This is a genomic window from Streptomyces sp. NBRC 110611 (assembly GCF_001590865.1).
GTDB lineage: Bacteria > Actinomycetota > Actinomycetes > Streptomycetales > Streptomycetaceae > Streptomyces.
The window spans coordinates 125,513-183,183 of sequence record NZ_BBUY01000002.1 but is presented as its reverse complement, the minus strand read 5'-3'; the positions used below and the strand labels follow the sequence as shown (position 1 = coordinate 183,183).

Below are 57,671 nucleotides of genomic sequence, written 5' to 3'. Positions count from 1 at the left end.
TTCACCCGCCTGACCCACGACCTGATCCGAGCCCGCGCCTACCCACCCGCCTGACCCGGCAACACCCGGCCGGCCGGCCCCGCTACGCGGCCTTGAGCCGCGTGAGCCGGACGGGTGGAGGGGGCTGGCTGCTTCGATAATGTGCCGCCATGGGGTCAGAAATGTCGGTAATGACTGGAACATCAGCAAAGTTGGGCACGTCACGAGTGGCGTCGTGGGTCCGTCCGGTGCCGGCCCGCACCGCCCGCCGCTGATGGCCGCGCCGCCGGACACCGCGCCGACCGGGGAGGGCCCCGCGGCCGTCACGGTCTGGCTCTGCCCGCACGAGGCGGTCCCGCCGCTGCTCGCCGACACGCTGGCGCTGCGGTGGCTGGACCACGACGAGCGGGTGGCGGGAGCGCGGCTTCGCTCCGAGCGCGACCGCCGCCGGTACCGGGTCGCCCGCGTGCTGGTACGGCGGGTGCTGTCGTTGGAGACCGGGATCCCCGAGGCGGAGCTGGACATCGCGCGTTCGGCGTGGGGGCGGCCCTACCTACGGGCCCCGCAGGGCGGATTCCCCCGCGGGGAGAAGAGCCTGGACTTCAACCTGTCCCACACCGACGGGATCAACGCCCTTGCGGTGACCCGCCACGGCCGCGTCGGCATCGACGTGGAGCGGCTCACCCGGCCCGCCGGGCGCGGCCCGGAGGCGGTCGTGACGGTGTTCGCGGACGAGGAGCGCCACCGGCTGCGGGCACTGGGGGAGGGCGGGCCGCGCAGGAGAGTGGCGACCCGGCTGTGGACCCTGAAGGAGGCGTATGTGAAGGCGCGGGGGATCGGGCTCGGCCTGCCCTTCGACTCTTTCGCCTTCACGTTGGACGACGCCGGACGCGTCGTCAGTTTCCGTCCCCCCGAGGACGATGTGGCCGCACGCTGGCGGTTCCTGGGATTCGAGGCCGGCCCCGACGCCATGGTGGCGGTCGCCGTGGAGTGTGACGGGCGGGGTGGGCATACCGCGCTCGTGAACGAGGGCTTCCCCTGGCAGCAGGGGCCCGCACAGCGGCTACGGTTCGACTGACGGGCGGCCGGGGCCTCCGGTGCGCGGGGAGCCGGAGCGGGAACCGGAGGGCGAACCGGCAGAAGCTCCGGGAGTGAGGCCTGGCTCTGTTGAGCGTATCGTTGAGTAAGGACATCGTAAGGACAACAGTGAAGCTCCTCCGAGGGGGCCAGGAACCCGGCTGAGCAGCCGAAGAAGCGGCGGCGGTGGGTGAGGGAGTCTTACGAGACCTCACAATCCCCGTCGTACCTGCGGCCGCGGGGCCGGGGAGATGAGGCGTCCGGGCGAGCTCGTCACATCGGCGCTGGGTAGCAGCTGGGACCGCACGCCGAGACGGGGTTACCCGGCTACCTCTTGCCTGAGCCAGTGTTGCCGCCGGCCCACCAGGTGTGGGTCGGGCGTCACGATCAGAGCCGTCTGGCGTCCCCGGGCCTCCCCAGCGATGCGGAGATGCCATCGCGATACGGAGCCGCCGTTTTGATACGGAGATGCCGTCGCGATGCGGAGATGTCATCGTGCGCAGAGGAGATGCGTTGTGCGCATATTTGCACCGCCTCGTCCCCACCACTTCCCGGCCAGTAGAGGAAAGCCGTGAAGACCGTACCGGGTCGCACCCGAATCGAATTCACCAGCACCGGTAGTTGCCTGCCCGGGCTGTTGAGGCAGCAGGCCGAGGCGCGGCCCGATGCCGTGGCCGTGGTCTCCGGCGACCAGCGGCTGACCTTCCGCGAGCTCGAGGACGCGGTGCGCCGGCTGGCGGCACGCCTCGGCCAACTCGGCGTGTCCGCGGACGCTTGCACCGGCGTGTTCGTCGAACCGTCCCTGGATCTGATGACCGCGATGTGGGGCACCCTGCTCGCCGGATCGGCCTACCTGCCGTTGTCGCCGGAGTACCCGGAGGACCGGCTCCGCTACATGATCGACGACAGCCGTACCCGAGTCATCGTCACCCAGGACCACCTGGCGGCCCGGCTCGCCGAGCTGGCCCCGCCGGGCACCCGGATCGTGACCCCGGCCGACGCACCGGGCCGGACCACGTTCGCCGCCCCGGTGGCGGTGCGGCCGGACTCGCTGGCGTACGTCATCTACACGTCCGGCAGCACCGGCAGACCCAAGGGCGTGATGATCGAGCACCGCAGCATCGCTTCCCAGATGCGGTGGATGCACGCCTGCGGGCACCTGGGCCAGGGCACCACCGTGCTGCAGAAGACGCCGATGAGTTTCGACGCGGCGCAGTGGGAGATCCTCGCCCCGGCCGTCGGCAGCCGGGTGGTCATGGGCACACCCGGCATCCACCGGGACCCGCAGGCCCTGATCACCGCGGTCCTGGAGCACGAGGTGACCACGCTGCAGTGTGTGCCCACACTGCTCCAGGCGCTCCTGGACACCGAGAAGTTCGGACGGTGCACCTCGCTGCGGCGGGTGTTCTCCGGCGGCGAAGCGCTGTCCTGGCGGCTCGCCCGTGCGCTCGCCGACGAGCTTCCGTGGGTCTCGCTGGTCAACCTGTACGGTCCCACCGAGTGCACCATCAACGCCACGTCGTGCTGGGTGGATCCGAACGCGGCCGGTGACTGCGGGAGCAGTGTGTCGATCGGGGTGCCGGTCGGCAACACGGAGTGCTTCATCCTGGACGCCGACCTCGCGCCGGTGGACATCGGGGAGACCGGCGAGCTGTGCATCGGCGGCGTCCAGCTGGCCCGCGGCTACCTGAACCGTCCCGAGCAGACGCAGGAGCGCTTCATCGCCTCGCCGTTCGCCCCCGCGGAGCGCCTGTACCGTACCGGCGACCTGGCGTACTGGAACCCGGACGGCACCATTCAGTTCGCCGGCCGGGTCGACAACCAGGTCAAGCTGCACGGCTGTCGCGTCGAACTCGACGAGATCGCCCTGGCCATCGGGGAGCACACCTGGGTCAAGCGCGCGGCGGCGGCCGTCACCGACAACCGGCGCACCGGCTCGACGCATCTGATCGCCTGCGTCGAGCTGAACCCCAAGGAAGCCGCGCTGATGGACCAGGGCAGCCACGGCGCCCACCACCAGTCCAAGGCCAGCCGGCTCCAGGTCAGGGCACAGCTGTCCAACCCCGGTCTGCGCAGCGGTGAGCAGCTGGCCGGCCGTCCGGTGATCGAACTGCCCGGCCGGCAGGAGACGTCCCGGCAGCGCCGGGAGGTCTTCGCCCGCAAGACCTACCGCTTCTACGACGGCGGCCCGGTCACCCGGGACGTCGTGCTGGCCCTGCTCGCCGAGCAGCCGGCCGGCGGCGCGCCCCGTGCGCCCGGCGAGCTGACGTTCGCGGAACTGGGTGAGCTGCTCCGCTGGTTCGGCGCGTACTACAGCGACGAGCGGCTGTTGCCGAAGTACGCCTACGCCTCTCCGGGAGCCCTGTACGCCACACAGCTGTACCTGGAAACCGGCGGAGGCCCGGCGGGACTTGAGGCAGGCGTGTACTACTACCACCCCGTCGACCACACCCTGGTGCGTACCGGGCCGTCCTCCCGCCGTCCGGACGGCGGTCGGCTGTCCGTCCACTTCCTGGGCCGCCGGCAGGCCATCGAGCCGGTGTACAAGCACAACATCCAGGAGGTCCTGGAGATCGAGACCGGGCACATGGCCGGCGTCTTCGAGGAGGTCCTGCCGCAGTACGGGCTGACCATCCTGCCGCTGGCCCACGACGCATCCGTCAAGGACCGCCTGGACGTCTCCGACGAGGACCCCTACCTGGGCACGTTCGCCATCCGCCCGGCCGGCGGGGAACCCTGGCCGGACCCCACGGAGATCTATGTGCAGTCCCACCCGGGCCGCGTCCAGGACCTGCCCGCAGGCCAGTACCGCTACACCGGCGGCGGGTTGGAGCGCCTCTCGGATGACCTCCTGCTGCCCCGACATGTCATCGCCATCAACCAGCAGGTCTACGAGCGGGCCAGTTTCGGCATCACCGCCGTCAGCCGCGCCGACCAGCCGTGGCTGGAGTACATCGCGCTGGGCAGGAAGCTCCACCATCTGCAGCGCAACTGCCTGAACCTCGGCTTCATGTCGTCGGGATACAGCTCGAAGACCGGCCATCCGCTGCCCGCCGCCCTGCGGATGGACGACATCCTCGCCTCCTGCGGCATACCCACCGGCCCTTCGTACTTCTTCCTCGGCGGCAGGATCAGCGATGAGCAGATCCGCAGCGAGGGCATGCGTGAGGACACCGTCCACATGAGGGGACCAGCCGAGATCATCAAGGACGAGCTGGCCCGTACCCTGCCCGACTACATGGTTCCCGACCAGGTACTGGTGCTCGACCGGCTGCCGCTGACCGCGAACGGCAAGGTCGACATCGAAGCCCTCACCGCCTGCGAGCAGGTGCGTTCCGCGGACACCGCCGTTCCCTACGTGGCCCCGGCCACACGGTACGAGAAGTGGCTCGCCGAGGCGTGGGGCAAGGCCCTGAAGTACCGCACCGTCTCGGCCGAGGACGACTTCTTCGCCTGCGGCGGCGACTCGATCACCGCCGTCGAACTCGTCAACGCCATCAACCGCGAGTTCGGCACCCGGCTTCCGCTGCAGGTCATCTTCGAGCACCCGAGACTGGCCGACCTCGCCGCCCGCATCGCGGACGGCACCGCCCGGCCGTCCTCCCGGCTGGTACCCCTGCACGAGACGGGCGACGGCCGGCCCGTCTTCTGCTGGCCGGGACTCGGCGGCTACCCCATGAACCTGCGCCTGCTGGCCCACCGGGCGAGCAAGGGCCGCCCCTTCTACGGGATCCAGGCCTACGGCATCAACGGTGGCGAGGAACCCCACCCGACCATCCGGGACATGGCCGCCGCCGACCTCACCGAGATCCGGCGGGTCCAGCCCGAAGGGCCCTACACCCTGTGGGGCTACTCCTTCGGTGCCCGGGTCGCCTTCGAGACGGCCTGGCAGCTGGAACAGTCCGGCCGGCAGGTGGACGACCTGCTGTTGATCTGCCCCGGCAACCCGAAGGTCCACCATGCCAACGCCGACCGCCACGGGCGCCAGGCCTCCTACGCCAACCCGGCGTACCTGACGATCCTGTTCTCCGTCTTCACCGGATCCATCACCGGTCCCGACCTCGACCAGTGCCTGGCAACCGTCCGCGACGAGGACGGCTTCGTCACCTTCGTCCACCGCCTGCTCCCGGCACTGGACGAGCGGTTGATCCGCCGGATCACCCGGATCGTGGCGCGGACGTACGAGTTCCAGTACAGCTTCCGTGAACTGGCCGAACGGCGGCTCCACGCACCGGTCACCCTGGTCAAGGCCACCGGTGACGACTACTCGTTCATCGAGAAGAGGTCCGGCTACTCCGCCGCCGTCCCGACCGTCATCGACCTCGACGCCGACCACTACAGTGCGCTGAAGGAGACGGGCATCACCGAACTCGCCTCGGCCATCCACACCCGCCTGAACACGCGGCAGCCGGTCCGTATCGAGCGGAGCCCTGTCGGGTCAGCCGGGCCTGCGGCGCGGAACGGGCGCCGGTGGATGCGGGGCGGGGGAGGCGGCCGGGACCGCGGGCAGCCGGAGGGCGACGGCCGATGAGACGGCCAGGGCACCTGCGAGGACGACGTAGACCGCGCGGTAGCCGCCGGTGGCGTCGGTGAGGTGCCCGGTGAGAGAAGGGCCGGCGAAGCTGGCCAGGCTGCCGACCGCGTTGACTCCGGCGATGCCGGTCGCCGCGTGGCGACCCGCCAGAACGCCGGTGCACCGGCTCCAGAAGGCGGGTCCGGCCGCCACGCTCCCCGCGACCGTCACGACCAGTGCGGCCAGGGTGAGCACCGGCAGGTCGGAGAGCGCGGCCAGGACGGCGGCGAGCGTGGCGATCGCGAGGGGCACCGCGATGAGCGACGCCCCGGTCCGGGGGCCGGCCCGGTCGCTGTAGCGGCTCCAGCCGAGCATGGCCAGGGCCGCGGCCACGGACGGGAGGGCGGCGAGCGCGGAGACCCCGGAGGTCCCCGCACCGGGGAAGAGGACGCCGAGGGCCTGGGGAAGGAAGAAGTGCAGCGAGTACAGGGCGAAGCACGCGCCCGCGTGCACCACGGCGAAGGGCGTGGCGCGGCCGAGCGCGGCCCGGCCGGGTGCCGCGCGGCCCGCGGAGGGGGGTGGGGCGTCCTGGGCCAACTGGGCCTCGAGAGCGTCGCGTTGGGCGGCGGTCAGCCAGGTGGCCTGGCGTGGCGTGTCGGGCAGCAGGCGCAGCGCGGCGATCCCCAGGACGACCGCGGGCGCGGCCTCGATCAGGAACATCGACCGCCAGCCGCTCAGGCCGAGGAAGCCGGAGTGTTCGACCAGCAGGCCGGAGGCGGGCAGGCCGATGGCGGTGGACAGGGGAATGGCCAGCAGGAAGACGGCCAGGGCGCGGGTGCGTTGCCGGGACGGGAACCAGGCGGCCAGGTAGGCGACCACACCCGGGAAGAAGCCCGCCTCGGCCAGTCCGAGGAGGAACCGGGCCGCGTACAGGCTGTGGGCCTCGGTGACGAACGCGGTGGTGGCCGAGCACAGGCCCCAGGCGATGACCACACCGGACAGCCAGCGGCGGGCGCCGAACCGGCCGAGGGCCACGGCGGCCGGGATGTGGAAGAGGACGTAGCCGAGGAAGAAGATTCCGGCGGCGGTCCCGTAGGCCGTGGCACTCAGGTGCAGTTCGGTGTTCATGGCCAGCGCGGCGACGCCGATGTTGGCGCGGTCGAGGAAGTTGACGACGTACAGCACGAACAGCAGCGGCAGCAGCCGCCGGGCCACGGTGCGCACCGCCCCCTCGCCCGCCTCGTCCGTGTGCCGGCCGGCCGTCCCGCACGTCGCCTCCGCCCCGCCGGCGCCTGCTCCGACTTCCGCTGTCATCGGTCGCTGCCTCCGCTTCACCGGTCGCATCGTGCCTGGCCCTTCGACGAATCCGAGGGACGAGGGCAGGGTATGCGGCATAAGCGGTGCCGGGGGCGAGTCGACTCGAACGGGTGATACCGGGCGTTACCGGGCCGGCTGGTACGGGACCGGCACGGATGAGGGCGCTCCGGGCGAGCAGGCCCGAGCCCGGCCGGTGTCCAGCCGGGGCGCATCGCTCGTTCGGCGTCCGCGTGCCCCTCAGCGCCTCGCCCGAGCCGTGCCTAAGCTCGCGCTGTGCCGAGCTTCCTCAAGCATTTCTTCGTCGGGCGCCCGCTCAGAACCGCTCAGATGGGCGAGACGCTGCTGCCGAAGCGGCTGGCGCTGCCGGTGTTCTGCAGCGATCCATTGTCCTCGGTCGCCTACGCCACCGAGGAGATCCTGCTGATCCTGGCGTTCGGCGGAACGGCGCTGCTGCACCTGGCCTGGTGGATCGCCGCGGTCATCGTCGCACTGTTGGTGGTGGTGATCGCCTCCTACCGCCAGACCTGTCACGCCTACCCCAACGGCGGCGGCGCCTACGCGGTCAGCACCGACAACCTGGGACGGACCGCCGCGCTCACCGCGGCCAGTGCGCTGCTGGTCGACTACGTCCTGACCGTGGCGGTCTCCGTGGTGGCCGGCGTCGCCGCCATCACCTCGGCCGCACCGGCGCTGGCCGAGCACGCCGTGCCGCTCTCGGCCGGCTTCGTCGTGCTGCTCATGTTCATGAACCTGCGCGGCGTCAAGGAGTCCGGCCGGGCCTTCGCCGTCCCCACCTACGGCTTCGTGCTCGGCATCTACGTGATGTTCGCCTTCGCCGCCGCACGGCTGCTGTCCGGCCACCCCATCCGCGCCGAGTCGGCCGATCTGCCCGTCCACGCCGTCGGCAGCTACGCGGGCCTGGCGCTGGTCCTGCTGGCCCTGCGCGCCTTCGCCTCCGGCTGTACGGCGCTGACCGGCGTCGAGGCGATCAGCAACGGCGTGCCCGCGTTCGCCAAGCCCAAGAGCCGTAACGCCGCCACCACCCTGGCGATCATGGGCGTGTTCTCGGTCTCGATGTTCGTCGGCATCACGGTGCTGGCGCTCAACTACCGTGTACACGTCGCCGACCGCCCCACCGAGCTGGGCCTGCCCGCGGGCACCTCCCAGCCCACCGCGCTGGCCCAGATCGCCCGCGCCAGCTTCGGTGACGTCCACGTCCTCTTCTACTACGTCCAGGCGTTCACGGCCGGGATCCTCATCCTCGCGGCCAACACGGCCTTCAACGGCTTCCCGATGCTGGCCTCGCTGCTGGCCAGAGACCGCTACCTGCCCCGTCAGCTGCGCAGCCGCGGCGACCGCCTGGTGTTCTCCAACGGCATCATCCTGCTGGCGCTGGCCGCCATCGGCCTGATCGTCGCCTTCAAGGCCGAGGTCTCCGCCATCATCCAGCTCTACATCGTCGGCGTCTTCGTCTCCTTCACCCTGTCCCAGGCCGGCATGGTCAAGCACTGGAACAAGGAACTGGCCCGCACCATCAGCCCGGCACAGCGGTGGCATATGCACCGCTCGCGGGCGATCAACGCGATCGGCGCCGTCTTCACCGGGATCGTCCTGGTGATCGTGCTCATCACCAAGTTCCTGCACGGCGCGTGGATCGTCACCCTCGCGATGCCGGTGCTGTTCTTCCTGATGAAGGCCATCCGCCGGCACTACGACAGTGTCGCCGCCGAACTCGCCGTCCCGGGCGACGCACCGGCCGAGCGCCCCTCACGCAACCACGCCGTCATCCTCGTCTCCAAGATCCACGCCCCCACCCTGCGCGCCATCGGCTACGCCAAATCCATCCACCCCGACACCATCGAGGCCCTGACCGTCTCCGTCGAACCCGACGAAGCCGACAGCCTGCGCGACGCCTGGGACGCCCACGGATTCGACGTCCCCCTGGTGGTACTCGACTCCCCCTACCGCGAAATGACGCGGCCGACCCTCGACTACATCCGCAACCTCCGCCGCGAGAGCCCCCGCGACGTGGTCACCGTCTTCATCCCCGAATACGTCCTCGGCCGGTGGTGGGGCCAGCTCCTGCACAACCAGAGCGCGCTGCGGCTCAAGGCCCGGCTGTTGTTCACCCCCGGTGTGATGGTCACCAGCGTGCCCTACCAGCTGGACACCGCCGGCGGGCAGAGGAACCTTTGCGCCTGATCGTCACTCGCCGGGACGCCAGGGGCCGCGGTGGCCGGCCCCTTCCGCAGCTCCCTCCGACCGGCGCCGCCACCGGCCGACGCCAACGGCATCGCCCGGTTCGCGGCGGACAGGTTGTCGCGTTCCTGCCCCTGCCCATGGGGCGAGCGGCGAGGATGGGGCAATGGCCTTGTCGACGGTGTTCACGGAGATGTTCGGCGTGCGGTATCCGATCGCGCTGGCGCCGATGGGTGGGGCGGCCGGCGGCGCGCTGGCCTCGGCTGTCTCCCGCGGTGGCGGGCTGGGGATGCTGGGCGGCGCGTACGGGGATCCGGAGTGGCTGGCACGCGAGGTGCCGATCGTCGCGGGGGCCGGAGAGCCCTGGGGCATCGGATTTCTGACCTGGGGTATCGACGTCGCCGTGGTGGAGCGTGCGCTGGAGTACGGCCCCCGGGCCGTGATGTTGTCCTTCGGCGATCCGAGCCCTTATGCGGAGCGTGTCCGCCGGGCAGGGGCGCGGTGGATCCTCCAGGTCACGGACCTGGAGGAGGCCAGGCGGGCGGTGGACGTGGGCGCCGATGTGATCGTGGCCCAGGGGACCGAGAGCGGTGGGCACGGTGCCCGGCGCGGACGGTCCACGTTGCCGTTCGTGCCCGCGGTGGTGGATCTCGCCGCTCCGGTGCCGGTGCTGGCGGCCGGCGGGATCGCCGACGGCCGTGGCGTGGCGGCGGCTCTTGTGCTGGGCGCCGCCGGAGCCGTCCTCGGCACCCGCTTCCAGGCCACCACCGAGGCCCTGGTCGATCCCTCCGTCGCCGAGGCGCTCCTGGCAGGGCGCGGGCAGGACACCGAGCGCAGCACCGTGCTGGACATCGCCCGCGGCTCCCGGTGGCCGTCGAAGTACCCCGCCCGCACTCTCGGCCACCCCTACCTCGACCGCTGGCGCGGCCGGGAGGCCGAACTCGCCGCCGATCCCAGGGCCCGTCAGGACTACCAGGACGACGTGGCACGCGGCGCGGTGCCCCCGCAGCCGGTCTGGGCCGGCGAGGCCGTCGACCTCATCACCGACCTGCCCTCGGCGGCCGACCTCGTCGCCACCCTGGCCACCCGGACCGAGGATGCGTTGACCCGCGCGGGACGCCGCTGACGGTGATGTGTGGTGAGGACGTCACCGCATCAGCTGGTCGAGCTCTCTCTCGTCCAGTGAACGGACCGTGGTGCGCCCGGGGATGGGGTGCGGGCGGGGGTCGTCCGGTCTGCGGACGCCGGCCGTGTGCCAGCCGGCCGCCTCCGCGGCCGCCAGCTCCTCGGCCGAGTCGCTGAGGAAGAGCGTGCCGTCCGGCGGGGTGCCGATCGCTTCGGAGATGCGCCGGTAGGAGTCGGGGGATTTCTTGCTCCCCGCTGTGACCAGGTCGAAGTAGCCCCGCAGGAGCGGAGTGAGGTCACCGGACGGGGTGTGCGCGAACCAGCTCTCCTGCGCCGTGACCGGCCCGGAGGAGTAGATGTAGAGCGCGACGCCCGCCGCCCGCCAGCGCCGCAGCACCCGAGGGACCTCCGCGTAGACGTGCGAGGTGAGGGAGCCGTCGGCGTAGCCCGCGGCCCAGATCCACCCCTGGACCGTCTTCAGCGGAGGGGCTTTGACGTCCTCGTCGATCCAGCGGGTGAGCTGCGCGACGGCGCCCGCCTCGTCGATCTCCCCGGTGCCGAGGTACTGCTCGATCCCGGAGAGCACATGCGCGGCGCGCGCGGTGCCGCGGTGTGCGGCGAACCACCGGGGCAGTCGCTCGCGCGCGTAGGGGAAGAGGACGTCGTGGACGTGGGCGATCGCCCCGACCGTTCCCTCCACATCGAGGACGACGGCCCCGGGGCTCACCGGTCGCCGTCCACAAGGGCGTCGAGCGGCGGGAAAGCGCGGGCGATCGGGTCCCCGGTGAAATCGCCCACCCAGCCGTCCTCTTCCTTGAAGAAGCGGATGGCGGCGAAGTCCGGCCGGGGGCCCATGTCGAACCAGTGGCGGGTGCCGGCCGGTACGGACAGCAGATCGCCCGCCTCGCACACCACGGCGTGGACGGCCTGGTCGAGGTGCAGGTAGAAGCAGCCGGTTCCGTGGGCGAAGAACCGTACTTCGTCCTCGGCGTGACGGTGCTCCTCCAGGAAGGCCGCGCGGGCCTTGGCGGCGCGTTGCGCCCACTCCGGGCCCGGCGCGGGGTGGAGCCGCGCGACGTCGACCAGCACCAGTCCGTCGCGTGCGCAGAGCGCGTCCACCTCCCCGCGGTAGTGCGCCAGCAGCTCCTCCTGGGTGGTGTCGGGGAGCACCTCGGCACGCACGTCCCACCGGCCGAACTCCACACCGAGTCCCCGCAGGGTCTCCGCGATCCGGGAGGCGTCGCGGGTGCGCAGCATCACCTGGTCGGCGTTGTCGTGCGGCATGACCTGAAGCAGTGTCACGGGGCCTGGTCCTCTCTCGGTTCGGTGCCCCCGTCTCCGGCGCCGAGCACCAGCAGTTGGCAGACGGCCTCGACGCACTCCAGCCGGCTGCGGGCCTGCGCGAGGTCCCGTCCCCAGACGGTGATGCCGTGGTCGGCGATGAGGAGGGCCGGCGCCGCGTCGGGCCGGGACGCCAGGTACGCGGCCACCTCGTCGGCGATCCTGCGCACGTCGGGCCAGTTGGGGAAGACCGGCAGCACCGTGTGCGACGGGTCCCGGAGCCCGAGCCCTTTGAGCAGCTCGAAGCGCGTGAGCGGCAGCAGGGCGGTGCGTCCCGGCGCGGCGGTCCGGCCGGCCATCACGGTGGCGTACGGGGAGTGGACGTGCACGACCGCGCCCGCGGCGGTCGCCGTGTACACGGCCACGTGGATGGCGGTCTCCGCCGACGCCTTCAGCCGCCCCGGCGCCCGGACCTCGCCCGTCGCGGCGTCCACGGCGACGATGTCCTGGCCGGTGAGGCTTCCCTTGTCGCGGCCGCTGGCCGTGATGAGCGCCGTACCGGCCCGCTCCTCCGCCAGGCGGACCGAGAGGTTCCCCGCCGTGCCCGGCATCCAGCCGCGGAGGTACAGCTCGCGGGAGAGCTCCGCCAGCGATGTCCGGGCGGCAGCGGTGAACACACCGTCCTCGCCGGACGTGGTCACAGCGACGGGGCGGGGCCCGGTGTCCGATGGCCGGGTCGCGTGGGGGAGGAGGTCGGCACGGTCCTCGGTGACGAGGGCGGTGATCAGCTCGCGGGGCGTCACGTCGAACGCGGGGTTGAACGCAGCCGCGTCCGCCGGTGCCACCAGCGTGTCACCGTGCCGGACGACCTCGGCGCCGTCCCGTTCCTCGACCACGATTCCGCTGCCGTCGGGCAGGCTCTCGTCCCAGGTGGATTCGGGCGCGACCACGAGGAAGGGGAGCCGGTGCCGGGCGGCGGCGAGGGCGAGCCCGTAGGTGCCTATCTTGTTGGCCGTGTCGCCGTTGGCGGCGATCCGGTCCGCACCGACGAGGACGCAGTCGACCAGTCCCCGGGACATCGCGGCGGCGGCCGCCGAGTCCACACAGACGCGGTAGGGCACCTTGGCCTCGCGCAGCTCCCAGGCCGTGAGCCGGGAGCCCTGGAGCAGCGGCCGGGTCTCGTCGACCAGCACCTCTGCCACCCGGCCCCGGCGGGCGAGTTCGAGGATCGCGCCGAGTGCGGTGCCGACGGCGCCCGTGGCGAGCAGGCCGGTGTTGCAGTGCGTCAGGAGGCGCAGCGGGCGGTCCGGGACGAGCGTCTCCACCAGGTCCGCGGCCCGGTTCGCCGCGGCGGAGTTGACGGCCGCGTCCTCGGCGACCATCTTCCGGGCTTCGCCCAGGACCGCTTGCGGGCCCTGCGGCAGCCGGCCGAGCGCGCGTTGCACGCCGCGGGCGAGGTTGACGGCGGTGGGCCGGGCGGTGGCCAGCCGCCGCGCGTCGGCGCGTACGGCCGGTTCGTCGACCGTTCCGGCGCGGTGATGGGCCTGTGCGGAGAGGGCGACGCCGAAGGCTCCCGCGAGGCCGAGGGCGGGAGCACCGCGGATGGCCAGTGCCTGTACGGCGGCGATCAGCGCGTCGACGCTGTCCAGGCGCAGGAGGCGGCAGGTGTGCGGGAGCAGCCGCTGGTCGACGGCGAGGAGAGCGCCGTTCTGCCAGCGGAGGGATAAGCCGGGGGAGAGCTCACCCGTCGTGGTTCCCATGTATGTCCATCCCTTTCTTCCTGGGGCGATCCTTCCCTGCGGTGCCCATGTGTGTCCCTTTCCGCTGCCCTCTCATCGAATCCGGTAGGCGTCGACGAATGCTTCGGGAAAGCGCCCGGACTCGCGGTGCCACAGCGCGAGTACCCGGTCGGCGAAGGTTTCGCCGGTCCTGACGACGTCCTTGAGCGGCTCCAGGTACCCGGCGGCCGCTTCCCGCTCCCGCCCCGCGTCGATCTGGGCGCGCAGCCCGGCCTCGCTCAACCGGAGCAGTTCCGCGGCCAGTTCGCGCACCGGGCGGCCGGCCAGATCCGCGTCCATGCCCCGCATCGCGATGTCGTCGAGCCCCTGGAGGTGCTGTTCGGGGCTGATGCCGCGGAGGAGATCCCAGACGGCGGCGCGGGCGGCGGCGTCGTAGGTCAGCCCGCTCCAGAACGCGGGCACGGCACCCAGCGCGGGGTAGGGCGGCCCGTCCACCGCCCGGAGTTCGAGGGTGTCCCGCAGCCGGACGTCCGGGAAGATCTGCGACAGATGGTCCCGCCAGTCCCGCAGGCCGGGCTTGGTGCCGTCGTCGAACCCCTGCTCCAGCAGGGTGCCGAAGGGCACGGGCGCCACCCGGTGGCGGCTTCCGTCCGGCATTCCCCGGTGCACCATCGGCAGTGTCAGCGCCCACTCGATGAACCGCTCGATGGTGAAGTCCTCCCGGAGCGTGACCGGGATGACGCGGGTGCGGGCCGGGTCCGCGCGGCTCCAGAACTGCATACGGCGGGAGAGCGCGCCGCAGGGCTTGCCCGCTTCCATCGGCGCGTTGACGAAGAGCGCGGCGGCCGGGGTGGAGGCCGCGGCCTGGACCCGGAGCTTCTCGGCGAGGTCGACGGGCGAGGTGAAGTCGAACGACACCTGCGTCGAGAGAATCATCGACATGATGCGCGGGCCGAACATGCCGTCGTTCCCCAGGCTTTCGAAGTGCTCGCGCATGATCGAGGTACGGGAGTGCGGCATCCACCGCACGTCCTCGAAAGCGGTGAACGGGTACTGGGACCCGGGCACCAGGGCGAAACCGAAGCCGTGGGCGTGCTCCGCGAGCTGTTCCAGCGTGTGCCGGGTGAGGTCCATCAGATCGGCGACGCCGGACACCGGGGGAGAGGAGTACTCCACCGCTCCGCCGTGTTCGAGCGAGATGAGCCCGCCGTCGGACAGCCGGACTCCCACGAGGAATCCGCAGTCGTGCAGCGGTTCACCGCCCGTCACCGAGACCATGTGGGCGAGGTAGGCGCCGATTCCCGCCGCGCCGTCGTAGGGGATGCCGAGACCGGTGCGGGGATCCAGCGCGGCGGACTCGACTTCGATGCCGACCAGCTCCCGCGGGCTGTTCTTCTCGAACACGCTGCGCAGTTCCGCCGGTGAAAGGGAGGACGCTTCGGAGACAACAGACATGACTCACCTTGCGATACGAAGGAGCAACGTTCATGTGCGCAGAGCGCGGAGGGGCTCTTGTGCGCAGAGCGCGGTGGTGATTCTTCCGGCATCCCGGGATGGCTCCGATCCTCCCACGCCGTCGCTCCCGTCGGCAGCCGGACGCGGGACGGTGACGTCCGTGCGCCCGGGCGTGCGCCCGGGCGCCCCGGTCGCCGCACGACGGTGTCGCTCAGCGCGCGGTGCCCGGCCCGGTGCCGGACTCACCCGAAGTGGCGAAGTGCTGGTGGAACTTCGTGGCCAGAGTCGTGCCGTCCCAGGCGAATTGCTGGTCGGAGCGGCCGTAGTGGCCGAAGGCCGCGGTCGGCCGGAACGCCACCGAGCGCAGCCCCAGGTGCTCGATCACGGCCTCCACCCGAAGATCCACCAGCTGCGGGAGCGCCCTGGCGACCCGTTCGGCGTCGACCGTGCCGGTGCCCAGGAAATCCACGTCCACCCATACGGGGAGCGGGCGGCCGATGGCGTAGCCGAGTCCGACCCGGCAGCGCCGCGCCAGGCCCGCGGCCACCAGGTTCACCGCCAGGTACCTGGCGGCGTACGCGCCGGAGCGGTCGACCTTGGTGGCGTCCTTGCCCGAGCAGCAGCCTCCGCCGTGGCGCACCAGCCCGCCGTAGGAGTCGACCATCAGCTTGCGGCCGGTCAGCCCCGCGTCCGCCGCCGGGCCGCCCACGACGAAGGTGCCCGCGGGGTTCACATGGATCTGGGCGGGCGCGACGGAGCGCTCGCGCAGGGCGGGGCCGACCACCTTCTCGGCCACCATGCCGGACAGCTCCTCCAGCCCGAGCGAGGTGGGGTGCTGGGCCGACACCACGACGACCGCCCGGCGGCCCGTCGCCCGGCCCGCGCCCGGCTCCTCGGCCAGCTGCACCTGGACCTTGCCGTCCGGCCCCAGCAGCCTGCCGCCGTCGTCGTCCCGCGCGGTGCTGACGCGGCGGGCGATGTCGTGGGCCAGTACGCAGCTCAGGGGCATCCGCTCCGGTGTCTCGTCGGTGGCGTAGCCGTAGACGATGCCGGAGTCGCCGGCGCCTCCCAGGTCGACGCCGTGGGCGATCTCCGGTGACTGGCGGTCCAGTTGCAGGCGGATCTCGCTGCGGTCGGCGGACAGCCCGTGCCGTTCGGGGTCGTGGTAGCCCACCTCGCGCAGCACGGCCCGGACGGCGCTCTCCACGTCCACGTCGGCGGTGGAGGTGATCTGCCCCGTGACGACCACGCTGCCCCGGGTGACCAGGGTTTCGCAGTTGACGCGGGCGTGCGGATCCCCGGCGAGGAAGGCGTCCAGCACACTGTCCGACACCTGGTCGGCGACCTTGTCCGGGTGGCCGGGGCACACCGACTCGGCGATCTGCGTGGCCGTCAGTTCGGGGGCTGGCAGGGGCATGGCGTCTCCTTCACACGGATTACACGGATTACACGGATGCAGACGGATGCACACGGAAGCGGAGTGGACGGTGGCCGGAGGGAGCTCCGTCTCTGCGGACTTCCGACACAGGCCCTACGGTCTAGCGGGCAGGCACGGTGACGGGGTGGTCCAGGTACCGCGCGACGGCGTCCAGGACCGTTGCGCGCTGGGCGGCCGGACCGATGGTGAGCCGCAGGCAGTCCGTCATGCCGGGCACCCGCAGGTGCCGTACGAAGATCCCCTGCGCGGCCAGGGCTCCGGCGAGGTGTCCGGCCGTGGCCCGATCGGCCAGCCGGACCGTGACGAAGTTGGTCATTCCGGGGAGTACGGTCAGTCCCAGCCGGCCCAGGGCCGCGGTGTAGTGCGCTCGCCCGGTCGCGGTCGCCTCGATGACGTGCGAGAGGTGCGCGGTGGCGTCGAGCGAGGCGAGCGCCGCCGCCTCGGCCACCCGGCCGACGACGTAGTGCTCGGCGCCACGGGCCAGCGCCCCGAGCAGCTCCGGGGCGCCGATCGCGTACCCGATCCGCAGCCCGGCCAGCGCATGGGCCTTGGAGAAGGTACGCAGCCACAGCATGCGCCGGCTCGTCACCTGCCGTGCGGTCAGCCGGTCGGCCGGGTCCTGGTACTCGGCGTACGCGCCGTCGACCACCAGCAGGGTGCCGGCGGGCAGGGCGTCCGCCAGGGCCAGCGCCGGCGCCGCACCCCGGGAACTGCCGGTCGGGTTGTCGGGATCCGCGAGGTAGACGACCTCGGCACGGTGCTCGTGCGCACAGCGCGACAGCGCCTCCAGGCCGTCCGCGCCCGGCCGGTACGGAACGGTGCGCAGGCCGGCGCCCGCGGCCCGGGCGAAGTAGCCGAACGTCGGATAGGTGGCCGCGCCGGCCGCCGCGGTCCGGCCGGGGCCGAGGAAGGCCCGTACCGTCGCGCCGAGCAGCCCGTCCACACCCGAGCCGACCAGGACGGTGTCCGGCCCGGTCCGCAGCCGGGCGGCCAGCCGTTCGCGCAGTGCGAAGTGGTCGCAGTCGGGATAGCGGTGGGCCTCTCCCGCGGCGGCGGCTATCGCCCGGACCGCTTCGGCCGACGGGCCGAACTCGTTCTCGTTGGTGCTCAGCCGTTCCCGGGCCCGCAGTCCGGTGGCCCGTTCCGTCATCTCCAGGGACGGAAACGGATTGTCCGCCGCGGGGCTCATGCGTTCCGCTCGGGAGCCGTCGCGGCCACGTCGAGCAGCGCGGCCAGGTACGCGTTGTAGCGGCGCATGGCGAGCATCCGGAGCGCCCCGCCCGTGATGAGCTCGATGCCGGCCTCGGGCTCGGCCTCGACGATGGGCAGGATCACGCCGTCCAGCCACTCGGGCCCGTGCTCGGCGTCTCCCTCCATGTGGTTGTGGAAGAACTCGAAGTCCGTTTCGGCCCCGTAGCCGTGCCGTTCCAGGCCCTTGACCACGGCGGCGTCCCGGTCCACGTCGAACAGTTCCGGCATGGCCAGGCTGCCGAGTGCCCTGAAGTAGTTCCGGCGGTTGCAGGCCAGCACGAAGTACAAGTTGTGGCCGGCGTACGGGCGCCAGTCCTCCCACGGCGGGACCGTCGGCAGCGACAGCCCCAGGGTCTGCAGGCTCCGGGTGAACTGGAGGGTGTGGGCCCGGTGCCCTTCGCCCTCACCGCATTCGTCCCACAGATGGTGGCTGATCTCGTGCTTGACCGTCTCCATGAAGTGCGGCTGGGCCAGGACGAGCGCGTCGAAGAAGCGGTAGTTGAGGTAGCCGTCGGCCTGGATGAAGAGGGCCAGCTGCTCGACGGTGGCGCGCTCCGCCAGATGGTCCTCCACCTGCCGGTCGAGCGTATTGCGCTCCCCGGCCTCGGCGAGGAACCACTCCCGGACGAACTCCGGGCGGGTGGCGTCCCGCGGGGACGGCAGGCGGTCCGCGATCTCTTCGGTGTCCGCGCGGAGGACCGCTTCCTCGTACTTCCAGCGGAACGCGTTCAGCCATGCGCTGCGTTCATGAGCGGCGCCGCCCAGCGGGTGGCCGAGCAGGCCCTCGTAGACGGTGTACGCGCTGCGGTGCACGTCGAGCAGGGCCGCCCTGTCGCCGTCGGCCCCGCGCTTGAGGGCCTCGTCGAGCGCGGCCAGCAGGGACCGGTGACCGGAGGTCAGGTCCAGCGGCTCGACCGGGCCGCGCAGGGCGGCGTTGAGCAGGCTCTCCACCGAGCCCTCGGGAACGTGGGCAGCCGGCCGCAGCACACCGTCACGGGGCGGAATCCGTTCCAGGCCCAGGTCATTGGTCATGTTCTCCTCCATGTCACTACGGCGGCGGGCGGTGGACGGCCGCTGTGGCCGGCGCGCTCGTCAGAGCGTCTGCGGGTCGTCGAGGTGTACGGGCATACGGAGCGTCGCCAGGAGCTCGTACAGGCTCAGGCCCAGCTCCGCCCCGGCGTCCTGGGCGGTGCGCCCCGGTCCGATGAAGGTCATCCAGTCCCCGGGGCGCGCGTCCGGCACGTCCGTCACGTCGAACTGGGTGCAGTCCATGCCGGGACGGCCGACCATGGGGCAGCTCCGCCCGTGCAGGAGCCCGCTGAACGCCGGGGCGGTGCCGGTCACCCCGCGGGAGAAGCCGATGGCGACGGAGGCCAGGCGCCGCCCGGGGGAGAGGGCGGCGGACCGGTCGTAGCCGAGCCCTTCCGGGCGGGTCACGGTGACCAGCTCCAGCACCCGGGCGCGTACGGAGACCGCGGGCCGGAGCCCGTCGAGGCGGGCGCCCGCCGGCCCCGCCGACTCCCGGCTGCCCGGCTGGAGCAGCCCGTACAGGCCGATGCCCGGCCGCACCCAGTCCGTACCGCGCAGTGTCCCGGGGTGCAGCAGACCGTGCGTCGCGGCGAGCGAGGCGTCGAGAGGGGAACCGAGCGCGGCGCGGGCCCGGGCCACCCGGGACCGGAACGTACCGGCCTGCTCGGCGGTCTCCCGGTGGTCCCGGCCGGAACTGGACAGATGAGCGAAGACTCCGGCCACGCGGACGGCGGTACGCGCCTCGTCCAGCGCGTCCAGTACGGCAGCGAACTCCGGGTCCTCGCGCGGCCCGAACCGGTTGAAGCCGACGTTGGTCCGCAGCCATACGGTGGCGGGGGTGCCCTGACGCCGTGCCACCGCACCGTGCCGCCGGACCTGTTCCGGGGTGGCGACGGCCGGCATCAGCCGGTACCGGGCGCAGGCGGCCGCGGTGTCGGCGACGTCCACGTCCATCACCAGGATCGGGGTGCCGATGCCGTGCTCACGCAGCTCGGCCCCCTCGGCGGCGGTGTCCACGGCGAGGGCGTCCACCCCGGAGGCGACCAGCAGGCGGGCGACCGCCGGTGCGCCGAGCCCGTACGCGTCGCCCTTGACGACGGCCATCAGCCGCCGGCCCTCGCCCGCCGCCCGCAGCACCCCGAGGTTGTGACGTACCGCGTCGGCGGCGACGGTCTTCGCCAGCCGGGCCGCGGCCAGGCGAGCGGGGGACTCGCGCGGCGCCACCCCGGTCCGTGTCATCGCCTCTCCTTCCCGGCAGCACGTGGTGGGCGAAGGAGCGTCATGCCGATTCCATATCCGGGTAGTGCACGCGTTCTCCTTCCCAGTTGACCAGTTCCAGTACGCGGAGCCCGTTGTCGTCCAGGACATGCCGGGGATATTCGTCTACGGAGCCGATATCCATCAGGGGAACCGTGCATTTCCCGGTGGCATGCGGAAGTACGTACTCGGGGACGGCGGGATTGGAGATGTGCCGTTTCAGCGACCGTACGATCTCCACGCCGCGCTGCACCGGGGTGCGGAAGCACTCGGATTCCGGGCTGTGCGGCATGAAGTGGTAGAGGTACCCCGCGTGCACGCCCCGCCGGTAAAGGCCCATGCACAGCTCACGCATGGTCGCCGGGCTGTCGTTGACGCCGCCGAGAAGCGGAACGTTGGCGAAGATGATGGGGACGGCCGACTGCAGCTTTCCGACCGCGACATCGAATTCCGGGGTCAGTTCCCTGGGATGGGTGATGTGCAGGCCGACCGAGACGACTTTGTGCCGCGCGAGTACCGCGGCGAGCCCTTCGTCGATCCGGTAGGGGTTGAACGTCAGGGCCCGGGTGTGGATGCGCAGGAGCAGGTCGGGGCGGGCGTCCCGGGCTTCCCTCAGGGCCTGGTCGATCTGGTCGTTGCTGTGCATGAACGGCTCTCCGCCGCTCAGGATGATCTCTTCGATCTGCGGGTGTGCCCGCAGATAGTCCAGGGTGGCCTGCCAGTGGACGCGGTCGAAGGTCGCCTTCGAGGAGTCCTTGTCGAGTGTGCGGAGTGCCTCGTAGCAGAACTGGCAGTAGGCGTGGCAGACGTTCGCGTAGCGCACGATCACACGGTTGTCGTACTTGTGCTGGGCGATGGGGGTGACCATTTCGTGCGGCAGTTCCCAGTTCTCGGTCTTCCCGTCATAGGCGTACGGGTCGTCGCTCTTTCCGGACCCCTGCGGGGCGACCTGCTTCCATAACGGGTCATCGATCAGCGGGCCCCCGGTGTCCACGTCGGTGGCGACCAGACTCAGGTAATACGGCGTCACCTGGAAGCGCTGGGTGAGGTTATGACGCGTGATCCGTTCCAGGATCTCCTGATCACAGTGCGGAAAGTGCTCCCGGAACTGCCGGGCCGTACGGATCGCGTTGCGCTGCTGCCATTTCCAGTCGGTCCACTTCTCGTTCTGGCGGTCGGTGGTGCGGGCGACTTCGGTGGTCATCCTGCTCTCCTCGGACGGGAGTCACGGGTGCGCGGGCAGGGCTCAGGGCACGGCGACCGCCGCGGTGACCGGCTCACCGGAGATCATCTGGCGGACCGCCTCGGCGGCGCGTGCGCGCAGTTCTGCAAGGGACGGGACGGAGTAGAAGGCCGCATGCGGGCTGATCAGGGCCCTCGGGTGGTCCCGCAGCCACGGCGGGATGTCCGGCTCGCCCTCGACCACATCCAGCCCGACCCGGGCCGGCCGCTCCTCGGCGAGCGCGCCCTCGAGGGCCGAGATGTCGATCAGCCCGCCGCGCGCGGTGTTGACCAGGACGGATCCCCGCTTCATCCGGTGCAGACGGCGGGCGTCCAGCAGATGGCGGGTCTCCGCGGTGAGCGGCACATGCAGGCTGACGACGTCGGACTCCTCCAGCAACTGGTCGAGGTGGTGCCGCCGCTCCATGCCGAGCGCCTTCTCGATACCGGGGTGGTTGTAGGGGTCGACGAACACCACCCGGAGCCCGAAGGCCTGGGCCCGCCGCGCGACCGCGAGACCGATGCGCCCCAGGCCCACCACACCCCAGACCATGTCCCGGAGCCGCCGCGGATCGCCGATCGCGCGCCAGTCCCAGCCGCCGTCGCTCACATGCCGCCGCAGCTCGCCGAGCCGGCGCTCCAGCGCGAGGAAGAGCGCCAGGGTGTGATCGGCGACTTCCTCGGTTCCATAGTGCGGAACGTGGTAAACGGGGATACCGTGGGCCCGCGCGGCCTCGATATCGACGTGGTCGTAGCCGACACTGGCGCAGACGACGGCCCGGCAGGTGTCCGACTTCGTGAAGAAGTCCGCGTTCAGCGAGACGCGATGCCAGAGGATGACGTAGTCGGCGTCCAGTTCATGGAGGTGTCCGTGCTCCTGCGCCGGTACGATCACCGGCCGGACGGCGCCGAGCGGGCTGATGATGTCCCGCTCCGGACCGGCCCCCTCGACATACCCTGCCCCCGGCGCGTCGAGTACGACGACCGAGGGCCGGTTGCGAGGTGGGGTTTCGCCGGAGCTGCTGACACTGGACCGGGTCACCGCTCTTCCGCCTCTCTGCAGGGGGAGCGTACGAGGCACGATCAGCCATTGAAGCCACTGGCGGAGAGGCGAACCAGATCGCTTTCAGCCGTGCCGGAGGTTTTTCTCCCGCGGGCCGTTCGCGCAGACCAACGCCCGGGCGCATACCGCGGAGCCCACCGCGGCTCCCATGAGCCGGGCGCCGAGCACGCCCGGAGACCTGTGGCGTTGCACGGGGCGGAAGGTTTCCGCGCGTCCCGGGGATCACGGCCGCGAGGCACCCTTGACCGGCCCCCCGCCGAGCGGTACCTACCGGTAGCCGCTCAGACCGTCCGCCAGCTCCTCCTCGTCGCCGTCACGCGACGCGGAGAGGGCCTGCTGGAGTGCGAAGGTGCCGCGGATCACGGTGATCCGCCCGGCCACTCCCCGGCCGGTCCAGCCGCCGAGCGCGAGCACCCGGCCCAGCAACTCCTCGCCGTGGCCGGCCCCGACGGCGGCCAGGTCCTCGGCCGGGTCGCCGACGGACACCTCGTCCCAGTCGACGACACCGCTCAGGCGCGGTATGCCGCCCGAGGTCTCCCACAGGACGTTCGCACGGCCGAGGTCGCCGTGGACCACGGCGGAGGTGAGGTGGGGGAGGGCATCGAGCGCGGCCAGCTCCCGCTCGGCGGGCTCCCGCCCGCTGCCGGACATCAGCGGGAACAGCTCGGCGAGCGGCCGCGGGGTGCGGAACCGAGGTCGAGTCCGGCGAGGGTGCGGAGCACGGCCGACCGTTCGGGGAGCCGCGCGGCGGCCGCCTCGGTGCGGGCGAAGCACACCACCCGGTCCGCTCCCATGACGAGGTGGTGGAACTGCCCCTGATGGGTGGCGAGTTCGCCGACGTTCTCGCCGGGCAGCAGCCGGCTCAGCAGGTCGAGACGGGTCGTCATGCTGCCCATGGTGGCGGAACTCGCCCCTTCGCGGGCACCGAGGGGGGCTTCGCGGCCGGTTCGCGGAACTGCGGGTTTCCCGCAGCAGGAGTGCGGAGTTGCCGCAGAGGGCCTGGTGAGGGTCGGGCCGGGGGAGGGGTGGACGTGTCCGGAAACGGGAACCTTGCGCATTTGTTTCCTTCCCGTGGACTGTCGTTCCGAATGCATATGCGATGATTCGTCGTGCCTGAACCAGAGTTGGCCGGGGGGATGGAGGGAGTCCTGTGAAGTCTTTGACGCTCAGATCGGCTGTCGGGGTGGTCGCATCCATAGCGGTGTCGGCCGTGTTGGTGCCCGCGTCGTCCGCCGGGGCGGCGGCACGTCCTGACCGCGTGGACCGGGCGACGGCCGAGTCCTTCGGCCGTATCGCCGGTGCCGTGCTCGCGGACCGTACGGCGGCGATGGTCGACGGCAAGCCGGCGGAGCGGGCCACGCCACCGCCGTCCGGGAACACGGCGCGCCTGTCGTCCGGAACGGCACGCTCGGAGCGGGCCGTTGTGTCCTCGCTGCGGCTGCGCAAGCAGAAGCTCGCCTCCCTGGGCGAGGCGTACTCCGCCGGCGACACCCGGGTCACCATGGACGAGCCCCGGGTCACCGGCGGGCAGGCCACGGTGCGGGTGACCGAGCGCACGGAGCTCACGTACCGGAAGATCCGCGGTGACGAGCCGGGAACCACGGGCTTCCGGGCCCACCACGAGCTGCGCTTCGCGCCCGTTCGGGGCGGCGGCTGGGAGCTGACGGCCATCCGGCCGCTGGACGACATGCCGCAGGTGAACGCGCCCGCACCGGCCGCGCCCGCGGTGCAGGCGAGGTCGGCCGCGGGGGACACCCCGAGCGCACCCGAGGCCGGTACAGCGCCCTTCCCGCAGCGCGTGCCGAAGAACCGGAACACCGGATACGACTACGCGGCGATGGCCGCTTACGCCGAGAAGTACTGGAAGAACTACAACCCGGCGTACCGGGCGTACAGCCTGGGCGCGGGCGGGGACTGCACGAACTTCGTCAGCCAGGCGCTGAAGGCGGGCGGCTGGAAGCACGCCCCGGGCAGGGCGGGCGATTACGACAAGTGGTGGTACGGGTCCGACACCCAGTCGGATTCGTGGGTGGGCGCCGACGAATGGTCCTGGTTCGCGCTGAACTCGAAGCGGGTGAAGCCCCTGTCGAATGTCTACCAGATGGAGGTCGGTGACGTTCTGCAGGCGGATTTCAACGGTGACGGGTCGAAGGACCACACCATGCTCGTGACGTATCGGAACAGTCTGGGCATGCCGTATCTGACGTACCACTCGTACGACACCAAGCGGAAGTCGATGCTGAGTCTCGCGGTGATGTCCCCGACCGCGAAGTGGTACGCCTACCGCACCTGATATTCGAGGCCGCCGGGCGGTATGAACCGGCCCGGTCCGTTGCTCCGCGCGGAGCGCAGGCGGCGCTCCGCGCGGCTGTGCAAGGCAGCTCAACTGGCATCTGGGAGTAGGAAATTGTCCAAGAAGGCCGCTCGTGGCGGAGTGGTTCTGGTGGCCGGGACGGCTCTTGTCCTCGGGTCGCTGTCGGCCTGCGGTCCCGACGAGAAGGGAGCCGGGACGAAGGCCGTGGCCTCTCCCGAGGTGCCCTCGTCCGCCGCTTCCGCAGCCGCTTCCCCGGACCCGTCCGCGTCGAAGAGCGGGGTGCCGGAGGAGAAGTGGGACGGGAAAGTCCGGGTTCTGGGGGACGGTTCCACGTCCGCTGCCGGTCCGCAGCCGAACCAGCCCAGACCGGAGAGGCTCAAGCCCGGTGAGAAGCCACCGCAGTTCGTGGTCTTCTCCTGGGACGGCGCGTTGCAGGGCGACGACAAACTCTTCTCGCACTTCCGCGAGGTCGCCCGGAAGAACAACGCCAAGATGACGTTCTTCCTCACCGGTGCCTATCTGCTGCCGAAGTCGAAGGCCTCGATGTACCGGCCGCCGCAGCACAAGCCCGGTGAGATGGCGATCTCCTACGCGACGGACCAGCACATCAGGGAGACCCTGGAGCAGCTGCGGGGTGCCTGGCTCGAAGGCAATGAGATAGGCACGCACTTCAACGGTCACTTCTGCGGGGCCAAGGGCGGCGGTGACTGGAGTACGGCCGAGTGGAAGAGCGAGATCGAGCAGTCGTACGCGTTCGTGCAGCACTGGAAGACGAACACCGGCTTCAAGGACCTGCCCCCGCTGCCCTTCGACTACAAGAAGGAACTGGTGGGCGGGCGGGCGCCGTGCCTGGAGGGGCAGCCGAACCTGCTGAAGGCCGCCAAGTCGTTCGGCTGGCGCTACGACGCCAGCTCGCCCGGCGACTTCCAGATCTGGCCGTCCAGGATCCACGGCATCTGGAACTTCCCGTTGCAACTCGTTCCCTATCCCAAGAGCGAGAAGCAGGTCCTGTCCATGGACTTCAACTTCCTCTACAACCAGTCCGGTGACAACACCCGGGGCGATCCGGCGAAGTACGAGCAGTGGCGGAAGCTGACCCGTGACGGCTATCTCAACGGCTTTGAACGCGTCTACCACGGAAGCCGTGCACCGCTGTTCATCGGGAACCATTTTGAGGACTGGAACGGCGGCATATACATGAAGGCCGTCGAGGACGTCACGAAGTCGGTGTGCACACGGGACGGCGTGCGCTGTGTGACCTTCAAACAGCTCGCCGACTGGCTGGACGCCCAGGACCCGAAGGTCCTGGCGAAGCTGCGCATGCTGGACCCGGCGCAGTCCCCTGACTGGGCGACCCTGGTGAAGTAGAGCACAAGGCCCGGACCACCGCGGAACGGCGGCCGGGCGAGTAACGTCCCGTCCGCTTCCTTTAGGGTCGAGAAGTGTTCACACGTCATACCGGGGCACACGCCCGGAATTCCGCTTCGCGCTTCCCGCTGCGCCCGGCCTATCCGCGCCCGGGCCGCGCCGGCTGGCGGCGCTGGATACCGTCGTGGCGACAGGTACTCGGGTTGTCCGGCCTCTTCGCGGGTACCGTCACCGGTCTCCTGCTGATCATGTACGCGCGTACCGAGATACCTTCCGACCTCAACACCTTCGCCGTCCAGCAGGCCAACGTCTACTACTGGGCAGACGGCTCGGAAATGGCCCGCACCGGTGAAGTCAACCGGCAGGACACCCCGTTGGAAAGGGTGCCGGAGAAGGTCCGCTGGGCCGCGCTGGCCGCCGAGAACGAAACCTTCTACTCCGACAGCGGTATCTCTCCCAGCGGTATGGTCCGGGCCGTCGTCAAGATGGCCGGCGGGGGCAGCACCCAAGGCGGATCGACCATCACGCAGCAGTACGTCAAGAACGCCTACCTCGGCCAGGAACAGACCTTCCGCCGCAAGCTCAGCGAGATATTCATCGCGATCAAGCTCGACCAGAGGATGAGCAAGGACGATATCCTCGCACGCTATTTCAACACGAGCTGGTACGGGCGCGGCACCTATGGCATCGCGCGGGCCGCCCACGCCTATTACGGCAAGGACGTCTCCCAACTCAACCCCAGCGAGGGCGCGTTCCTCGCCGCACTGCTGCAGGGCGCCTCCCGGTACGACCCGGCGCTCGGCCCCGGCAACCGCGCACGCGCCGAGAAGCGCTGGAGCTGGGTGCTGGACCGGATGGTGGCCATCGGCAAGCTCTCCCCCCAGGAACGGGCCGGCTACACCCGCTTCCCCGAACCCGTCGCCCCGCCCCGGCCCACCGGACTGACCGGCCAGACCGGCTACCTGGTGGAGACCGCGCACGCCTATGTCCTCGCCCACAGCGACGTCTCCGACCGGGACTTCGACCTCGGCGGCTACCAGATCCGCACCACCTTCGACCGACCGCGGTCCACCGCCCTGGCCGAGAGTGTGACGAAGCTGCGCGACGGCCTGCGGCCCCGGCAGCGGGAAGCCGACCGGCATGTCCGCATCGGCGCCGCCTCGGTGACCACCGACGGACGCATCGTCGCGCTGTACGGCGGACCGGGCTACCTCAAGCAGGGGTTCAACGACGCCAATTCCACCGTCGTACCGGCCGGCAGCGCCTTCACGCCCTTCGTCTACGCCGCCGCCCTGCGCGACGGAGTGCAGCTCCGGCGCGACCGGCCCCGAACCCCGGTCACCCCGGCGACGGTCTACGACGGCGACAACAAGATCACGCTGCACACGCCCGAAGGACCCTACTGGGACCGCTCGGGAAAGATCGTCAAGGCGGTCAACGACAACGGGAAGTCCTGGGGCAGGATCCCGCTCAAGGAGGCGGTCGTGCAGTCCGTCAACACCACGATGATGCAGGTCGGTATGGACGTGGGACTGAACCGGGTCGGCCGGCTGGCCACCCAGGCGGGACTGCTCAAGGGCAGCCTCGGCGTCCAGCTGCCCGCCTTCTCGCTGGGCGCCGCGACGACGCCCAGCGCCATCCGCATGGCGGACGCCTATGCGACGTTCGCGGCCGGCGGCCTGCACACCGAGCCGTACTCGGTCTCCCGGCTCACCCGGGACGGCGAGCAGGTGCCGGTGGAACGGCCGACGGCCGGGCGGGCGCTGCCGGCGCCGGTGGCGAAGGCCGTGGACGAGGCCCTGCGGGACGCCGTCCGCCGGGGCTCGGCGGTCCGCGCCCGGAGCGCCGGCAAGGACGCGGCGGGCAAGACGGGCACCGCGCAGGACAACCGGTCGGCCTGGTTCGTGGGCTATCGGGGCACGCTGTCGACGGCGGTCTCGCTGTCCCGGATCGACCCCGGGAGCCAGGAACTGCTGTCACTGGACGGCCTCGGCGGCACGCCCGAGGGGCAGCCGGGCAGTCCGCTCCCCGCCGATATCTGGACCCGGTACATGACGGCCCGGTAGCGCGCCGGCCGGACGGCCCGTCACCGGGGTCCTCCCACAGGAGGAGCGCGGCCCCCCCTGCGGGAGGGGGCCGGATGGCACCGCAGACGACACCGAGTGGACAGAGGGATGACGATTCTCCGCCACGAAAGGCGAAGGCTGCTGGGCATGAGAAACCCAGCACAGCAGGCCCTGCCTCGCGTCCTCACCACGATCATGGCGGCGGCCGTGGTGTTCGCCGTCACCGGCGAGGCCGCCGTCCAGGCCGCTCCGTCCGACCAGCCGGGGAGTTCGGCCACCGCTCGGCAGTACGCCGATGAATACACCCACATCGTCGTCGACAAGCGGCCCAGGGGAGAGGTGAACCTCGACCAGCTGCGCGATTCGCTGAGCAGAAACGGCCTGCAGACCGCGAAGAGCCGTTGGCTCGCCGAGGGAAAGGACGTGGCGGACGAGCTGAGGAGAATGGGCTCGGGCTATGCTAAGAACGGGCACCACGAGCACGTCTTCATGTGGGAGGGCTCTTCGAAGCAGGGCATCGAGGGCGCCAATGCCATCGAGAAGAACGGTGATGCCATCAGAGTCAAGATCAGATGGGACGCGCTGAAGCGGGACGGCCGCCTGCTCGGCGGCACGCTCAAGGGGGACCACACCGGCGGTCCGCTCGGCGGGGTGTCGACCAACGGAGCGTGGGCGTACCAGGGGGACATCCCCCGGAAGTACCTGTTCATCGAGGGGGTCGACAACGCCTCCCACCCTGGTATGAGCCAGTGGCTCGCGGGCAGGGGCTGGCCCGACGGCAACGGCGTGTGCGCGACCGGTGCCTCGTCGGGCCGGGCGAAGCGGGCCGCCGCGTCGTGCGGCTGGGGCGACGACGGGGTCGCCCACACCCAGCGGGAACGCCTGCGCGCGCAGGGCGGCGACGTCGAGTACGTCACGTCCCTGGAGGAGTTCGAGAAGAACCCCAAGGCCTTGCTGTCGCCGCTGCGCGAGACCAACAAGGTGCTGAACGACGCCGCGTCCGCCGAGCTCGGCGCGAAGGACTTCGAGACGTTCTCCGCCCGGGTCGGTGCGGCCTTCAGCCGTGACCTCCGGGCCGTACAGGGGCTCACCACCGACACCGGCCTGCTCGCCGGGGTGGGCCGCCAGGTCGGCCGGGCCGGCGACCTGGGCGTGAAGGTCCTGCCGTACGTGGGGATCGCCGTGACCGGCTACGCCGTCGCCGAGGACGCCAAGGCCGGGGACTACGCGAACCTCGCCTTCGACTCGGTCGCCGAGGGGCTTCAGGTGGCCATGGTCGCCCAGCCGGAGGTCGCTCCGCTCCTCGAACCCGCCCTGCTGGCCGAGCAGTTGGCGCAGCTCGTGTACAACGAGGTCGCCGGGTGGATCGCGGAGCAGAAGCAGCTGGAGCACGACCGCGCCCAGTGGGACGGTGCCGTCAAGGACCTGGTGGCGCACCGTGATACACAGTGGCGCGACCGCCTCGTGGGGCAGGCGGTGCAGGAGCTCTTCCCCCAGCTCAACGAGGAGTTCAACCGCGTGCTGACCTCCGACGTGATCACCCTGGGCAAGTGGGCCAAGGCCAAGAAGGCGGCCGTCGCCAGGATCGCCGAACAGTCCCGGGCCCGCGCCGCCTCCGCGGAGGAGAAGCGGCGCATCGGCGCCCACGCGTCCGCGTTGCAGAAGAAGATCGACGCGACGGTGTGGGAGCAGCAGGACGCCCGGACCGCGCTGTACGAGCAGGAGATCGTCAAGGTCGCCACCGGTGCTTTCGCCGCCACGCTCAAGCCGGGCAAGGACGGCAGGAGCGGATTCGACATCTTCAACGATCACTTCCTCGACAAGAGCGCGCAGCCGTATCTGAAGAAGCTGATCGGCAGGATCTCCGAGGAGGAGTTCCGCGCCAGCGGGGCCAGGGTGTGGGGCCAGCAGGAGCTCAGCCGTCGCCAGGCGCGGTGGCGGAAGATGACGGACGACAAGCTCGCCGAGGTGCGCCGGGCCCTGTCCGCCGAGGGCCGGACCACCCTGTCCGAGGACGAACTGCGGAAGATGCAGCAGCAGTACTTCCCGGCGAAGGAGGTCTTCCGTGACCCGGAGCGCGACCGGGACAGGATCTTCCACGAGCTCGTAAGGGATCGGCAGGGAGGGTAGACTTCACCGCCGATCCGGACATTTCATGATCATCCCCGCGGGGCCTGCGTCAGGCAGGGCAGGAGAGGCAGGCACGGCACGGGCATGAAGTGGTACACCGCCCTGTGCGAAAGCCGGTGGAAGAACACGGTCCTGGCGGTGGTCTACGGCATCCCGCTCATCGAGATCGCGCTGGCCCTGCCGGACGCGGGGCTCGTCCCGGACCGCACCGTGGGACTGCTGGTGTCCGTCGCCATCGCGGTCGGCACGGTGTGGCGCGAACGCGTGCTCCTGCCCTACAGCGCGGTATCCGTCGCCGGCGTCGTGATCACCGGCCATCTGCTGAGCACCACGGTGGCCTGCTACACCGCGGTCCGCCAGGGCCGCCACGTGCTGGCCGCGATCCTGGTGCTCGTCTCCCTGGTCTTCGCACTCGCGACGCCGGAGGTGCTGACCGGGCACGCCCCGCACGCCGAGGCCACGCTCTCCGGCGCCGCGGTGATCGTCCTGGTGCCGGTGCTCCTGGGCCACCTGGCCAAGGTGAACAAGAAGATGGCCGAGCTCACCGTCGAACAGCGGGCCCGGGAAGCCCTCCTCCAGGAGGGCCGGCTGCGCGAGGCGGCCCTGCAACAGCGCGAACGGCTCGTACGGGACATCCACAACGGGGTCGGGCGGCAGATCACCCTCATGGTGCTGCAGGCCGGTGCCATCGCCGTCCGCAAGGACGCCTCGGAACCGGTCAAGGAGAGGTGCCGGCTCATCTCCGAGGCCGGGCGCGACGCCGTCGACGCCCTGCGGGAGATCGTCACGCTCGCGAAGACGCCCGACCCCGCGGACGCCCCACCGGCCGGACGCCGGTACGTCCTGACGGACCTGGCACCGGTGATCGGCCGCTACCGCAGCGGCGGTCACCGGATCACCGTCAACGTCCGGATCTCCCCGTCCCCACCGGACCCGGCCACCCAGGACCTCGCGTACCGGATCGTGACGGAAGGGCTGAGCAACGCCGCACGCCATGCCCGCGGCGCCGCCGTCGACGTCCGGATCGACCAGACCCACACCGAGGTGACCGTCACCGTGCGCAACGAGGCACCGCCGCCGGGCGGCGACCCGCTGCCGGGCACCGGCAACGGCCTGGTCTGGCTCCGTGACGAAGTCCGGTCCGCAGGCGGCACCCTGCACACGGCCCCCGGACGCGGCGGGGGCTTCGTCCTGCGAGCCCGCCTGCCGGGCCCCGCGTCCCGCACCGAGGAGACAGCATGATCCGCGTCCTGATAGCCGACGACGACGCCTTGGTGCGCGCGGGAATCCGCGCCATCGTCGAGGCCTCCGAGGAGATCACGGTCACGGCGGAGGCCCGGGACGGCGGCGAGGCCATCGACCAGGTCCGCCGGGGCCGGCCGGACGTGGTGCTGATGGACATCGAGATGCCGGGCTGCGACGGCCTGACCGCCACCCGGCACCTCCTCGGACAGCCCGATCCGCCCAAGGTGCTCGTCCTGACCACGTTCGGCATGGACGAGAACATCACCGCCGCGCTCTGCGCGGGGGCCTCGGGATTCCTGCTGAAGCAGCTCAGCCCGGAACAGCTCATCCACGCGGTGTGCACGGTCGCCGCCGGCGGGACGGTGCTGTCGCCCACCGTCACCCGGCAGCTCCTCTCCCGCGGGGCGCCGTTGCCCCCGCGCGCGGCCCAGGCCCGCGCGCTGGTCACCAGGCTCAGCGCACGCGAGCGGCAGGTCTTCGAGCTGCTCGGGCGGGGCATGAACAACGCCGACATCGCCGGACAGCTGTATATGAGCATGTCCACCGTCAAGACGTACGTCTCCCGCACGCTCACCAAGCTCAACGTCGACAACCGGACACAGGCGGCGCTGTTGGCGTACCAGCTCAGTGCCGGCGCGTAACTCCCCTGTGTCCTCCGTGCCTCACTCCGGCCAGGGGCGGAGGTTCCAGCCCGTGATCACCCGGCGCTCGTGTTCGGTGCCCAGTACGCAGAGCGCGGAGGTGTCCAGCCGGTACAGGGCGCCGTCCACCGCGGGCTGCCCCAGCCACCGGGCCGTCAGCACCCGCAGGACATGGCCGTGGGCGATCAGGACCACGTCCGCGTCGTGCTCGTCCAGCGCGGCGGCGGCGCGGGCGAGGACCGTGTCACAGCGCTCGCCGACCTGGGCGAGGGTTTCGCCGGGGTGGGCCCCGTCGCCGGGCGGCACACCGTCGCGCCACAGGTCCCAGCCGGGCCGGGTCCGCCGGATCTCGGCGGTGGTCAGCCCCTCGTACGCCCCGTAGTCCCACTCCATGAGCCCGGACTCCGGCCGTACGCCGGTGCCGGGCGGCAGGACGAGCTCCGCCGTCCGTGCCGCACGCCGCAGGGGGCTGCACAGGGCCCGCGCGATGCGCCACCGGGCGAGGAGGGGGGCCAGGGCGCGGGCCCGCCGCTCGCCCTCCTCGGTGAGGGGCAGGTCCGTGCGACCGGTGTGACGGCCGGTTCTGCTCCATTCGGTCTCGCCGTGCCGGACCAGCAGCAGTTCAGCCACGGACATCGCTCCCCGCGAGGCGGTCGGACGGTCCGCGGCCGGCGGGCTGCCGTGGCTCCGGGCGCCGGGGCGGCTCGGGCACCGGGCGCTCGGCCGGCTCGGCGGTGGTCACGGTGAGCGGTTCACCGTGGTGCTCCAGGCCCAGCGGCTCTCCTTCGAGCAGGGTGTAGCGGGCCGTCGCGTCCCGGATCTCGACGCGGAGTCTGCGGCTCCTGACCAGCACGGTGAAGGCCAGCCGGGTCAGCGGCCGGGGGAGCCGGGGAGCGAAGGCGAGGCAGCCGTGCGTACCGTCCTCGTCCACAGAGGGGCGCATCCCGCCGAAGCCGAGGACGAGCGCGATCCAGGTACCCGCCAGCGAGGCGATGTGCAGGCCGTCGCGGGTGTTGTGCTCGAGGTTCTCCAGATCCATCAGCGCCGCCTCGCCCGTGTAGGCCCACGCCAGCCGCAGGTGTCCGGTCTCGGCGGCCAGGACGGCGTGCCAGCAGGCGGAGAGGGAGGAGTCGTGCACGGTCAGCTGCTCGTAGTAGGTGAAGTCACGGGCCTTCTGCTCGGCGGTGAAGTCGTCGGGGCAGGTCAGCAGGGCGAGGACGAGGTCGGCCTGTTTGACGACCTGCTTGCGGTAGAGGTCGAAGTACGGGAAGTGCAGCAGCAGGGGGTACTGCTCCGGGGCGGTGGCTTCGAAGTCCCAGTGCTGGAGGCTGGTGTAGCCGGCGGACTGCTCGTGCACCCCGAGCGAGTCGTTGTACGGCACGGCGACGCGGGACGCGGCGTCCTGCCAGGCAGCGGCCTCCTCGTGGTCGACCCCCAGGTCCCGCGCCCGGTCGGCGTGGCGCAGGGCCGCGTCTGCCGCGGCCAGGAGGTTCTTGCGGGCCATCAGGTTGGTGTAGAGGTTGTCGCGGGCGATGGCGCTGTACTCGTCCGGCCCCGTGACGCCGTCGATGTGGAAGACGCCCTGGGCGTCCCGGTGGCCGAGGGAGTGCCAGAGCCGGGCGGTGTGCACCAGGAGCTCCAGCCCCGGGCCGCACGCGAACTCCTCGTCGCCGGTGGCGGTCACGTACCGCACCACGGCGTCGGCGATATCGGCGTTGACGTGGAAGGCGGCGGTGCCCGCCGGCCAGTAGGCGGAGCACTCGGCGCCGCTGATGGTGCGCCACGGGAACGCCGCTCCGGCGAGCCCGAGCTGGCCGGCCCGCTCGATCGCCGCGGGCAGCGTGGCGTGGCGCCAGCGCAGGGCCGGGGCGACCGCGTGCGGCGCGGTGTGCGTGAGCACCGGCAGGACGTAGGACTCGGTGTCCCAGAAGGCGTGCCCGTCGTAGCCGGTGCCGGTCAGCCCCTTGGCGGGGATGGCCCGGCCCTCCGCACGGGCCGCGGCCTGCAGCACATGGAAGAGCGCGAAGCGCACGGCCTGCTGGATCTGCGCGTCGCCCTCGACCTCCACATCCGCACCGGACCAGAAGTGGTCCAGGTACGCCCGCTGCTCGGCGAGCAGACCGTCCCAGCCGGTGCTGTGGGCGGCGGCGACCGCGCCGTCGGCCTGGTCGCGCAGGGCGGACCGGGACCGTTCGGCCGACCAGCCGTACGCCACGAACTTCACCAGCCGCAGCCGCCGTCCGGGGGCGAGCGAGGCGGTGACGGTCAGCCGGCTGACGTCGGGTTCGCTCTCGGACGTCCAGGTCGTGCCCTCGGGGCCCTCGACGAGGTGGTCGGCGGAGGTGGCGATCCGCTGGCCGCTGTGGCCGGTACGGTGCACCAGGCGCAGCCGGGTGTCCTGGGCGAAGTGCTCCTCGGAGCGCAGCGGCGCATCGATCACCGCGGCGACCCGCGGGTCCCCCGAGGAGTGCGGCAGCTGTTCGTTGGCGACCAGCTCGGACTGGACGGCGATGGTGGCCGGGCCGTTGAGGGGCTCCACGGCGTACTCGACGGCGGCGACGGCCCGCTGGGTGAAGGAGACCAGCCGCCGCGAGGTGATACGGACCGTGCGGCCGGCCGGGGAGGTCCACTCCGCCGTGCGGAGCAGGACGCCGGTACGCAGGTCCAGCAGCCGTTCGTGTGCGGTCAGTTCGCCGTAGCGCAGGTCGTAGGGGTGGTCGTCGACCAGCAGCCGGATGATCTTCCCGTCGGTCACGTTGATGGCCGTCTGGCCCGACTCGGGGTAGCCGTAGCCGGCCTCGGCGTACGGCAGCGGGTGCGTCTCGTGGACGCCGTTGAGGTACGCGCCCGGCAGCCCGTGCGGCTCGCCCTCGTCGAGGTTGCCGCGCCAGCCGACGTGGCCGTTGGCGAGGGCGAACACGGACTCGCTCTGGGCGAGCACCTCCAGGCTGAGCTCGGTCTCCCGCAGGCACCAGGGCTCGGCCGCGTAGCTGGGGTGGGTGATCACGGGCGCTCCTGGAGCAGTTCGGCGAGGTCGCTCACCACCAGGTCCGCACCGTGCCGCCGCAGCTCATCGGCCTGCCCGGTGCGGTCGACGCCGACGACCAGCCCGAACCGGCCCGCCCGCCCGGCCTCCACCCCGGCCAGCGCGTCCTCGAACACTGCCGCCCCGCCCGGTTCGGCGTCCAGGGCGCGGGCCGCGGCCAGATAGGTGTCCGGGGCGGGCTTGCCGCGCAGCCCCTGCTCCCGCGCGGTGATCCCGTCGACCCGCTCCTCGAAGAGGTCCGCGATGCCGGCGGCGGCCAGCACATCGCGGCAGTTGGCGCTGGACGAGACGACGGCGCACCGCAGGCCGGCCGCCCGGGCGGCCCGTACGAAGGCCACCGAGCCCTCGTACGCCTCCACGCCCCGCTCCTGGATCATGCGCAGCACCAGCTCGTTCTTGCGGGTGCCCAGGCCGTTGACGGTCTCCTGCTCCGGCCCGTCGTCCGGCGTGCCCTCGGGCAGCTCGATACCGCGTGCGGCGAGGAAGGTACGTACTCCGTCGGCGCGGGGGCGGCCGTCCACGTACGCGTCGTAGTCGTCGACGGCGTCGAACGGCACGAAGGCGGTCCCGTCGCGCGCGGCGCGCTCCCGCAGGTAGGCGTCGAACATCGCCTTCCAGGCCGCCGCGTGCACCTTCGCGGTACGGGTGAGGACCCCGTCGAGGTCGAACAGACAGGTGTGGACGCGGGCGGGAAGTCCCAGCATGCTCTCGACGCTAGGCCGTCCGGGCGGATACCGGTCACCCGTGGGCGTCGCGGCTGCGCCGTGCGGGTGAAGCGGCGGTCCGCCCGGCGCAGCCGGGAAGCGGGCGCCGGCCACGGTCACCCCGTCGCGTCCCGGCGTGCCGCCGCCACCAGGTCGCGGGCGGCCTGCGCCACCCGCTCCGGGGTGAACCCGAACTGCTTGAGCAGCTGCTTGAGCGGGGCCGAGGCGCCGTAGGTGTGCATGCCGATGACCGCGCCGCGGTCGCCCACGTACCGCTCCCAGCCGAACGTCGACGCCTGCTCGACGCCCACCCGGGCGGTCACCGACGGCGGCAGCACCTGGTCGCGGTACTCCCGCTCCTGGCGGTCGAACAGCTCCCAGCACGGCATGCTGACCACCCGCGCCCCGATGCCCTCGCCGGCCAGCTCCTCCCGCGCGGACAGTGCCAGGGACACCTCGGACCCGGTGGCGAGCAGGATCACGTCCGGTACGCCGCCGTCGGGTGCGTCGGCCAGCACGTAGGCGCCCCGGGCCACACCGGACGCCGGGGCGAACCGCGAGCGGTCGAGGGTGGGCAGCGCCTGCCGGGACAGGACGAGCGCGGCGGGTTCGTGGTGCAGCCGGGCCACCACCCGCCAGGTCTCCGTCACCTCGTTCGCGTCGGCCGGGCGGAACACCAGCAGCCCCGGCATCGCGCGCAGCCCGGCGAGCTGCTCGACGGGCTGGTGGGTCGGCCCGTCCTCGCCGACGCCGATGGAGTCGTGGGTGAAGATATGGATCGACGGGATCTCCATCAGCGCGGACAGCCGGATGGCCGCCTTGGCGTAGTCGGAGAAGATCAGGAAGCCCGACCAGTAGGGGCGCAGCTTGGTGAGCGCCATGCCGTTGGCCACCGCGGCCGAGGCGTGCTCCCGCACGCCCAGGTGCAGATTGCGGCCGGACGGGGTGGCCGCCTGGAAGTCCCCGGCGTCGTCGAACTCCAGCCGGGTCTTCGTCGACGGCGCCAGGTCCGCCGAACCGCCCACCAGCCACGGCACCCGCCGGGCGAGGGCGTTGAGCACCTGCCCGGAGGACTCCCGGGTGGCCAGCCCCTTCTCGTCGGCGGGGAACTCGGGCAGCTCGGTGTCCCAGCCCTCGGGCAGCTCCCGGCGCTGAATACGCGACAGCTCCTCGGCGAACGCGGGGTAGGCGCGCCGGTAGGACTCGAAGAGCTCCACCCAGCCGTCGCGCAGCTCCCCGCCCCGCGCGCCGATGCCCCGCGCGAAGTGCTCCGGTACCCCCTCGGGCACATGGAAGTTCTCGTCCTCCGGCAGGCCGAGGAAGCGTTTGGCCGCCCGTACGCCCTCGGGCCCGAGCGGCGACCCGTGCGCCTTCGGGGTGTCCTCGACGGGGGAGCCGTAGCCGATGTGGCTGTGCACCACCACCAGCGTGGGGCGCTCGGTCTCCGCCCGGAAGGTGTGGAAGGCGCGCCCGACGGCGTCGAGGTCGTTGGCGTCGGCGACCGTGACCACGTTCCAGCCGTACGCCAGGAAGCGCGCCGCCACGTCCTCGGTGAAGGTGATGTCGGTGTACCCCTCGATGGTGATCCGGTTGGAGTCGTAGATCCAGCACAGGTTGGCCAGTTGCAGGTGCCCGGCCAGCGAGGCGGCCTCCGCCGAGACGCCCTCCATCATGCAGCCGTCCCCGGCGAGCGCGTACACGTCGTAGTCGAAGAGCGTGAAACCGGGCTGGTTGTAGCGCGCGGCCAGCCAGCGCCCCGCGATCGCCATCCCCACGGACGTGGCGACTCCCTGGCCCAGCGGCCCGGTGGTGGTCTCCACACCACTGGTCCAGCGGTACTCCGGGTGCCCGGGACACTTGGAGTCGAGCTGACGGAACGTCTTGAGGTCCTCGAGGGTCACCGCCGGGCGGCCCAGCACCTCGTAGTCCGGATCGACCGCACGCACCCCGGTCAGGTACAGCAGGGACCACAGCAGCGCCGAGGCGTGCCCCTCGGAGAGGACGAACCGGTCCCGGTTCAGCCAGATCGTGTCCTGCGGGTCGAACCGCAGGAACTTCTGCCAGAGCGTGTAGGCGACCGGCGCGATCCCCATCGGGGTGCCCGGATGCCCGGAGTTCGCCTGCTCGACGGCGTCGATGCACAGGCCGCGCAGGGTGTTCACCGCAAGGGTGTCGAGCGAGTCCGGCTCCGTCATTCTCCCAGTACACGGCAGGAGCGGACGGCACGCATCTCCGCCGCGACCAGCCGTGAGACCCGACGGATCGAATGAGTGTTTGGGTGGATGCCGGAGCGGCTTTCAGTAGCCTTCAGCGGACGAAGGCGACCTCCGGGTAATGGCGCGAGGGGCCGTCCAGCAGGTGGCTCTTCCGGTGGCGCAGGTGGTTGTCGAAGAAGGCGGCGACGTAGGTGCGTTGGACCTCGATGGAGCGGTCGGGGTCGATCGGGCCGAGGATCTGCTCCAGCTGCGGCGGGGTCAGCCCGAATGCGCCCGGCGCCTGGCGGAAGTAGACCTGGTTGTCGACGAAGGAGTTGTGTCCGGAGCCGCGGAGCTTCAGGTCGAGCCGCTCTCCGTGCAGGTTCTTCCAGAACCGCGCCCAGCTTCGATCGGTGTCACGGTTGTGATGCTCCGAGCTGAACAGCATGAAGGGGCGGTCGAGCGGTTTGTCGACCGACGAGCCGAAGAGCTGGCCGTCCAGGTTCACGCCGGCGTCGATCCTGGAGTCCGCGTGCATCGCCGCGGCCACCGATCCGCCACCGAGGGAAGCGCCGAACATCCCGATACGGTGCGTGTTCACGGCTTTGGACAGCCCGTGGGGGAGCGGCTTGTGTTCCACGTCCGGGTTGTGGCCCTGGGCGAGCGCGGCCAGCTGGTCGATGACGAAGTGGGTGTCCGCCGCCCGGATGGCGATCGTGCGGGACGATTTCGAACCCGGCGGCATGGTGTTCACCTCATGCCGCCCGTCGGGGAACAGTACGTCGGCGGAGTCGTGGGTGTGGTCGATGGTGACGACCAGGTAGCCGCGGCTGGCCAGGTCCTGGACCAGCGCGGTCGACTGGCCCCGGTTCCCGTGGAGCCCGGGTGAGTACAGCAGCACCGGCAGCTTGCCGGCCTTGCGGTCGACCGGGGCGCCGGTGTGCCCCGCGGTGGTGGGCAGCGTCACACCGCCCGGCAGCACCTGCCGGCTGACCGGGAGGCGGGCGGCGGGGTAGTGGCTGGTGTGCGTGGCCGGGTACCACAGCGAGACCATCAGCTCTCGCTGCTGTCCGGGCACCCACGGATCCATGCGTTTCGGGTCGCGCAGGTGGAGGTCGACGGTTCCGACGCGATGACGTCCGGTCGGGGCAGGAAGGGTCAACTGGCCCGGTATCGGCGCCGGGTCCGGAAATGCCGCATGTGCCGCTGCCGGTGCCACTGCCGGCGCTACTGCCGGTGCCGGGGGTGCCGCGGGCTGCGGGGGTGTCTCCGTGCGCGGGGGCGCCGCCGTGGCCACGGGCGCAGGGGCGGATTTTTCCGCGGCGGTGGCCGGCGCGACCCCGGCGCCCAGGGCGAGAGTCAGCAATCCTGTGGTGCCGGCGACCCGAGTGCGCAAACGGCTCTGTCGCCTTCGTGCGTGTTTCATGGGTAGCCCCCTCCATGGTGATGAACGCCGCGTGACCAGCGACCGGCTGGCGATGATCGTAGAGGAAGTGTGCCATGGGCAAGCCAACCCACCTGATTGCGCGGGGATTTATCCACGGCTGTTGTGTGCCCATAGGGGATATGTGCGGGGATATATGGGGGAGAAATGCCCTGGAAGTGAGGGGCGGACCTCCCCGCCGTTTTTACTGAGCGCTTTTGTTACGCGGCAGTTCGTGAACAGGAAGAGGACGGGAAGGGATAAACGACTTTCGACAAGGGCGAGTTGAGCGCAGTTCCGCATGGGCCGGTATAAAGGGCACGGCACGAACAGGCTTGTGATTATCCTGTGCTCCCCAGTATTGATACTGGTCGAGTTGCCACACGGTTGTCACACGGCCCTCACCCCCCACATGCCGAGAGGACGCTGCCCTGCACGCTGTTGCCCGTGCGCCCCGTCCGCACCGCACCCGACGCCGCGCCGACATGCCTCTCCTCGGAGGCGTCCGCCCACCGATCGCCGCACTGCTCTGCGCCCTGCTGGCAGTTGCCGGGTTCACCGCACTCGGTCTCGGTACCGTTCACGAACGGGATGTCCCCCAGGCCCTGAGCGACGCCGAACGCCGGATCGCCGAAGACGCCGCCGACGCGGTCGGGACCTCCGTCACCGCACGCGCCACGGCGGTGCGCCGCTCCGCGGCATCCGGCACGCCCGCCGGTACCCGCGGTCCGGAGGCCCTCCTGCGGTCCGTCCTGCCGGCCGGGCACACCGTGGGCGGCGGTGTGCTGCTCGACCCGCGCACCGGCAGACCGCTGGCGGCCAGCGGTGAAACGGTGCCGCTGACCGGGGTGGACGTGGCAGCGCTGGTGCGGCCCGGCACCGCGAACATCGCACCCCGGCTGGCCCTTTCGCGCGGCGGCGAACCGCGGCTGCTGCTCTTCGCCCGGGTGGCTGTCCCCGCTCCGGCGGGCAAGCGGGACGAGAACCACGATCAGGCGGGTGACCTGCTACGGGATCAGGGCACCGGCGAACGCGAACTCCTGCTCGTCGTCTCGGAGAAGGCCGCTGCTCCAGCGGTGTACGGGGCCGGGCGCACCGGTCAACTGGTGGACCGGGACGGCAAGGTGCTTGCCGCCGCAACCGCCACCGGGGCGGCCCAGGCGCCGCCCCGTCATGGCCGCGTCGCCCTGCCGGTCGATGCCGCGCAGGCCGCCAATGCCGCGCATGCCACGGACGCCGGTCTCCGCGACGGCGGCCTCTCGGGCAGCGTGGTCGGTGACGGGCACGGCGGGCTGCGCAGCATCACGGGGTGGGCATCGGTTGCCGGGGCGGACGGCAAGGACGACGACACCTCCGGCCTCGGGCTGACCGTCCTCACGGTGCGGGAGGTGCCTCCGGCGAAGAAGGGAGCCGACCATACGTGGTTCGCGCTCGTGGCCGCGGGGGCGTTGGTGCTGATCGCCGTGCTGGTCACCCTGGTGCTGTGGAGCTGTATGCAGCGTCCGCTGCTGCGGCTGCACCTGTCCGCTGCCAGGCTGGCCAGGGGAGCCGGCGAAGGCCCCCTGGGCCAGGAGGCGTTGGTGCGCCCGGTGCCCGCCGCTGCGTTCGGCGAGCCAGGCAGGGCCGGCCGGGCGCTGGAGTCGGTACGCCGCCAACTGCTCGGCGAGACCGGGCCGGAGCCCGCACGGCCGGTGCGCCGCCGCCCGGGTGCCCGCGCTCTGGTCCTCGTCTGCGCACTCGTGATCGCCGCTTGGGGGCTTCCGCTGCTGTTCCTGCTCAACCGCGTACCGGCGGCCGAGGCCGTACCGGCGGCCGCCGTCGCCGACCAGCAGGCGCGCACCGAGGCCGCCGCTGACCGGGTGCGGCGGTCCCTCGGCCGGAGCTGCACCGACCTCGCGTCCGTGGCGTCGGCCCTCGCCGGTACGCCACGCGAGCGGGCTGCGGAGGTGCTGCGGCGCGAACAGGCCGACCACCCCACGTTCCGGTCGCTGTACGTGCTGGACCGCGCCGGAGCCGTCGTGCTGCGGGTGGGCAAGCAGCCCTTGCGCACGCTCGCCCCTGTGCCGACCGGCGGCGGAATCGCCCAGGTCAACACGTCGGGCACGATCCCCGCGATCGCCGCTTATGCCCGGATTCCGGCGGCCGGGGAGGCAGGGCGGGCGGGCAAGGCCGGAAAGGCAGGGAAGGCCAAGGACGTCAAGGGTGCGGAGGGGGGCGGCGATCCGGCCGTGGTCGTCGCCGAGATCGGTGTGAACGCGTTGAACTCCCAGGTTGCGCGAGAGGGGCTCGGCAGTGTGTGGCTGACCGATGAGCGCCACCGGGTGCTCGCGGCCAGCGTCGGCTTTCAGGCCTTCCAGGCCCTTCCCCACCGGAGTCTCACCCGTCTGGCGGCCCGGACCGAGGCGGCACCCGGCGGCGGGGGCGGCCCGGCATCGGCCGTACTGCATGCGGGGACGGCCCCGGGCGAGGCCCCGTCCGTCGCGGCCGCGGTGCCACTGGCGCAGCGGGGGCCGGCCGCCGGACTCGGCTGGCGGGTGGTCTCCGCCGAGCCTGCCGCGGCCCTCAGACTGGCGGTCTATCAGGCGCAGTCGCGCACCATGCTGGCCGGTCTGCTCGCCCTGTCCACCGGCATTGCCTGCCTGGCCTGGCTGCACATCGTGGTGGTCAGGCCGCTGCGGGCGGTCACCGAATGCGCGGAGCGGCTGGCCGCCGGTGACCGTCGCACGGTGCTGTACCCGGTCCACCACGATGAGTGCGGCTCGGTCACCCGCAGCCTGGAACTGCTCCGGCAGGCGCTGGTGGAGCGGGACCGCGGCGGCGGGAGAGCCGACGCGGCCGCTGCGCCCGCCCCTGCTTCTACCGCTGCCCCTGCCTCTGCCCCTGCCCCTGTCCCTGTCCCCTCGTTCCGGAGCGGCGGCCCGCCGCAGCAGTGAAGGACAACTGACGTGCTTTTCCTCTACGTTGTGCTGCTGTTGAGCTGCGCCGCGCTGGTGGTCGCCGGCGTGCTGGAGCAGCGGCGCCACTACGCCGCGCTGGCGCAGATCCCCACCCGGGTGCTGGTGAACGGCATTCGCGGCAAGAGCTCGATCACGCGGCTGTGCGCGGGGGCGCTGCGCGGCGGCGGCCTGGTCACCGTCGCCAAGACCACCGGCACCGCCGCCCGGTTCATCCACCCGGATGCCACCGAGGAGCCGGTGTACCGGAAGCTGGGCATCGCCAATGTCGTCGAGCAGATCGGTATCGTCCGCCGCGCGGCCGCCTACCGGCCGGACGCGCTGGTGATCGAGTGCATGGCGGTGATGCCCGCACTCCAGGAGATCAACCAGGAGAAGCTGATCCGCTCCACCATCGGCGTGCTGTGCAACGTACGCGAGGACCATCTCGCCGAGATGGGGCCGACCCTGGACGATGTGGCCCGCTCGCTGTCCCGGTCGATGCCGGTCGGCGGGGTCTGTGTCACCGCCGAGCGGGAGCGGCTGCACCTCCTCAAGGAGGAGGCGGCCAAACGGAGGTGCCGCCTGATCGTGGTGGATCCGGAGTCGGTCACGGACGAGGAGCTGCGCGGGTTCAGCTGGTTCACCTTCAAGGAGAACGTCGCCATCGCCCTGGCGGTGGCCGGACTGCTCGGTGTGGACCGGGCCACCGCACTGCGCGGGATGTGGGACGCGCCGCCGGACCCGGGCGTGCTCTCCGTCGAGCGCTACCGCACCCCCGACGGCAAACGGCTGCGCTTCGCCAACGTCTTCGCCGCCAACGACCCCGAGTCGACGCTGATGAACGTCCGTCAGCTGGAGGAGCTCGGGGCGATCCGCCGCCCGCTGAACGTGGTCATCAACTGCCGCCCGGACCGCGTCGAACGCAATGGTCAGATGGGAGCGATCGTCCCCGATCTGGCTCCGCAGCGGGTCTTCCTCATCGGGCACCCGACCAGGAGCGCCCACGACGGCATCCCCTCGGAGTGGGCATCGGGCCGGGTGGTGGACCTGGGCGGCGACCGGCGCGACGGGCAGGAGCTGACCCGCGCCATTCTCGCCGAACTGGGCCCGGACTCCTCGCTGGTGGCCGTCGGCAATATCCACGGCCAGGGTGAGCTGTTCCTGGAGCACCTCGGCAAGCTGCCCTCCGACGACGGCGACGAGCCGGTTGCAGTCGCGCACCCGCCCGAACCGGAGCCGTACAGCTGGGTGGGGCCGCTGAACGGCCGCAGGCGCCGCCCGCACCTGTCGAGCCCGAGCCCGAGTCCGAATCCGGCTCCGAGTCTGAGCTCCGCCGCCCCTGCCGACGCCCCGTACCCGCCGACAAGGAACCCACTGTGATCCCCGTCAACGTCACTCCGCAGACCATCGCGCTGGGGATAGCCCTCGGACTGGTCTTCTCGCTGGTCTGCTACCTGACCACCAATCTCTCTCCCGGCGGCATGATCACCCCCGGCTGGCTGGCGCTGACCCTCGTCACCGATGTGGTCCGGGCCGCGATGGTCATCGGCATCACGGCGCTCACCTTCGTCGCGACCAAGGTCCTTCAGCGCCATGTGATCCTCTACGGGAAGCGGCTGTTCGCCGCCGTGGTGCTGTCCGCGGTGCTGCTCCAGACCACGGTGCTGCTCGCCCTCCAGCACGAGTTCCCGCTCCTCTACACCGCCCAGACCCTGGGCTTCATCGTGCCCGGCCTCATCGCCTACCAGTTGGTCCGCCAACCGCTGGCCGCCACCGTGATCTCCACCACGGCAGTGACCCTCGGCACGTACGTCGTGCTCGTCGCCGGACTGCTGCTGGGGGCTCTGCCCATCGGCTGATCCCGCCGCGCCCGTGCCGCCCCGCCCTTCACCCCACCCAGCCCAACTCACCCCAGCCCGACGTCCCCTGAGAGGCCCCCGCCCATGGCCACGACCGCCCTCGCCCGGGACCCCGCCCACCGCCGCCGACGTCCCGTCAAACTCTCCCAACAGAGCATGGACCGCCGGGAGTTGTCCGCCCTCCTGGTGATCCTGGCTACTGCCGTGGTGCTCTACGCCTGGGGCATCGACCGTGCCGGGGTGCACCCGTACTACAGCGCGGCCGCGCGGTCGATGGCGGCGGACTGGCACGCCTTCGTCTTCGGCGGGCTCGACCCGAGCGGCTCGGTCACCGTGGACAAGATCCCTGGTGCCCTGTGGCCGCAGGCCCTCTCCCTCAAGCTCTTCGGACCGTACAACTGGGCCGCGGTGCTGCCCCAGGTACTGGAGGGCGTACTGGCGGTCTGGGCGCTGCACCGTATCGTCCGTGCCTGGGCCGGTCCATGGGCAGGACTGCTCGCCGCGCTGGTCCTCACGTTCACCCCGGTCACCGTCGCGCTCGACCGGCACACCATCCCCGACACCCTGCTCGTCCTGCTGCTCGTCCTCGCGGCGGGAGCGCTCCAGAAGGCCGTCACCACCGGGCGACTGCTGCCGCTGCTCCTCTGCGGGATGTGGGTGGGGCTGGCCTTCCAGGCCAAGATGCTCCAGGCGTGGCTCGTCCTGCCGGTCTTCGCGGCGGTGTACCAGATGGCGGCGCCCGGCTCCCGGTGGCAGCGGGCCCGGCGGTTGCTGCTCGCCGGGGTCGCCGCCGTCGCCGTCTCCTGCTCCTGGCTGCTGCTGGTATGGGCCACCCCCGCCGCGAACCGCCCCTACATCGACGCGACCACCAACAACAACCCGTTCACCCTGGTCTTCGGCTACAACGGACTGAGCCGCTTCGGCCACGACCCGAACGCGCTGGGCGCCGTCGCCGGCACCGCCGCCAGCCGCACCACCGACAACACCGGCTGGACCATGCTGGTCAACCAGGACGTGGGCCCGCAGATCGCCTGGCTCCTGCCGCTCGCCGTGCTGGCTCTGGCGCTGGGCGTGTGGTGGCGCGCCGGACAGCCGCGCACCGACGGGCCGCGGACGGGGTTCCTGCTCTGGGGCGGCTGGCTGGCGGTGCACGTCGTGGTCTTCAGCAACTCCAACGGCAACCACGGCTACTACACCACCGTCCTGGCCCCGGCCCTCGCCGCGCTGACCGGCGGCGGCGTCGCCCTCCTGTGGGCCGAGTACCGCGCCGGTGCCCGGCGACGAGCCGCGCTGCCCCTCGCCCTCGGCCTCACATCGCTGTGGGCGGTGGCCCTGCACCTCCCGCACCGCGCTTTCGTGCCCTGGCTGCTGCCGGTGGTGCTGATGCTCGGTCTGTGCGGGACGGTCGGCCTGTGCGCCCGCGGGCCACGTGCCACGCGGCGGGCGGTGCACGGCGCCCTGGCCGCCTCCCTGGCGTCCGTCCTGCTCGCCCCGGCGGTCTGGGCGGTCTCCTGCCTGGACCCGCGGTACGCCGGCTCGTCGATGTCGCCGCTGGCCGGACCGGTCGGACCCGACTACCGCGGCAGGCACCACCATCGGGTCACGTTCCCGTGCTACCCCTTGAGCAGTCCGTCCGTGCGGGACGCCGCTCTGCTGAACTACCTTTCCGCACACCGTTCCGGGGAGACGTACCTGCTCGCCACCCAGGCCGCCTACGGCGCCGAGCCGCTGCTGCGCGCCACCTCTCAGCCCATACTGGTCATGGGCGGCTTCACCGGCCTGACGCCCTATCCGACCGCACCACAGCTCAGCGACCTGGTCGCCACCCACCGGCTGCGGTACGCCCTGCTCACCTCACGCCGCCCGCCCACACCGGCATCGGCCTGGGTGAAGCGAAACTGCGCTCCCGTCCCCCCGAGAGCCTATGGCCGGATCTCGAACGGAAGCTTCACCCTCCACGACTGCGCCCGGCGAGGCGACTGACCGTCCGACCACGGCCGTTGGACAGCCGGGGCCTCAGGCGGTGGACCTGTCGCGGGGGCTGGGCTTGGCGCGTACGTGCATGCGCTCGCCCTGGCGGCCGAAGAGGCTGAGGATCTCCACGGGGCCGTCGCCGGTGCTGCCGAACCAGTGCGGCAGACGGGTGTCGAACTCCGCGACCTCGCCCGGGCCCAGGACCAGGTCGTGGTCGGCCAGGACCAGGCGCAGGCGTCCGGCCAGGACGTAGAGCCACTCGTAGCCCTCGTGGGTGCAGGGTTCGGGTGTGCGGCGCGTCGCCGGGATGACCGTCTTGTACGGCTGCAGCGGGCCCGGGTGCTGGGTCAGTGCGAGGACGGTGTTGCCGTTCACCTTCTTCGGAGTGAGACGGATCCGGGGATCGCCGACTTCGGGGGCGCCGACCAGTTCGTCCAGGGGGACCTGGTGGGCCTGGGCGATGGGGAGCAGGAGTTCCAGGCTGGGGCGGCGCTGGCCGGACTCCAGGCGGGAAAGGGTGCTCTTGGAGATGCCGGTGGCCTCGGACAGCGCCGACAGCGTCACGCCGCGCTCGGTGCGCAGCCGCTTGAGGCGGGGGCCGACGTCGGCGAGGGCCTGGGCGATGGCGGGGGAGTGCTCCATCCCCCCATTCCATCGCGCCCGTCCCTGGAACGGCAACACGGTTTGTCGCGCGGGCTCGGTTGGCCGCCCGCGGGCGGGCGTGATCGCGGGGGAGGTGATCGCGCGCGGCGCCGGGTTCAGCGGGTCAGGGAGCAGTCCCCGCACGGGGAGCCCACGGGGGTGCGGTAGAACAGGCAGCAGCTGCGGCGACGGAACGTCAGATCGGGACCGGTGAGGTGGCCGGTGCCGGCCAGCCGGCCGGTGGCGAGCAGGGTGGTGGTGAGCTCGGTGAGCGGGCCGCGCAGATCCGGGCGGGCGGTCAGCAGCGCCCGGGCCGCCTCCACGAGCGCGGACGCGGCGTTTCCGTCCAGGAGGCGGGGAGCCACCTTGACCCGCAGCCCCGCGGCCAGCGCCGCCAGGTGCCGGGGCACCACCTGCTCGTACAGCACCTCGGCGAGGCGCGGGGTCCGGTCGGCGTACCAGCCGGCGGGAACGGGCAGCCGCAGCGCGGGGCCGTCGTCCGCCCGGTGCAGTACGGACAGGTCGGGTACGACACCGTGGATGAGCGTGCAGGCCAGCAGCGGGGACCACAGCCGTGCGGCGTGCCCGAGCTGGGCGATGGAGGCGCCGATGCGCAGTTCGCGGGTGCGGTACCGCTCGGTGATGGCCTCGACCCGGTCGGTGAAGCCGAGAGCGTAGGCGTCGTCGACCGGGTGCCAGCCCGCCTCCGGTCCGCCCGGGGGCAGGGTGAAGAACCCGCCGAGAGCCGCCACGTCCGCGAGGGCCGCCGTGACGGCCTCGGCGGGTGCGTCAGGCGCCGTGGGCATGGCGTACTCCCTCTCTCTGCACAATGGGGGTCCGTCCGGGACCCGTCCGGGATCCGGCCGGAGGGTGGTGGCGGCGGGGCTGCACCGCCGTGGGCCAGCAGACAGCATCCCAGACGCTCCGCCGCTCCGCGCAGGGCACCACCCGCCCTCTCCCCCCTTCCCCGGCGAAACGTACTATCGCCTGGTCATCACCGCGACGGGAGACAGGAAGCCGGTGCGAATCCGGCACGGTCCCGCCACTGTGACCGGGGAGTACGACCCTTCGGCAGGCCACTGCGCGCGGCGCGGGAAGGCGAGGAGGGACGTCGGTCCGGGAGTCAGAACACTGGCCTGTCGCGGGCCCGTTCCGAGGAGCGCGGACTCCCCAGGAGGCTTTACGTGTACGACGGCACGCCCCGTCCCCTTTTCTCTCCCCCTTCTTTCCCCTCCGCTCCGCGTCGGCGCTCCGGGCGGACCGCGGCGCCGGCCCGGCGGACCGCGGCGCCGGCCCGGCGGACCGCGGCGCCGGCCCGGCGGGCCGCGGCCCTGGCCGTCGTCCTGTCGGCGACGCTGCTGGCCGGCTGCGGCACGACGAAGGGCGACGCCGGCGACGCCAAGCCCGCGGCCTCTTCGGCGAAGGGCTTTCCGGTCACGGTCGACAACTGCGGTACGCGCACGACGTACCGCAAACCCCCGGCACGGGTGGTCACCATCCACCAGCACCCCGCCGAGCTGCTGCTGGCCCTCGGGCTCAAGGACCGGATGGTGGGCACCGCCTACCCCGACTCGGGCGTTCTGCCCGAACTCAAGAAGGACTTCGAGGCCGTACCGGAGCTCGCGAAGAAGGAACCGTCCTTCGAGACGGTTCTGAACGCCGAGCCGGACTTCGTCTACGGGGGCTACGGCAGCGCGTTCGCCGAGAAGGCGGGGCGTTCCCGCAAGGCGTTCGCCGACGCGGGCATCGACACCTACCTCAACCGCGAGTACTGCGGGAAGAAGAAGCAGGTGTCCGTGGCGGACAACTACGACGAGATCCGGACCATCGGCGCGATCTTCGGTGTGCCGGAGCGGGCCGGGAAGCTGGTCGGCGACCTCCGGGCGCGGGTCGGCCGGACCACCGAGGCGGTCAAGGGCGCACCCGCCGTGCCGGTGTTCGTGTACGACAGCGGTGACAAGGCGGCGTTCACCGCGGGCGGCAAGGGCCTCGGCTCGGAGATCATCCGGCTGGCCGGCGGGCGGAACGTGTTCGCGGACCTCGACGGCGTCTTCGGTGACGTGTCGTGGGAGCAGGTGGTCGCCCGTAAGCCGGAGGTGATCGCGATCTACGATTACGGCGGAGCCGGAAACGTCGAGCGGAAGAAGGAGTTCCTGCTCTCGCAGCCCGCCCTCGCCGACGTCCCCGCGGTGAAGAACAAGCGGTTCGTCGTGGTGCCGCTGACCGACACCGTGGTCGGCATCCGCCCGCCGTACGCGGTGGAGAAGCTGGCCAGGGAGCTGCACCCGGAGCGCTTCCGGTGACGGCAGCCGCCGAGAAGGCAGCTTCCGCCACTGCCGTCGTCCCGGGCACCCGCCGCGCGGACCGGCCACGCCGGTGGTCCTTCCTCGCCGCCCTCGCCCTCCTCGGTGTCCTGCTGCTGGTGTCCGTCACGGCGGGTCTGGCGATCGGCTCGGTGCATGTGCCGCCCGGCGAGGTGTGCGACATCGTGACGCATGCGCTGGGCGCCGACTGGCCGGAGCCGGTCTGGTCCCGGGCGCGCGAGACGATCGTGCTGGACGTACGGGCCCCGCGCGTGCTGCTGGGGGCGGTGACGGGGGCGGGGCTCGCGGTGGTGGGCACGGCGATGCAGGCGCTGGTGCGCAACCCGCTCGCGGAGCCGTACCTCCTCGGCGTCTCGTCGGGCGCGTCCCTGGGCGCCGTCGTGGTGATCGTCTTCGGCGTGAGCCTGTTCGGTCCGGTGTCGCTGTCGGCCGCCGCGTTCGCCGGCGCTCTGGTGACACTGCTGCTCGTGTACGCCACGGCCCGCGCGGGCGGGCGCATCACCTCCGTGCGGCTGGTGCTGTCGGGGGTGGCGGTCGCGGCCGTCCTCACCGCGGTGATGAACCTGCTGCTCTTGACCTCCGGCCGGGGCAACGAGGCGCAAGAGGTCCTGGCCTGGACACTCGGCGGTCTCGGCGGTGTGCAGTGGGGCACGCTGTGGCTGCCGGCCACGGCCCTGCTCCTCGGAATCGTCGTCCTGCTGGTCCAGGCCAGGTCGCTGAACCTGCTGCTCACGGGCGAGGAGGCGGCCACGACGATGGGGCTGGACGTGGCCCGGTTCCGGGCCCGGATGTTCGTCCTGCTCTCCCTCGTCACCGGGGTTCTGGTGGCGGCATCGGGGCCGATCGGCTTCGTCGGCCTGATGCTGCCGCACGTCGTGCGCCTGTTCGTGGGCGGCGACCACCGCCGGGTGCTGCCCACGGCCGCGCTGGCCGGAGCGGTCTTCCTGATCTGGGCCGACATCGCGGCGCGCACCGTCGCCGCCCCCATGGAGATCCCGGTCGGCGTGCTGACGGCCCTGTGCGGCGGGCCGTTCTTCCTGTGGCTGATGCGCCGGGACACCCGGCGGAACACCGACCGAGGAGTGGCATGACCGCGAACCCGACCGCCACCGAACTCGCCGTGGAGAGCGTCACGCTCACCGCCGGCGCCCGCCACCTGGTGCGCGAGGTCTCGCTGACCGCCCGGCCCGGCGAGGTGGTCGGTCTGGTCGGCCCCAACGGCAGCGGCAAGTCCAGCCTCCTGCGCGCCGTCTACCGCGTGTTGCGCCCCGATGCCGGGTGCGTACGCGTGGACGGCGCCGATGCCTGGTCCCTGCCGGTGCGGCGGCTGGCCCGCACCCTGGCCGCTGTCGTGCAGGACCCGGGCGCGGACCTCGACCTGACCGTGCGGCAGGTCGTCGCTCTGGGCCGTAGCCCGCACAAGCGCCTGCTCGACGGGGACACCACCGAGGACGCCCGGCTCGTCGAGTCGGCACTGGAGTCGGTGGACGCGGCCGGCCTGGCGGACCGGCCCTTCGACCGGCTCTCCGGGGGCGAGCGCCAGCGCGTGCTCATCGCCCGCGCCCTGGCCCAGCAGCCCTCGTTGCTGGTCCTCGACGAACCGACCAACCATCTGGACATCCGGCACCGGTTGGCGGTGCTCGGCATCCTGCGGCGGCTGCCGGCCACGGTCCTGGTGGCGCTGCACGACCTGAACCTCGCCGCGTACTACTGCGACCGCCTCTATGTCCTGAACGACGGCGAGGTGACCGCGTCGGGCACCCCGGCCGCGGTGCTCACCCCGGACCTGCTGGCCGAGGTGTACGGCGTGGCGGCCGAGGTAGCGGTCCACCCGCGCACCGGCGCACCCCAGGTGACCTTCCTCCCGGGGGAACCGGCCCCGGCTACGAGGCCGGTCGACGGCCGTCGGCCTCGTACCAGATGACTCCGTCGCCGGCGTCGTCGCCGATGGTCTGCGCCATGACATTGCCCTCCTGCCAGTACTTGGGATGCTGTTTCAGGAAGCCGGGAACGGACTGGAGCGAGGTGGCGTCGCACGCCAGGTCCGTGCGGATGCAGTACCGCTGGACGGGGACGCCGTCGAACGTCGCCGGGCCGGCGCCCGTCGACGTGAATCCCAGGGCGCTCCAGCCCTTCGGTACCCGGGCCCAGATGCCGGTGCCGGGCTGCATGGGGTCGGCGTACAGCTTGCCGTTCACCTGCGAACGGGGTATGTCCGTGCCGCCGTCGGCGATCGTCCGGAGCACCTGGTCGGCCACCTGCGCGCCTTGGGAGTAGCCGACGATCGTGAACCGGGCGCCGGGATCGCGGCGGTAGGTCTCCTCGGCGGTGGCCAGCAGCTTGCGGTACCCCTCGCGCACGCTGGCGTCGTAGCTCGGCGCGGTGGGGTCCGGGGCGTTGTGTCCGTTGAGCCAGGGGCCGGCGCTCGCCGGGTAGCAGACCGGGACCGGGATGCCGCCGTTGAGGTGTTTGTTGGCTATCGCGTAGGTGGAGGTGCAGGCGGGCGCGGGCGCCGCCGAGCCCGTGCCGCCGACCTCCAGGTAGTAGTGGTGCACCGGTTCGGCTTGGGCAGCGGTGGGCGCGACGGCGGAGCCGGCCACCATGGCTGCCGTCGCACCGGCAGCACCGATCGCCCTCTTCCATGTGCGGGCCAGGGTCATCGCTCGGTTTCTCCTCGACGAGTTGAGGTGGTGCACAGGTGAAGTGGTGGTGCACCACTGCTGTTGTCGGCTGTGACCTTAGGAAAGGCCATTGGAATTATGGTGAATTGACGATGAGTGCGCTGGTGGCGCCCGCTTCGAATGCGTAACGGTGATCGCGTGACGGTGAGAGGGCCTCGGGATCCTCATGGGCGCGCGCCGTCGGCGCGAAGGCAATCGACCACCGCGTGGAAGACGGAGAAATTCGGGATTTCGGACTCCGTTGGCCCCAGGTTGTGCCAATTCCCATCGATATTGAGCCTGATGACACCTTTTGTGATGTCGAGCTGCCGTACCTGAGGCCACCGCGCGGACACGTCTCCGGACCCGATCCTCTCCCTCGTCAGCCAGATGTCCCCGAAGGTGAGCCGCTCGCCGTTGTCGAGCGCGGCCAGTGCCCGGGGCAGTTGGGCACGGGCGACGGCCCGACGGATCTCGGTCACCCAGACCTCCGCACCGCTCGCCTCCGGCTCCTCCGGCCTGACGTACAGCACGACCTGCTTTCCTTCGATATCGGTGACCGTGCAGGCGGTGTCGTGGCGGACGGTGGTGGTGTCGTAGCGGACGACGTGGATCCGCCCCTTGACGGCGATCGTCATCCCCTGCTCGTACAGGTCCAGCCGCACGTCCGCGGTCGCCTTCGTCGCGGGAAGCCAGCGGGCACGTGCGGGGCGGGTGTGCGCGGCTCCCGGGTACGTGGCCCGCCGCTTGCCGAGGTGCGCGCGGCCGGCCGCCGCGGAGACCCTCGCCAGCAGCAGCTCCTCACCGCGCGTACGCGGCGTCGGACGGGTCACGAGGTGGTGCGGGTGACGCCGGGACCGGCCTCGCACCCACGCAGGATCATCTGGTGCGTCCGCCGCAGTATCTGCCCCGGCGACACCCCGAGTTCGTCGGCCAGACGGCGGCGGGTGCGGTCGAACACGGTCAGCGCGTCGGCCCGTCGGCCGCTGCGGTACAGCGCCCGCATCAGCATCGCGGCGACCGGTTCGTTCAGGGGCTGCGCCACGGCCAGGGCCCACAGCTCGGCGATCGCCTCGGAGTGCCGGCCCAGCCGGAGCTGCCCGTCCAGCTTCCGCTGCGCCAGGGTGGTTCTGCGCTCGGTGAGCCGCAGCCGTTCCAGTTCGGCGAACGGCCCGGGGAGGCCGGCCAGCGGCTCCCCGCGGAACAGGTCCAGCGCCTGGGAGCAGGCGCGTACCGCCTCCGCCGGTTCCCCGGCGCGCTCGGCGGCCCCGGCGGCGGTGACCAGTTCCTCCAGGCGCGCCACGTCCACCGTGACCGCGCCGGGGGCCAGCCGGTAGCCGCACCGATCGCGCTGGATCACCGAGTCCGGGCCGTCACCGATGCGCAGGTTCTTGCGCAGCCGGTAGATGTACACCGGCACCACGTTCGTGATCGGCTGCTCCATCCCCCACACTCCGTCGCGCAGTTCCTGCTGGCTGACCGTCCGGTGCGCGCACAGCGCCAGCGCTGCCAGGACGGCCTGCTGGCGGAGGTGCCCCAGGTCCACGGGCTGCCCGTCGCACGATGCGCGCAGCGGCCCGAGTACCGAGATCCGCAACCGGGGTTCGCGCGCCGGGCGGGCAGCGGCCCCCGGGGCCGGACCCGTCGCCGGCCGGCGGGGGCCGTGGCCGGGGACGACCAGCCCGCAGTCGAAGGCGTGGACGATGGCGGCCGCCCGGTCGCGCAGCCCGAGCTTGGCGCGGATCCCCGCGAGGTGTCCGGCCACGGCGTCCTGGGGAATGGCGAGGGCGGCGGCTATCTCCGCGTCTCGCAGACCACAGCCGACCGCGTGGAGCACGTCGCGCTCCTGATGCGTCAGCAGGCCGGCGATCGGCTGGCCGGTGGTGGTGAGGGTGGTGGGCATCGCGGCTCTCCGGATCCTGACACTGGTGGGTCTGGCGAATGCCGTCGACACTGGTCCCGGCACCGGACGACGGACAGGCCAGCAGACCGGCCGTATCCGGCCGGTGGCCGCGCTAGAGTCCCTCACCTGGGGAAACCGACATGCCGGGGGAAGGCCGTGACCTGTGAGCAGTGAGTTCAGCGTGCTGTTGCGGCGGCTGCGGCACGCGGCGGGGATGACTCAGGAGGCTCTGGCGGAGCGCGCCAAGGTGGGCGTGCGCACCATCCGCGGGCTGGAGACCGGCGAGCGCGCCGACCCGAGGGTGACCACGGTGCGGCTGCTGGCCGATGCCCTCGGGCTGAGCCCCGCGGAGAGCGAGGAGCTGCTGGCGGCCGCCCTCCGCCGGACCGGGGAGAAGGCGCCCGGGCCGGACGAGCCGACCGGCCGGACGGGGGAGGAGGCACCTGAGCCGGACGACTTGCCCGGCCGGACCGCGGAGGAGGCGCCCCGGCCGGGCGGACCGGCCGGCGGCGCCGAACCGGCCGCAGGGCAGCCGGGTCCGGGATGGCACACAGCCCTGGCCGATGTCGCCGAGCAGCTCGCCCAGGCGGTGGCCGCCCGCTGGCGGCGCGAGGAGGAGCAGCGGAAGATCCACGATCCCTACCCGCTGCCGGTCCGCTGGCGGCCGGCCGCCGAGGACCTGACCGACCACTGGGCCAACATCCGCCGCCTGCCCGCCGGGGCCACGCAGGGCCCGCTGGACCTGAGCGGGCGGCTGGACGAGATCGTGGGCGTGTACCGGCGCATCCCGTCCGGACGGCTGGTGGTGCTGGGCCGGTCCGGCTCCGGGAAGACGATCCTCGCCGTGCGGTTCGTCCTGGACCACCTGACGTCGAGAGCCCGCACCGAAGCCGTACCGGTGATCTTCAGTATCGGCTCGTGGGATCCCACCGCCCTCACCTTCCGGGACTGGCTGACCGCCCAACTGACGCGCGATCACCCCGGCCTCGCCGCCCGGGGACCCGGCGGGTCGAACCTGGCCGCCGCGCTCGTCGAGACCGGCCGGGTGCTCCCCGTGCTGGACGGCTTCGACGAGATCGCCGACGGCCTGCGCCGCCCCGCACTGGAGGCGCTCAACGCCACCACTCTTCCCCTGCTGCTGACGAGCCGTCCGTCCGAGTACGCCGCGGCGGTGGCGGAGACCGACGTGCTCACCTCCGCCGCCGCGGTGGATCTGACCGATCTCACCCTGCGCGACCTGGCCGACTACCTGCCGCGCAGCACGCGCAAGGCCCGCGGCGAGGGCCCCGGGCCGGTGCCGGACGCCGCGGGGCCGGGGGAGGGGCTTCCGGCCGAGGCCCTGGCGGCGACTGCCTGGGACCCGGTGCTGCGTGCGCTGCGCGAGCGGCCGCACAGCCGGGCCGCCGCCCACCTCGCCGCGGTGCTGACCACTCCGCTGATGGTCACGCTCGCCCGCGCCGTCTACAGCGACACCCCCGGCAGCGACCCGGCCGCGCTCCTGGACACCCGGCGATTCGGCAGCCCCGAGGAGCTGGAGGACCACCTCCTCGACAACTTCACCACCGCTGCCTACCGCCCCCGGCCCGACCACCGCCCCGGCAGCGGCCCGCAGCGCGCCGTCGACCCGGAACGCGCCCAGTACTGGCTCGGCTACCTCGCCCACCACCTGACCCGGCTGGACACCCCCGACCTGGCGTGGTGGCGGCTCGGCCGCGCGCTCCGCCGCTCCACCCGCACGCTGGTCACCGCGCTGGTGATCTGCCTGGTCATCGGGCTGGTCGACGGTGTCGTCGGCACCCTCTTCGACCCCCTCGGACTCCAGCTCGCGGACGGGGTGGTGGCGGGGCTCCTCTCCGGGCTCATGTTCGGGATCGCGTACTGGTTCCTGGTCGCGGCCAAGGACGTACCGGTGGAGCCGTCCGCCGTGCGCATGAAGATCTTCGGCAGAGCGGCGAAGGCCGGGCGGAGGCCGCTGCACCGGCTGGTGATCGGATTGCTGTGCGGGTTCGTGTTCGGCGTCGGCTACGGCTCGGTGCGCGGGGTGCTCAACGGCGTCCTCGCCCAGGCCGCCCTTCCGACGCTGCTCGCCGCCGGCCTCGGCGACGGCCTCATCTACGGCCTGGTGTTCGCGCTGGGCGGCGGCCCCGCCTTCGGCCTCCTGGCCCTCTTCGAAACCCCTCTGGACATCCGCTCCGCCGTCAATCCGGTCAGCCTCCTGCGCGCGAACTGCCGGACGGTCACCACCCAGCTCCTCGTCTGGGCGCCCGTCTTCGGGTTCCTGGTCGGTCTCGGCTCGCTGATGGTGGTCCAGGTCGTGCCGGCGATCGTGGGCCCCGTCGTCTGGAACCTCGCGTCCTCGCTCAAGCTCGGTGTCCTCAGCGGGCTCGGCGGCGCCTTCGGCTACGCGCTCAGTCTGACCGCCTGGGGTCAGTGGACGGTCTTCTCCAGGATCTGGCTGCCGCTGACCGGCCGGCTGCCCTGGTCCCTCGTCGCCTTCCTCGAGGACGCCTACCAGCGGGGGGTGCTCCGCCAGGCGGGCGCGGTCTACCAGTTCCGTCACCTACGCCTCCAGCACCACCTGGCCCGCGCCTACCGGACACAGCACGGCCCGGAAAAGCCGAGCCGGAACGGCTGATGTCAACGGCGGATATCGCCGTGCGGCAAGAGCCCTCTCGACTGGGCGCAGCGCTGTTCATGGCCAGGAAGAGGCGAATTTACCCTTTGGTAACTTCTCGGCGTTCATGATGGCCCCCGGCTGAGGTGAACTCCGGAGATGATGTGATGCGCGTTGCTGAGCGGCTTCCGAGCCGGGTCCGGAATTCACGTGGCGGACCGATGGAAATCGTCGGGATCTCGGTGGCGATACTCGCTGTCTCGGCGGTCCTGGAACGCCTGGGCGCCCCTGCGCCGCAGCTCCTCCTCGGGCTGTTCGCCGGTGCCGTGATCGCCCTGCGGGGCAGAGAACGGCGCCGTATGTCGCAGGCCGTCGACCAGAGCGTGCAGGCCTTCATCGGGGTCATGATCGGCGCCTATCTCCAGATCTCGGTCCTGCGCGACGTCGTCGGCGCCATGCTCCCGCTGACGATGCTCACGCTGGTGACGACCGCCCTCAGCGTCGGCATCGCCGCCATGGTCGCCCGGACCGGCCGTATGGACCGGCTCACCGCGACGCTCGGAATGATCGCCGGGGGATCGGTGGCCGTGACGTCCTGCGCGAAGGACATGGGCGCGGATTCCCGGGGCGTGGCCTTCATGCAGTACACGCGCGTCGCCGTGATCTCGGCCGCCGCGCCCGTGGTCGCCCTGCTCATCGCCCATCCCACGGCCGGCGGATCGAGTGCCGCCGCCGGGTGGTCCTGGGCCCTGGTGCCCCGGGGCGATCAGTTGGCCGGGGTGTCCATCACCCTCGTCCTGGCCGCTGCCGGGATGCGCCTGGGCCGGCGCATCGGGCTGCCCAGCGCGGCGCTCCTGGGGCCCATGCTGCTCTCCGCGATCGTCACGGCGCTCGGCCTGACACACGGCTACTCACCGGCGGGTCTGTTCAAGGAGGCGCTGCTGGTCCTTGTCGGCCTGGAGGTGGGCCTGCGCTTCGACCACGAGACCGTACAGGCGCTGAAGCGCATGATCCCGCTGGTGCTGGGGGCGATCGTCCTGCTCAGCGGCGTCATCGGGGGGATCGCCGTCGGCTTGGCGCCGGTGCTCGGCGTCAGCCGCGTCGACGCCTACCTCGCGACGACACCCGGCGGTATCAACGCGGTCCTGGCCAGCGCGTCGACCAGCGACGCGCACCTGGGGCTGATCTCCAGCGTGCAGACGCTGCGGCTGTTCCTGATGGTGCTGCTGCTTCCCGCGCTCCAGGGATGGCTGTCCCGGGGCTCCGCCCGGCGTGCCGGGGCCGCGCGGACGGCAGGGGAGCCCTGAGCCGGAACCCGCGCGGCCGGAACGCCTTCGGGCGCTTCTGACGGTGACCGCCGTGGTCACTGCGGGGAAGCGGCGACCGGCCCGTCCGGACGGTTGAGGCGCTGCTGGACCATCTCCCGGCTCAGCTGCTCCGTCTCCTGCTCCGGCAGCTGCTCGAAGCCCTCCTCGGTGATGACCGACACGATGGGGTAGATCCGGCGGCTGGTGTCCGGGCCGCCGGTGGCCGAGTCGTCGTCCGCCGCGTCGTAGAGCGCCTGGAGTGCCACGAGGGCCGCCTCGCGCCGCGCCATGTTCTCGTGGAACAGCTTCTTCAACGAGCTTCTGGCGTAGGGGGATCCGGAGCCCTCGGCGTGGAAGTCCGTCTTCTCGTACGGAC

The 57,671-nt window shown here is 71.8% G+C and carries 42 protein-coding genes, 1 pseudogene and 1 riboswitch (2 of these 44 running past the window's edge); of the genes and pseudogenes, 20 read left to right on the top strand and 23 right to left on the bottom strand.

What is annotated here, in order from left to right; all coding sequences use genetic code 11:
- The 3 genes from cynR to AZE13_RS05340 all read left to right on the top strand — a co-directional run.
- On the top strand, nucleotides 1–54 hold the 3' end of the coding sequence (cynR, locus tag AZE13_RS05350; RefSeq protein ID WP_066927489.1) for a transcriptional regulator CynR. 852 nt of this gene lie to the left of the window's left edge; the window shows 54 of its 906 coding nt (coding positions 853–906); its start codon lies beyond the left edge, outside the window; its stop codon occupies nucleotides 52–54.
- A gap of 160 nt (nucleotides 55–214) precedes the next feature.
- The gene (locus AZE13_RS05345) at nucleotides 215–1,057 is read left to right on the top strand and encodes a 4'-phosphopantetheinyl transferase family protein (protein ID WP_107288256.1); all 843 of its coding nucleotides are present in this window, start codon (nucleotides 215–217) and stop codon (nucleotides 1,055–1,057) included.
- A gap of 570 nt (nucleotides 1,058–1,627) precedes the next feature.
- Entirely contained in the window at nucleotides 1,628–5,587 is a 3,960-nt protein-coding gene (locus AZE13_RS05340) for an amino acid adenylation domain-containing protein (protein ID WP_079123721.1), read from the top strand.
- On the opposite strand, the gene AZE13_RS05335 is transcribed toward AZE13_RS05340, so the two are convergent.
- Nucleotides 5,495–6,883: an MFS transporter gene (locus AZE13_RS05335; RefSeq protein WP_066927487.1), complete on the bottom strand. Its 1,389-nt coding sequence runs from the start codon at nucleotides 6,881–6,883 to the stop codon at nucleotides 5,495–5,497. The genes AZE13_RS05340 and AZE13_RS05335 overlap by 93 nt on opposite strands.
- Before the next feature lie 330 nt (nucleotides 6,884–7,213).
- On the opposite strand from AZE13_RS05335, the gene AZE13_RS05330 reads away from it, so the two are divergent.
- The gene (locus AZE13_RS05330; protein ID WP_066928462.1) at nucleotides 7,214–9,088 is read left to right on the top strand and encodes an APC family permease; all 1,875 of its coding nucleotides are present in this window, start codon (nucleotides 7,214–7,216) and stop codon (nucleotides 9,086–9,088) included.
- Between the two features lie 163 nt (nucleotides 9,089–9,251).
- A complete protein-coding gene (locus AZE13_RS05325; protein WP_066927485.1) occupies nucleotides 9,252–10,211 on the top strand; it encodes an NAD(P)H-dependent flavin oxidoreductase in 960 nt (319 codons plus the stop codon).
- A 21-nt stretch (nucleotides 10,212–10,232) separates the two neighbouring features.
- On the opposite strand, the gene mtnC is transcribed toward AZE13_RS05325, so the two are convergent.
- The 11 genes and pseudogenes from mtnC to AZE13_RS05270 all read right to left on the bottom strand — a co-directional run bounded on the left by mtnC (nucleotide 10,233) and on the right by AZE13_RS05270 (nucleotide 22,840).
- Nucleotides 10,233–10,937 carry an acireductone synthase gene (gene mtnC, locus AZE13_RS05320; protein WP_066927483.1) on the bottom strand — a complete coding sequence of 235 codons (705 nt, stop codon included), beginning with the start codon at nucleotides 10,935–10,937 and terminating at the stop codon, nucleotides 10,233–10,235.
- Nucleotides 10,934–11,512 carry a 1,2-dihydroxy-3-keto-5-methylthiopentene dioxygenase gene (locus AZE13_RS05315; protein WP_066927481.1) on the bottom strand — a complete coding sequence of 193 codons (579 nt, stop codon included), beginning with the start codon at nucleotides 11,510–11,512 and terminating at the stop codon, nucleotides 10,934–10,936. Before AZE13_RS05315 ends, mtnC begins: the two co-directional genes overlap by 4 nt.
- On the bottom strand, nucleotides 11,509–13,251 hold the full coding sequence (locus AZE13_RS05310) for a bifunctional S-methyl-5-thioribose-1-phosphate isomerase/methylthioribulose 1-phosphate dehydratase (RefSeq protein ID WP_066927479.1): 1,743 nt from the start codon (nucleotides 13,249–13,251) through the stop codon (nucleotides 11,509–11,511). Before AZE13_RS05310 ends, AZE13_RS05315 begins: the two co-directional genes overlap by 4 nt.
- A gap of 72 nt (nucleotides 13,252–13,323) precedes the next feature.
- The gene (locus tag AZE13_RS05305; protein WP_079123719.1) at nucleotides 13,324–14,685 is read right to left on the bottom strand and encodes a glutamate-cysteine ligase family protein; all 1,362 of its coding nucleotides are present in this window, start codon (nucleotides 14,683–14,685) and stop codon (nucleotides 13,324–13,326) included.
- Between the two features lie 211 nt (nucleotides 14,686–14,896).
- On the bottom strand, nucleotides 14,897–16,102 hold the full coding sequence (metK, locus tag AZE13_RS05300) for a methionine adenosyltransferase (RefSeq protein ID WP_066927475.1): 1,206 nt from the start codon (nucleotides 16,100–16,102) through the stop codon (nucleotides 14,897–14,899).
- Between the two features lie 121 nt (nucleotides 16,103–16,223).
- The gene (locus tag AZE13_RS05295; protein WP_066927474.1) at nucleotides 16,224–17,312 is read right to left on the bottom strand and encodes a pyridoxal phosphate-dependent aminotransferase; all 1,089 of its coding nucleotides are present in this window, start codon (nucleotides 17,310–17,312) and stop codon (nucleotides 16,224–16,226) included.
- Nucleotides 17,309–18,406 carry an iron-containing redox enzyme family protein gene (locus tag AZE13_RS05290; protein ID WP_066927472.1) on the bottom strand — a complete coding sequence of 366 codons (1,098 nt, stop codon included), beginning with the start codon at nucleotides 18,404–18,406 and terminating at the stop codon, nucleotides 17,309–17,311. Before AZE13_RS05290 ends, AZE13_RS05295 begins: the two co-directional genes overlap by 4 nt.
- A gap of 60 nt (nucleotides 18,407–18,466) precedes the next feature.
- A complete protein-coding gene (gene alr / locus AZE13_RS05285) occupies nucleotides 18,467–19,642 on the bottom strand; it encodes an alanine racemase (RefSeq protein ID WP_066927470.1) in 1,176 nt (391 codons plus the stop codon).
- Nucleotides 19,643–19,682: 40 nt separating this feature from the next.
- Nucleotides 19,683–20,864, bottom strand: a complete 1,182-nt coding sequence (locus AZE13_RS05280; RefSeq protein WP_066927468.1) for a KamA family radical SAM protein — start codon at nucleotides 20,862–20,864, stop codon at nucleotides 19,683–19,685.
- 42 nt (nucleotides 20,865–20,906) lie between these two features.
- Nucleotides 20,907–21,923 (bottom strand): C-terminal binding protein, encoded by a 1,017-nt coding sequence (locus AZE13_RS05275; RefSeq protein ID WP_181690258.1) that lies wholly within the window; start codon nucleotides 21,921–21,923, stop codon nucleotides 20,907–20,909.
- Between the two features lie 288 nt (nucleotides 21,924–22,211).
- Nucleotides 22,212–22,840, bottom strand: a pseudogene (locus tag AZE13_RS05270) (aminoglycoside phosphotransferase family protein).
- A gap of 362 nt (nucleotides 22,841–23,202) precedes the next feature.
- Between AZE13_RS05270 and AZE13_RS05265 the strand changes: the two are divergent.
- From AZE13_RS05265 to AZE13_RS05240, 6 genes are all read left to right on the top strand, one after another.
- The gene (locus tag AZE13_RS05265) at nucleotides 23,203–24,237 is read left to right on the top strand and encodes an amidase domain-containing protein (RefSeq protein ID WP_309302169.1); all 1,035 of its coding nucleotides are present in this window, start codon (nucleotides 23,203–23,205) and stop codon (nucleotides 24,235–24,237) included.
- Between the two features lie 114 nt (nucleotides 24,238–24,351).
- On the top strand, nucleotides 24,352–25,626 hold the full coding sequence (locus AZE13_RS05260) for a hypothetical protein (protein ID WP_107288255.1): 1,275 nt from the start codon (nucleotides 24,352–24,354) through the stop codon (nucleotides 25,624–25,626).
- A gap of 74 nt (nucleotides 25,627–25,700) precedes the next feature.
- Nucleotides 25,701–27,692: a transglycosylase domain-containing protein gene (locus AZE13_RS05255; RefSeq protein ID WP_258527594.1), complete on the top strand. Its 1,992-nt coding sequence runs from the start codon at nucleotides 25,701–25,703 to the stop codon at nucleotides 27,690–27,692.
- Nucleotides 27,693–27,839: 147 nt separating this feature from the next.
- Nucleotides 27,840–29,822 (top strand): hypothetical protein, encoded by a 1,983-nt coding sequence (locus tag AZE13_RS05250; protein WP_147264604.1) that lies wholly within the window; start codon nucleotides 27,840–27,842, stop codon nucleotides 29,820–29,822.
- Nucleotides 29,823–29,906: 84 nt separating this feature from the next.
- Entirely contained in the window at nucleotides 29,907–31,064 is a 1,158-nt protein-coding gene (locus AZE13_RS05245; protein ID WP_066927462.1) for a sensor histidine kinase, read from the top strand.
- Nucleotides 31,061–31,708: a response regulator transcription factor gene (locus AZE13_RS05240; RefSeq protein WP_066927460.1), complete on the top strand. Its 648-nt coding sequence runs from the start codon at nucleotides 31,061–31,063 to the stop codon at nucleotides 31,706–31,708. Before AZE13_RS05245 ends, AZE13_RS05240 begins: the two co-directional genes overlap by 4 nt.
- Nucleotides 31,709–31,729: 21 nt before the next feature.
- On the opposite strand, the gene AZE13_RS05235 is transcribed toward AZE13_RS05240, so the two are convergent.
- The 5 genes from AZE13_RS05235 to AZE13_RS05215 form a co-directional block, all read right to left on the bottom strand.
- Nucleotides 31,730–32,338 carry a histidine phosphatase family protein gene (locus AZE13_RS05235; RefSeq protein ID WP_066928457.1) on the bottom strand — a complete coding sequence of 203 codons (609 nt, stop codon included), beginning with the start codon at nucleotides 32,336–32,338 and terminating at the stop codon, nucleotides 31,730–31,732.
- The gene (locus tag AZE13_RS05230) at nucleotides 32,331–34,715 is read right to left on the bottom strand and encodes a glycoside hydrolase family 65 protein (protein WP_066927459.1); all 2,385 of its coding nucleotides are present in this window, start codon (nucleotides 34,713–34,715) and stop codon (nucleotides 32,331–32,333) included. The genes AZE13_RS05235 and AZE13_RS05230 overlap by 8 nt, the downstream gene beginning before the upstream one ends.
- The gene (locus AZE13_RS05225; RefSeq protein WP_066927457.1) at nucleotides 34,712–35,458 is read right to left on the bottom strand and encodes an HAD family hydrolase; all 747 of its coding nucleotides are present in this window, start codon (nucleotides 35,456–35,458) and stop codon (nucleotides 34,712–34,714) included. The genes AZE13_RS05230 and AZE13_RS05225 overlap by 4 nt, the downstream gene beginning before the upstream one ends.
- A 116-nt stretch (nucleotides 35,459–35,574) precedes the next feature.
- Nucleotides 35,575–37,653 (bottom strand): transketolase, encoded by a 2,079-nt coding sequence (tkt, locus tag AZE13_RS05220; protein ID WP_066927455.1) that lies wholly within the window; start codon nucleotides 37,651–37,653, stop codon nucleotides 35,575–35,577.
- Between the two features lie 112 nt (nucleotides 37,654–37,765).
- A complete protein-coding gene (locus AZE13_RS05215; RefSeq protein ID WP_079123715.1) occupies nucleotides 37,766–39,079 on the bottom strand; it encodes an alpha/beta hydrolase family protein in 1,314 nt (437 codons plus the stop codon).
- Nucleotides 39,080–39,561: 482 nt separating this feature from the next.
- On the opposite strand from AZE13_RS05215, the gene AZE13_RS05210 reads away from it, so the two are divergent.
- The 4 genes from AZE13_RS05210 to AZE13_RS05195 all read left to right on the top strand — a co-directional run bounded on the left by AZE13_RS05210 (nucleotide 39,562) and on the right by AZE13_RS05195 (nucleotide 45,854).
- Nucleotides 39,562–42,009 (top strand): HAMP domain-containing protein, encoded by a 2,448-nt coding sequence (locus AZE13_RS05210; RefSeq protein ID WP_107288254.1) that lies wholly within the window; start codon nucleotides 39,562–39,564, stop codon nucleotides 42,007–42,009.
- A gap of 12 nt (nucleotides 42,010–42,021) precedes the next feature.
- Nucleotides 42,022–43,392 carry a poly-gamma-glutamate synthase PgsB gene (gene pgsB / locus AZE13_RS05205; RefSeq protein WP_066927451.1) on the top strand — a complete coding sequence of 457 codons (1,371 nt, stop codon included), beginning with the start codon at nucleotides 42,022–42,024 and terminating at the stop codon, nucleotides 43,390–43,392.
- Complete coding sequence (locus AZE13_RS05200) at nucleotides 43,389–43,871, top strand: poly-gamma-glutamate biosynthesis protein PgsC/CapC (RefSeq protein ID WP_066927449.1); 483 nt, start codon at nucleotides 43,389–43,391, stop codon at nucleotides 43,869–43,871. Before pgsB ends, AZE13_RS05200 begins: the two co-directional genes overlap by 4 nt.
- Nucleotides 43,872–43,955: 84 nt before the next feature.
- Entirely contained in the window at nucleotides 43,956–45,854 is a 1,899-nt protein-coding gene (locus tag AZE13_RS05195; protein WP_066927447.1) for an ArnT family glycosyltransferase, read from the top strand.
- 33 nt (nucleotides 45,855–45,887) lie between these two features.
- Here the strand turns inward: AZE13_RS05195 and AZE13_RS05190 are convergent, their stop codons facing one another.
- Both AZE13_RS05190 and AZE13_RS05185 read right to left on the bottom strand, forming a co-directional pair.
- Nucleotides 45,888–46,487, bottom strand: a complete 600-nt coding sequence (locus AZE13_RS05190; protein WP_066927445.1) for a helix-turn-helix domain-containing protein — start codon at nucleotides 46,485–46,487, stop codon at nucleotides 45,888–45,890.
- Between the two features lie 116 nt (nucleotides 46,488–46,603).
- On the bottom strand, nucleotides 46,604–47,293 hold the full coding sequence (locus tag AZE13_RS05185) for a (2Fe-2S)-binding protein (protein WP_066927444.1): 690 nt from the start codon (nucleotides 47,291–47,293) through the stop codon (nucleotides 46,604–46,606).
- A gap of 165 nt (nucleotides 47,294–47,458) precedes the next feature.
- Nucleotides 47,459–47,642, top strand: a riboswitch (cobalamin riboswitch).
- A 29-nt stretch (nucleotides 47,643–47,671) separates the two neighbouring features.
- On the opposite strand from AZE13_RS05185, the gene AZE13_RS05180 reads away from it, so the two are divergent.
- From AZE13_RS05180 to AZE13_RS05170, 3 genes are read left to right on the top strand one after another with little or no spacing between them, the layout of a single operon-like run.
- A complete protein-coding gene (locus AZE13_RS05180; protein WP_066927442.1) occupies nucleotides 47,672–48,790 on the top strand; it encodes an ABC transporter substrate-binding protein in 1,119 nt (372 codons plus the stop codon).
- Entirely contained in the window at nucleotides 48,787–49,902 is a 1,116-nt protein-coding gene (locus AZE13_RS05175; protein WP_066927440.1) for a FecCD family ABC transporter permease, read from the top strand. The genes AZE13_RS05180 and AZE13_RS05175 overlap by 4 nt, the downstream gene beginning before the upstream one ends.
- The gene (locus AZE13_RS05170; RefSeq protein ID WP_066927438.1) at nucleotides 49,899–50,735 is read left to right on the top strand and encodes an ABC transporter ATP-binding protein; all 837 of its coding nucleotides are present in this window, start codon (nucleotides 49,899–49,901) and stop codon (nucleotides 50,733–50,735) included. The genes AZE13_RS05175 and AZE13_RS05170 overlap by 4 nt, the downstream gene beginning before the upstream one ends.
- Here AZE13_RS05170 and AZE13_RS05165 read toward each other — a convergent pair.
- From AZE13_RS05165 to AZE13_RS05155, 3 genes are all read right to left on the bottom strand, one after another.
- Nucleotides 50,695–51,471 carry a PE-PPE domain-containing protein gene (locus AZE13_RS05165; protein WP_066927436.1) on the bottom strand — a complete coding sequence of 259 codons (777 nt, stop codon included), beginning with the start codon at nucleotides 51,469–51,471 and terminating at the stop codon, nucleotides 50,695–50,697. The genes AZE13_RS05170 and AZE13_RS05165 overlap by 41 nt on opposite strands.
- Nucleotides 51,472–51,656: 185 nt before the next feature.
- The gene (locus tag AZE13_RS05160) at nucleotides 51,657–52,304 is read right to left on the bottom strand and encodes a DUF6585 family protein (RefSeq protein WP_066928456.1); all 648 of its coding nucleotides are present in this window, start codon (nucleotides 52,302–52,304) and stop codon (nucleotides 51,657–51,659) included.
- The gene (locus AZE13_RS05155) at nucleotides 52,301–53,374 is read right to left on the bottom strand and encodes a BTAD domain-containing putative transcriptional regulator (protein ID WP_066927434.1); all 1,074 of its coding nucleotides are present in this window, start codon (nucleotides 53,372–53,374) and stop codon (nucleotides 52,301–52,303) included. Before AZE13_RS05155 ends, AZE13_RS05160 begins: the two co-directional genes overlap by 4 nt.
- A 163-nt stretch (nucleotides 53,375–53,537) precedes the next feature.
- Here AZE13_RS05155 and AZE13_RS05150 point away from each other — a divergent pair, with 163 nt between their 5' ends.
- Together AZE13_RS05150 and AZE13_RS05145 are read left to right on the top strand one after the other, a co-directional pair.
- A complete protein-coding gene (locus AZE13_RS05150) occupies nucleotides 53,538–56,009 on the top strand; it encodes a helix-turn-helix domain-containing protein (RefSeq protein WP_066927432.1) in 2,472 nt (823 codons plus the stop codon).
- A gap of 200 nt (nucleotides 56,010–56,209) precedes the next feature.
- The gene (locus tag AZE13_RS05145) at nucleotides 56,210–57,295 is read left to right on the top strand and encodes an AbrB family transcriptional regulator (RefSeq protein ID WP_066927430.1); all 1,086 of its coding nucleotides are present in this window, start codon (nucleotides 56,210–56,212) and stop codon (nucleotides 57,293–57,295) included.
- Nucleotides 57,296–57,351: 56 nt separating this feature from the next.
- Here AZE13_RS05145 and prcB read toward each other — a convergent pair whose 3' ends face one another.
- Nucleotides 57,352–57,671, bottom strand: the final stretch of a protein-coding gene (gene prcB / locus AZE13_RS05140; protein WP_066927428.1) for a proteasome subunit beta. It continues 541 nt past the right edge of the window; the window shows 320 of its 861 coding nt (coding positions 542–861); its start codon lies beyond the right edge, outside the window — the gene reads right to left on this strand; the stop codon is at nucleotides 57,352–57,354.

What these genes read in the sequence shown, in the direction of transcription:
- AZE13_RS05290 (WP_066927472.1), bottom strand. Translation starts at nt 18,406, where the DNA reads ATGACCAATGACCTGGGCCTGGAACGGATTCCGCCCCGTGACGGTGTG.
- AZE13_RS05195 (WP_066927447.1), top strand. Translation starts at nt 43,956, where the DNA reads ATGGCCACGACCGCCCTCGCCCGGGACCCCGCCCACCGCCGCCGACGT.
- AZE13_RS05305 (WP_079123719.1), bottom strand. Translation starts at nt 14,685, where the DNA reads ATGTCTGTTGTCTCCGAAGCGTCCTCCCTTTCACCGGCGGAACTGCGC.
- AZE13_RS05225 (WP_066927457.1), bottom strand. Translation starts at nt 35,458, where the DNA reads ATGCTGGGACTTCCCGCCCGCGTCCACACCTGTCTGTTCGACCTCGAC.
- AZE13_RS05240 (WP_066927460.1), top strand. Translation starts at nt 31,061, where the DNA reads ATGATCCGCGTCCTGATAGCCGACGACGACGCCTTGGTGCGCGCGGGA.
- AZE13_RS05335 (WP_066927487.1), bottom strand. Translation starts at nt 6,883, where the DNA reads ATGACAGCGGAAGTCGGAGCAGGCGCCGGCGGGGCGGAGGCGACGTGC.
- AZE13_RS05185 (WP_066927444.1), bottom strand. Translation starts at nt 47,293, where the DNA reads ATGCCCACGGCGCCTGACGCACCCGCCGAGGCCGTCACGGCGGCCCTC.
- metK (WP_066927475.1), bottom strand. Translation starts at nt 16,102, where the DNA reads ATGCCCCTGCCAGCCCCCGAACTGACGGCCACGCAGATCGCCGAGTCG.
- tkt (WP_066927455.1), bottom strand. Translation starts at nt 37,653, where the DNA reads ATGACGGAGCCGGACTCGCTCGACACCCTTGCGGTGAACACCCTGCGC.
- AZE13_RS05245 (WP_066927462.1), top strand. Translation starts at nt 29,907, where the DNA reads ATGAAGTGGTACACCGCCCTGTGCGAAAGCCGGTGGAAGAACACGGTC.
- alr (WP_066927470.1), bottom strand. Translation starts at nt 19,642, where the DNA reads ATGACACGGACCGGGGTGGCGCCGCGCGAGTCCCCCGCTCGCCTGGCC.
- AZE13_RS05330 (WP_066928462.1), top strand. Translation starts at nt 7,214, where the DNA reads ATGGGCGAGACGCTGCTGCCGAAGCGGCTGGCGCTGCCGGTGTTCTGC.
- AZE13_RS05155 (WP_066927434.1), bottom strand. Translation starts at nt 53,374, where the DNA reads ATGCCCACCACCCTCACCACCACCGGCCAGCCGATCGCCGGCCTGCTG.
- AZE13_RS05145 (WP_066927430.1), top strand. Translation starts at nt 56,210, where the DNA reads ATGGAAATCGTCGGGATCTCGGTGGCGATACTCGCTGTCTCGGCGGTC.
- AZE13_RS05325 (WP_066927485.1), top strand. Translation starts at nt 9,252, where the DNA reads ATGGCCTTGTCGACGGTGTTCACGGAGATGTTCGGCGTGCGGTATCCG.
- AZE13_RS05280 (WP_066927468.1), bottom strand. Translation starts at nt 20,864, where the DNA reads ATGACCACCGAAGTCGCCCGCACCACCGACCGCCAGAACGAGAAGTGG.
- AZE13_RS05310 (WP_066927479.1), bottom strand. Translation starts at nt 13,251, where the DNA reads ATGGGAACCACGACGGGTGAGCTCTCCCCCGGCTTATCCCTCCGCTGG.
- AZE13_RS05295 (WP_066927474.1), bottom strand. Translation starts at nt 17,312, where the DNA reads ATGAGCCCCGCGGCGGACAATCCGTTTCCGTCCCTGGAGATGACGGAA.
- AZE13_RS05165 (WP_066927436.1), bottom strand. Translation starts at nt 51,471, where the DNA reads ATGACCCTGGCCCGCACATGGAAGAGGGCGATCGGTGCTGCCGGTGCG.
- AZE13_RS05210 (WP_107288254.1), top strand. Translation starts at nt 39,562, where the DNA reads ATGCCTCTCCTCGGAGGCGTCCGCCCACCGATCGCCGCACTGCTCTGC.
- AZE13_RS05190 (WP_066927445.1), bottom strand. Translation starts at nt 46,487, where the DNA reads ATGGAGCACTCCCCCGCCATCGCCCAGGCCCTCGCCGACGTCGGCCCC.
- AZE13_RS05170 (WP_066927438.1), top strand. Translation starts at nt 49,899, where the DNA reads ATGACCGCGAACCCGACCGCCACCGAACTCGCCGTGGAGAGCGTCACG.
- AZE13_RS05215 (WP_079123715.1), bottom strand. Translation starts at nt 39,079, where the DNA reads ATGAAACACGCACGAAGGCGACAGAGCCGTTTGCGCACTCGGGTCGCC.
- AZE13_RS05250 (WP_147264604.1), top strand. Translation starts at nt 27,840, where the DNA reads ATGAGAAACCCAGCACAGCAGGCCCTGCCTCGCGTCCTCACCACGATC.